Raw genomic sequence first — 56,401 nt, forward strand, 5'->3', positions numbered from 1 at the left:
CCGTTGGCGGCGCCATGCGGGTGATGGGATCGGAGACGGAATACGGCATCCATGCGCCGTCCGCCCCGGGCGCCAATGCCACAATGATGTCCGCCCGCGTGATCCAGGCTTATGCCCAGCTGACACGCCAGCGTGCAGCCGGCGGCGCAGAAACGCGCTGGGACTACACGGATGAGGAACCGCTCCACGATGCCCGCGGGTGGACGCTGGAGCGGAACCAGGCGGATCCCAGCCAGCTGACGGACCAGCCACCCGTCTTGGACGCCGAGGCCGTCGCCCTGGCCTACGGGCGCGACGAGCTGGAGCGGGACGGCGAGGACGAAGCGGGCTCGCTCCTGATGAACATGGTGCTTGGAAACGGTGCGCGCCTTTACGTGGACCATGCCCATCCTGAGTACTCCAGCCCCGAGGTCACCAACCCCACTGACGCCGTCATTTGGGACGCCGCCGGCGACGTCGTGGCACTGTCAGCGGTCCGCCGGATGGCCGCCGACCCCCAGCTACCACCCGTGAACCTCTACAAGAACAACACCGACAACAAGTCGGTGTCCTACGGTTCGCACGAGAACTACCTCATGCCCCGGTCGGTGCCCTTCGGTGACATAGTCCGCGGGCTCACGCCGTTCTTCATCACCCGCCAGATCATGTGCGGCGCCGGCCGGGTGGGCCTGGGCCAGGACAGTTCCCGCGCGGGATACCAGATCAGCCAGCGGGCGGACTTCTTCGAGGCCGAGGTCGGACTGGAGACCACCATCCGTCGGCCCATCATCAACACCCGCGACGAGCCCCACGCCACAGCGGACAAATACCGCCGGCTGCACGTGATCATCGGTGATGCCAACCTCAGCCAGGCCGCCAACTACCTGAAGTTCGGCACAACGGCCATGGTGCTCAGCCTGATTGAGGCAGGCCTCGCCCCGCGCGTGGAGGTCCACGAGCCCGTGGCTGCACTGCAGACCGTCAGCCACGACACCTCGCTGACGGCCACCCTGCGCCTGGTGGACGGGCGCCGGGTAACGGCCCTGGACCTGCAATGGATTTACCACGAGGCGGCCGCCAAGCTCGCCCAGGACACCGGGGTGGGCGATGCTGTGGACGGCGACGGGCATACGCACTCCCTCCTGGAACGCTGGGCCGCGACGCTGACCGATCTCGACGGCGACCGGACGGCCGCGGCGTCGTCCGTTGAGTGGCTGGCAAAGCTCACGCTGCTGGAAGGCTACCGGCAACGCGACGGACTGGAATGGAATGATGCCAGGCTTGGGCTCGTCGACCTGCAATGGGCGGACGTCAGGCCCGAAAAGGGGCTGTATTACCGGATGCTGGCACGCGGCCGGATGGACACGATTGTGGACGAGCAGGCCATCGCCCGGGCGGTGACCGAACCGCCGTCGGACACGCGGGCCTATTTCCGCGGACGCTGCGTCAGCAGCTTCAGCAAGGACGTGGTCGGCGCCAGCTGGGACTCGGTGATCTTCGACGTCCCCGGCCACGGACGGCTCCAACGGGTGCCCACGCGCGAGCCGCTGCGGGGCACGGAAGCCCTCACCGGAGGCCTGTTCGCCAGGCACAAAGCCGCCGGTCCGTTCCTGTCCGAACTGCTTGGGCAAACAGCCCTCCGCCACCGGCATAAAGCACCCCACTAGGCCTTAAGCCGTGGCAATATTGGCATACAGGATGTCCCCTCTTACAGGGGACGGATAGAAGGAGAAGGAAATGGCAGGCCAGGAGCAGCAGCAGCCGCAGTCCCGGGACAGCGAGATCGAAGACGACGCCCCCGCGACGCCGCCCGCAGCTGGCGACGCCCAGGCGTCCGCAGCCACCCAGGGCGTGGACGATCTGCTCGACGAAATTGACGGCGTCCTCGAATCCAACGCCGAAGAGTTCGTCCGGGCGTTCGTCCAAAAGGGCGGCCAGTAGGGCCGGGGCTGCCATCGCCGAAAATGAGGACGGCAGCCCCGGAGGGCCGGAACAGACGTTGATCCAGTTGAAGGAGTGCATCAGTGCAGGACACAACAGCCAACCAGGTAGCTGCCAACGCGACGTCATCATTCACTGAACACCTCCAACGCAACAGGCCCGGCCTACTTCCCTACAACCAGTCGCTACCCGCTACGTCGGCCGGCACCCAGCCACTCCAGGTTCCGCATGCCACCACCATTGTGTCGCTGACCTATGGCGGGGGAGTCCTGATGGCCGGTGACCGCCGGGCCACCATGGGCAACATCATCGCGAGTAGGCACATTGAAAAGGTCTTTCCGGCCGACCGATATTCGGTGCTGGGAATAGCGGGCACCGCAGGCATTGCCATAGACCTCACGCGGCTGTTCCAGGTGGAACTTGAACACTACGAAAAGATCGAAGGAACCCTGCTGAGCCTCGAAGGCAAGGCCAACCGGCTCGGTGCCATGATCCGCGGCAACCTGCCGATGGCAATGCAGGGGCTCGCCGTGGTACCGCTCTTCGCCGGCTTTGACCTGCCGGCCGGCATTGGCCGGCTCTTTTCATACGATGTCACCGGCGGACGGTATGAAGAGCAGGAACACCACGCCGTGGGGTCGGGCGCGATGTTTGCCCGCGGCGCCCTCAAGAAGCTCTGGCGGCCTGGACTCACCGAAGCAGAGGCGGTGGCAGTGGCCGTCGAGGCGCTCTATGACGCCGCGGACGACGACTCGGCAACCGGCGGACCGGACCCGGTCCGCCAGCTGTGGCCGGTTGTCTACACGGTGGGCAGGACCGGCGCGAGGCGGGTGCCCGAAAACGACCTGGCCGCCGTGGCCGGGGCGATCATCGAAGCCAGAACCACAGCGCGGCGGGAGGCCTGATATGACCCAACAGTTCTATGTGTCGCCCGAACAGCTGATGAAGGACCGTGCGGACTTCGCACGGAAGGGAATTGCGCGGGGCCGCTCGGTAGTGGTGATCAGCTGTGAGGAGGGGATCGCCCTCGTAGCGGAAAACCCCTCTCCTTCGCTGCATAAAATCGGCGAGATCTACGACAAAATCGCCTTCGCCGCCGTCGGCAAGTACAACGAATTCGAAAGCCTGCGCCAGGCGGGTGTCCGGTACGCGGACGTCCGGGGCTACTCCTACGACCGTGAGGATGTAACGGCCAGGGGGCTCGCCAGTGTTTACGCCCAAAGCCTGGGCGCCGTGTTCACTGCGGAACAAAAACCGTTCGAAGTGGAACTTGCCGTCGCGGAGGTGGGAAGCGGCCCGGCCGACGACCACCTGTACAGGCTGACGTTCGACGGCTCGATCGCTGACGAAAAACGCTTCATTGTGATGGGCGGTCAGGCGGACAAAGTATCCGAGACCGTGGAAGGCGGGTGGCAGCGGGAGCTCAACTTCTCCGGCGCAATCAGACTCGCCATGAAAGGACTGGTCACCGACAAGGAGGCCGGCGAGCTGCCGGCCTCCGCCCTCGAGGTGGCCGTACTGGACCGCGATTCGGAAAGCAACCGGGGATCCCGGCGGGCATTCCGGCGCCTGGACGACGACGAAATCGCCGCCCTGCTCTCTGAGGAGAACTGAAATGGACAAGCGCATTTTCGGCATTGAAACCGAGTTCGGCATCTCGTACTCGAGCCCGGACTCCCGTCCGCTGGCACCCGAGGAAGTGGCACGGTACCTCTTCCGCAAGGTGGTCAGCTGGGGGCGGTCCTCCAATGTCTTTTTGACCAACGGTTCGCGGCTGTACCTCGACGTGGGCTCGCACCCCGAGTACGCCACAGCGGAGTGCGACGACCTGGGCCAGCTGATTGCCCACGACCGGGCCGGCGAACTGATCCTGGACGACCTTGTGGACGAGGCGCAGGAGCGGCTGGCTGCGGAAGGCTTTAACGGCACCGTCTACCTGTTCAAGAACAACACCGATTCCGCGGGCAATTCGTACGGCAGCCACGAGAACTACCTCATTCCGCGGCGCGGTGAATTCTCGAGGCTGGCCGAAATCCTGATTCCCTTTCTGGTGACCCGGCAGCTCATCGCCGGCGCGGGAAAGATCCTCAAGACCCCGCACGGCGCCACTTTTGCCTTCTCCCAACGGGCGGACCACATCTGGGAAGGCGTATCGTCCGCCACCACCAGGTCGCGTCCCATCATCAACACCCGCGACGAGCCACACGCCGATGCCGAGTTCTACCGGCGCCTGCATGTAATCGTGGGCGACTCCAACATGTCCGAAACCACGGCCCTGATGAAGGTAGGCAGCGTTGACCTGATCCTTCGGATGATCGAGGCCGGGGTGATCATGCGGGACATGCGGATGGAAAATCCCATCCGGAGCATTCGCGAGATCTCCCACGACCTCAGCGGCAGGGCGCTGATCCGGCTCGCCAACGGCCGCCAACTGACGGCCTTGGAAATCCAGCGGGAGTACCTGAACAAAGTCACCTCCTTCGTCGCCGAACACGGGGCGCACAACCCGCATGTGCCACTGATCCTGGACCTTTGGGAGCGCACGCTGGCCGCAATTGAAAGCGGCGACACCAGCACCATCGACACCGAGATCGACTGGGCCATCAAGAAGAAGCTCATGGACAGCTACCGGAACAGGCACGACCTTGGGCTGGATGCGCCCAGGATTGCCCAGCTGGACCTGACCTACCACGACATCTCGCGGACGCGCGGGCTCTATTACCTCCTCCAGTCGCGCGGCGCCGTCCGCCGTGTGACGGACGATACCGCCGTCAAAGATGCCGTTGATGCGCCACCGCAGACTACGCGGGCAAAACTCCGCGGTGACTTCGTCCGCCGCGCCCAGGAACTGGGCCGTGACTACACGGTTGACTGGGTGCACCTGAAGCTCAACGACCGCGCCCACCAGACGATCCTGTGCAAGGATCCGTTCCGGAGCGTGGACGAGCGCGTCGATGCCCTTCTGGACTCTATGGGCTGACACCCAGCTTGAGGCGCTATTCTGGATGGGGCCATTTGTTTGGCCGCTGTGTAATGCCGTGCGCTCCATACCGGCAACGCATCCATCTTGCCCCAACGAAAGTTCTTACGTGCGCCGACTACTAGCAATTCTCATTCCCGGACTGCTGATGCTCACCGCCTGCGGTGGATCGCCTGCAGCCCCGGAGCCCACCAGCCAGTCTGCTGGCGAGACCGCCAAGCTCGACTCCCTGAAGCTCACGGACAACGGCGACAAGAAAGCACCCGGGGTCGACTTCACCAAACCCTTGGATGTGAAAGAACCCACCGTCAAGGTGGTCACGGAAGGCAGCGGAGAGCGCCTCAAGGCCAACCAGGTCGCAGACATCTCCATCCTAGCCGTCAGCGGCAAGGACGGATCCACCCTTGAAGACACCTTTGCCAAGGATCCCGAGCCGCTTGAGCTCAACGACGCCCTGAAGACCGGCAATGCCGTGATCTACAACGCGTTTATCGGTGCCAAGATCGGCTCGCAGCTGGCCCTTGCCGTCCCGGGTAAGGCCGCCGCGGAAGGCGCCGAAGCCGGCCCCACCCAGCTTCTTGTGGTCAAGGTGCTGTCCGCCAAGGACGCTCCGAAGGTCCTCGACAAGCCCGAAGGCGAATCGGTGACACCGCCTGCCGGGCTTCCTTCCGTCAAGGAAAACGACAAGGGGATCCCGGAGATCTCCGTGGAGGGCGTGAAGGCCCCCACCGCGCTGGTCTCCCAGGAGCTCATCAAGGGCACCGGCCCGGCAGTCAAGGAAACAGACACCCTGACCGTCAACTACGTCGGAGTCACCCTCAACGGTGGCAAGAAGTTCGACTCCAGCTTTGACCGCGGCGAAAAGGCCACGTTCCCGCTGACCGGGGTCATCAAGGGCTGGACCCAGGGTCTTGCCGGCAAGACCGTCGGCTCACGCGTACTCCTGGTGATCCCGAAGGATCTTGCCTACGGAGACGCGGGCCAGGGCGATGCCAAGGGCGACCTGGTGTTCGTCGTCGATATCCTCGGCGTCAAGTAAGCCATCCCAACCTACGAATATAAGGAGCAAACATGTCATTTGGTCAGCGCAATTTCGACCGCCAGAAGCCGGAAATTGACTTCCCCGAGGGCGACGTTCCCACTGAACTGGTAGTCACCGACCTCATCGAGGGTGACGGCGCAGAGGCCAAGCCCGGCGACACCGTTTCCACCCACTACGTCGGAGTCGCCTGGTCCACGGGCGAGGAATTCGACGCCTCGTGGGGCCGCGGCGCGCCGCTGGACTTCCGCGTTGGCGTTGGCCAGGTCATCCAGGGCTGGGACCAGGGCCTGCTGGGCATGAAGGTCGGCGGCCGCCGCCGGCTGGAGATCCCGTCTGAACTCGCCTACGGATCCCGGGGAGCCGGCGGAGCGATCGGCCCCAACGAAGCCCTGATCTTTGTTGTGGACCTCGTCGGAGTCCGCTAAGCGGGTCCGCTGAGCGGATGACCCCCGGCCCCGGCCGGACAAGGTTTCGGGAGCGCGGTAACAATCGGAAGGTAATTTCCGCTTGTTGCCGCGCTTTCGGCTTTAAGCGGCTGCGGCTTTAGTAACGTAGCCAAGGTGTCCGCCTCACGTACAGAACGCCTCCTCAACCTCCTCATCGCCCTGCTCAACACCCGCTACGGCTTGCGCCGCAGTGAACTGCGCGAAAAGATCTACCACGACACGAGCAGCAGCGAGGCGGCGTTCGGCCGCATGTTCGAGCGCGACAAGAGCGACCTCCGGCAGTTCGGCTTCGACGTCGAAGCCGTGATGGACAAGGGCTGGAGTTCCGACGATCCCGCAACCACCCGCTACCGGATCGGCAAGGAGTCCAACCGGCTCCCGGACGTCAGCCTCACCTCCGCCGAATGCACGGTCCTCATGCTGGCCGCGCAGCTGTGGGAGCAAGCCGCGCTCGGCTCGGCCGCTCAAGACGCCATGCGCAAGCTGCAGGCCGCCGGCGGTCTGTCCGAGGCTGAGCTGCCGCCCGGTGTGCAGCCCAGGATCAAACCCGCGGGCCAGGCCTTCGAAGACCTCCTGGCCGCCATGCACGCCCAGCATCCCGTCAGCTTCAGGTACCTGGCCGGCAGTACCGGCCGCGAGGAGGTCCGGTCTGTGGAGCCCTGGGGCCTGGGCAGCCGCTTCGGCCAGTGGTACCTGGTGGGCTTCGACCGGGGCCGTGCCGCCAAACGCCACTTCCGCCTGTCCCGCTTCACCTCCGCCGTGACTGTCCTGGACAAGGAAAGCTACACGCCTCCCGCCGGATTCAATGTCCGGACGGAACTCGACTCGCTACCGGAACTTCCGGTGCGTTCGGCTGTGGTGGACGTCGCCAACGGCAAACTGCTCGGGCTGCGCAAACGGGCCACCGGCCCCTCCGTCCCCGGATCGCCTGCCGGCGCGGACGACGGCGCCTGGGACCGTATCGAGGTTCCGTTCAGGGACGCTGAGGTGCTGGGCGAAGAGCTCGCCTCGTACGGCCCGCATGCAGTGGTTGTATCCCCTCCGGAGTTGCGGTCGGCCGTCCGGCGGCGGCTGGCAGCGGCAGCTCACTTCGCTGCCGCGCCTGCACCTGTCATCGAATTTCCGGACACCGTTCCGGCGAAGCGTCCGCGCAAGCGTACCTCCGAGGACCAGCTCAAGCGCATGCTTCAGCTCGTCCCGTTCCTGGTCCACAACCAGGGCCTGCACATCAGCGAGGTGGCGTCCAGCTTCGGAGTCAGCCGGAAGGAACTGGAGGACGATCTGCGGATTCTTATCTGTTCCGGCCTTCCCGAGGGCTACCCGGACGATCTCCTGGACATCCAGTGGGAGGACGACCACGTCTTCATCACGCAGGACCTCGAAATGAACCGCCCGGTCCGCTTCACGGTGGACGAAGCCTGCGCCCTGCTGACGGGCCTGGAGACCCTCAACGGACTGCCTGAGCTCGCCGAGGGAAGCGCTTTGGAGTCGGTCACCGTGAAGCTGATGGCCGCCGCGGGGGAGGAGGGCCTGAAGGCAGCCTCCATCGCCGGGCCGCAGGTGGGCCCCGCGAACTCCGGGCACCTCGCAACCATCCGGCAAGCCATCAGTGACAGGCTGCAGCTTCGCCTTACTTATTTCTCCCCGCAGCGCGATTCCATGTCGGTGCGGGACGTGGATCCGCTGCGGCTCTATTCCCTGGACAACACCTGGTATTTCGAGGCCTACTGCCACAGCGCCCGCGGACTGCGGAACTTCAGGCTGGACCGCATCGAAAGCCTGGCACCCAACGGCCAAGTGGTGACCACTGCGGCCAAGCCCGCCGAAGGATTCCCCGTCAAGCTCTTCACACCGAACGACGACGACACTGTGGTCACGGTGGAACTGGCCCCCCAGGGGGCCGGGCTGGCGGACGACTACTACGCGGAACGGACAGCGGCGCTGCCTGCAGGGGGCCTGATCGCGGAAATCCGGTTTGGCAACGCTGCGTGGCTGCCCATGTTTGTTGCCCAGCATGGCGGCTCGGTCCGTATCCTGGCACCGGAAGACCTGGCCGACGCGGCCCAGGAATGGATCGCCGCGGCCCTGGCCCGCTACGGCGGCTAGACTACTCAGCATGCCTTGGTGGTCTTGGATCCTGATCTGGATAGCGCTCGTAGCCGTTTCCCTGCTTTTCTATGTGCTGCTGGGGATCCGGCTGTTCAGGCAGTTCATGGCCACCGTCAAGGACCTCGGCGCCGCCGGCGAACGGTTCGGGACGTCGCTGGGCGACCTCGCCGACCCCGCCCCGGACCTCGGACGCGGTGCGGAGGCCCGGCCAGAGCCGGATCGCCCGATGCCCGGCTCGGCGGTTTTTGCCTCGCCCACGCAGATGAGACATGATTACCTCACGTCCAAATCCTCCCGCAGGGAAGAACGCCGCAGGCGGCGTGTTCAGCGCAAGGCGGACCGGGGCCAGCCCCAGGCGCTGCGCGACATCGAATTCAGTTAGACGTAGGATGTATTTTGAGGAAAGGACTTCCAGTGGGACGACTCTTTGATGGCCCGTGGCCCATCGTCATTATTATCATCGTGGCTCTGCTGCTTTTTGCCGCACCCAAACTTCCGGCCATGGCCCGCAGCCTCGGCCAGTCCATGCGGATCATCAAATCCGAAGTCAAGGAAATGAAGAACGACGGCAAGCCCGAAGCCAAGGACGGCACGGATCCCGTGGAGGGCAAAATTGTCAACCACCCGCAGTCCCGGACCCAGAACGGCGAATCCACCAACGGCACCGGGAACGCCGAGGGTACCGATGTTCCGCCGTCGAACCGCGTTTGACCTGAAGTGGCACTGACGAAGGGCCGTAAATCCAACCCTGAGGGGCGGATGGCCCTGATGGATCACCTTAAGGAGCTGAAGAACCGGCTCATTAAGTCGGCCATTGGGCTTATTATCGGTGGCATCGGCGGCTGGATCCTCTACGATCCCGTGTTGAGCGCCCTCAAGGAACCCGTCGACCGGATCGCCGAGCACACCGGCGGAACATCGTCCGTGAACTTTTCGAGCATCGCATCGCCGTTTGACTTCAAACTGCAGCTGTCGCTCCTGATCGGCGCCGTCATTTCCAGCCCGATCTGGATCTACCAGCTGTGGGCGTTCATCACGCCCGGCCTGACCAAGAAGGAGCGGCACTACACGCTCGGCTACATGGCCGCAGCCGTACCGCTGTTCCTCGCCGGTGTCTGGGTGGGGTGGATGGTCACGCCGCAGGTGGTCCGTGCACTCACCCAGTTCACTCCGGCCGGATTCTCCAACCTCATCGATGCCCGCGACTACGTTGATTTCGTCACGCGGATGGTCCTGTTCCTTGGCCTCGCGTTCCTGGTGCCCGTTGTGCTGGTGGGCGTGAATATGGCCGGCATCATCCGCGGCGAGACCATCCTGAAAGCCTGGCGCATTACGGTGTTCATGGTGTTCGTGCTCGCCGCCGTGGCTGCCCCGGGCGCCGATGCCCTGTCCATGTTCCTGCTGGCCGGACCGCTGCTGGCGCTGTTCTTTGCGGCGATAGGACTCTGCATCTTCAACGACCGGCGCCGCGACCGGAGGACGGCCAAGGTTGCCGCCGAGACAGAGGCAACAGCCGACGTCGCAACGCCCGGCAGCGAACTGGGAAAACTGTAGGCCCAAGCCCACTAGGCTGGAAGTATGTCCTCCACAACCGGGCCCCAGTCGCCGTCCGAACTCTACCGGGCCAGTGCCGAACGGACCGCCGAAGCAAACACCTATCTGGGCGCATTCGTCCGGACCCTGGATTTCGAACTCGACGATTTCCAGCGCGAGGCATGCCGTTCCCTGCAGCAGGGCCGGGGCGTCCTCGTTGCTGCGCCCACCGGTGCCGGCAAGACCATCGTTGGCGAGTTCGCCATCTACCTGGCCCTCCAACGGGGCCTCAAAGCGTTCTACACCACGCCCATTAAGGCGCTGAGCAACCAGAAATACTCGGAACTGACGGACAAATACGGTGTCGGGAACGTGGGGCTGCTCACCGGGGACACCAGCATCAACGGCGACGCCCCGGTGGTGGTGATGACCACCGAAGTCCTGCGGAACATGCTCTATGCGGATTCCGACACCCTCGATGACCTTGGCTTCGTGGTCATGGATGAGGTCCACTACCTCGCCGACCGTTTCCGCGGCGCGGTCTGGGAAGAAGTGATCATCCACCTCCCCAGCGAAGTGCAGGTGGCCTCTTTGAGTGCCACGGTCTCCAACGCGGAAGAGTTCGGCGCCTGGCTTGACACCGTCCGCGGCCACACGGATGTGATCGTTTCCGAGCACCGGCCGGTACCGCTGTGGCAGCACGTCATGGTGGGCCGGGAAATCGTGGACCTGTTCGCCGGCGAAACGACGTTTGACGAAATTGCCGCGGCCGGTGAATCGGATCCCGCCGCGACCGCAGCCACCGCAAATGTCGCCATCGAGCGGGGATTCGAAGTTAACCCGGACCTGTTGGCGATGGCGCGCACCGAGAGCCAGATGAATTCAAGGGGCCGGTTTGGGCATGGAGGCCGCAGCCAGCGGCGCCAGCAGAACCAGCGGGGCGATAACCGCGGCTCCCAGGGCGGCCAGCAAAGCCCCGTCCGCAAGGCCAGCCGTCCCCAGGTCATCGCGAGCCTGGACCGGCAGGACCTCCTGCCTGCCATCACGTTCATCTTCTCCCGTGCCGGCTGTGACGCTGCCGTGGCGCAGTGCGTGGCTGGGGGATTGTGGCTGACCACCGAGCGCGAGCAGCAGGTCATTGCCCGCCGCGTCGACGAGGCCGCGCAGGACATTCCGTCAGATGATCTCGACGTCCTGGGGTTCTGGAGCTGGCGGGACGGGCTGGTACGCGGCCTGGCGGCCCACCACGCAGGGATGCTTCCCACGTTCAAGGAAGTGGTGGAAAAGCTCTTCACCGAGGGGCTGGTGAAAGCGGTCTTCGCCACCGAAACCCTCGCGCTGGGCATCAACATGCCGGCGCGTTCAGTGGTTCTGGAGAAGCTGGACAAGTTCAACGGCGAAGCCCATGTGGGCATCACCGCCGGAGAATACACGCAACTCACCGGTCGGGCAGGCCGCCGCGGCATCGACGTGGAGGGCCACGCCCTGGTGCTGTGGCAGCCCGGCACCGATCCGACTGCAGTGGCCGGCCTGGCCTCGAGGCGGACCTACCCCTTGAACTCCAGCTTCCGGCCCACGTACAACATGAGCATCAACCTGCTGGCCCAGTTCGGCCGGCCGCGGGCCCGCGAAATCCTGGAATCGTCCTTCGCCCAGTTCCAGGCCGACCGCTCCGTGGTTGGCCTGGCCAAGCAAGTCCGGAGCAGGGAAGAATCCCTTGCCGGCTTCCAGAAGTCGGTGACCTGCCACCTGGGGGACTTCACCGAGTACTCCAGACTGCGCCGCGAACTCTCCGACGCGGAAAATGCGGCATCCCGCAGCACATCGAGGGCCCGCAAGTCCATCACCGAGGATTCCCTCAGCAGGCTCCTGCCCGGGGACGTCGTAGATGTCCCCACGGGACGCGCGCCGGGCTTCGCCGTCGTGCTGGGGGCCGACCACAATTCCCGCGAACCGCGGCCGGCGGTGCTGACCCTCGACAACCAGCTGCGCCGGATCGGACTGCAGGACCTCGAAGGACCCATCACCCCCGTCACCCGGGTCCGGATCCCAAAATCGTTCAACGCAAAAGTGCCCAAGTCCCGCAAGGACCTGGCGTCGTCCGTCCGGAACGCCCTCAGCGAAAACCGTCCGCCGTCGCCGGCCAGCAGCCGGAACACGGATTTCGGCCGGTCAGCGGCCCTGCCTGACCAGGAAGAAAGGATCACGGAGCTCCGGCTGGCGCTGCGGTCCCATCCCTGTCACGGCTGCAGCGAACGCGAGGACCACGCCCGCTGGTCCGAACGCTGGTGGAAACTGCGCCGCGAAACGGACGGGCTGGTCCGCGAAATCCAGGGCCGGACCAATACCATCGCCAAGACGTTCGACAGGGTCTGCGACCTCCTTTCCAGCTACGGTTATCTGGAGACCTCCGAGTCCGGCAGGGTGACCATCAACGCCGACGGGCAGAAGCTGCGCCGGATTTACGGCGAAAAGGACCTCCTGATCTCCCAGTCGCTGCGCCAGGGTGCGTTCAGCGATCTTGATGCCACGGAAGTTGCCGCACTGGCGAGCGTGCTGGTCTATCAGGCGAAGCGAGAGGAACGCGGCCTGCGCCCCAGGATGCCCAGCGTGTCGCTGGAGACCGCCGTTGACATCGTGGTCCGGGAATGGTCGGAGCTTGAGGACGCCGAAGAAGAGAACAAGCTGCCGCTGACGGGCGAACCGGAGCTGGGACTCGTGTGGCCGATCTTCAAGTGGGCCAAGGGCCGGCACCTCCAGGAAGTCCTCAGCGGCACCGACCTGGCAGCCGGCGACTTCGTCCGCTGGGTCAAGCAGGTCATCGACCTGCTGGACCAGCTGGCCAAGATCCCCGGACTGGACCCCCGTCTTTCGCGCCTGTGCTCGGAAGCCATCATTCTGGTGCGACGCGGCGTCGTCGCATACTCCACAGTGGTCTGACCGCAGGCAGGTCACCCGCACACCCTCAAATCCCGCATAGGAGCACCACAACATGACTGACGCACGGGCAGACCTCCGGGCCGAACCACGCAAGGTGACGCTGTACCGCAACGGCTCGGTCTACACCGCCGCCGATCCCTTCGCCACGGCCATGCTGGTGGACGGGGACACGGTGGCATGGGTCGGCTCGGAGCAGGCGGCGACATCCATTGCCGACGCCTCGATGGACGTCATTGACCTCCAAGGTGCCCTGCTGGCCCCCGGTTTCTTTGATTCGCATGTGCACCTGACCGAAACAGGCGTCGCCTTGGATTCACTGCAGCTGGGCGGGGTGCGCTCGGCGGCTGGAATCCTGGACGCCGTCGCTGCCTCCGCTGCCGGCTTGCCCGCCGATGCCATTGTCCTTGGCCATGGCTGGGACGAAAGTCACTGGGGCGACCAGGCGCTGCCCAACAGCGAGGAACTGGACCGAGCGGCCGGCGGCAGGCGGGTGTACCTGGCCCGGGTGGACGCCCATTCAGCCCTGGTTTCATCTTCATTGGCTGACGCCGCGGGCCTGCCGGGCCAGGACGGCGTTGCCGGCAGCGCCCAGGTCAAGCGCAACGCGCATACTGCCGCGCGGCTGGCCGCGAGGCAACTTCCGGAGCACCTGCTGCGCGGCTATCAGGAACGCGCGTTGGCAGAGGCCGCGGCCAACGGCTACGTGGCCGTCGCGGAAATGGCGGCCCCGCATATCGGGAGCATCGCGGACCTGCGGGCTGCAGCCGGATGGAACGGTCAGGGAGACCCGGAACGGCCCTTGCCGGAGGTGCTCCCGTACTGGGGCCAACTGGCCCGCTCCGCGGAAGATGCCCGGAGTATCCTCGCGGACCTTGGTGTCTCCGTGCTGGGCCTGGCCGGGGACCTCAACATTGACGGATCCGTCGGCTCCCGCACCGCGGCCCTGAGGGACGACTACAGCGACGCCCCGGGGGAGCGCGGCAGCCTCTACCTCTCCGCCGACGAGGCAGCCGCCCATATTGCTGCGTGTTCAGAGCTGGGCATCCAGGCGGGATTCCATGTCATTGGCGACGCCGGACTGGACGCGGCCCTGGAGGGGCTGGACCTGGCGGCAGCCGAGGTGGGGGAGCAGCGGGTCCGGGCAGCCGGCCACCGCTTCGAGCATGTGGAGATGGCCGACTCCGACGCCATCGCCAGGCTAGCCAAATACTCCGTTACGGTCAGCGTGCAGCCCGGCTTCGATGCGGCCTGGGGCGGCCCGGGCCGTCTTTATGAGGAGCGGGTAGGGCAGCGGGAGCGGGCAATGAATGCCTTTGCCTCGTTCTACGCCGCAGGCGTTCCGATCTGCTTCGGCAGCGACAGCCCCGTGACTCCGTTGAATCCGTGGGCCAGCGTCCGCGCCTGCCTCGAGCACAGCAACCCCGACCAGCGCATCTCGGCGCGTGCGGCTTTCCTGGGCCACACGAGGGCGGGCTGGCGGGCAGCCAAATACACCAACCCCATGGCCGGACAGCTGGTGCCGGGAGCGCCTGCCAGCTTTGCCGTCTGGGAGGTTGAAGAGCTCATGGTCCAGGTGGCGGACGGGCGGGTCCAGTCGTGGAGCACCGATCCCCGGGCGCGCACGCCGCTGCTGCCCGCGCTGGACACCGGCAGCGACCCGGTCTGTCTGCAGACTGTCCGCGACGGGCGGGAGCTGTTCACAAACGTCGCACTGCGGTCATAGAGCGACTCCCTGCGGTCATAGTGCGAAATGGCTCCGGCGCGCCGTATGCACCTGACCTGCGGTTATGACTGAAACTGCACGTCAAACGCGGGTTGACACCATCAGGGCGGTCCGTAGCATTGATTCGCAACGGGCGGGATCCGAATTCTCGGGGCTCCGTCCGGCCACGTTGCCTTCCAGCGGATGACCAGCCCGACCCTGCGGGCGGGGCAGTGCGTGGCAGTCCCAGGGGCAGGTCCACTTCGCAGCAGAAAACAGTTCCACCGACGCATATCGCGTCCGACTGAAACTGGCCCGAGGCATGTGGACCTGCCCGCGGCTTGCCCGTGTGACGCGCCCCGTGAGCGCAGACTCCCTATAATGGTGACTTGCGCCTTATCGCCAGCCCTAACGCTGCGCTTCTTGGCGCGCTGACCGCTCCCATCAAGGAAAGGGCCTCGCTGTGCGTGTCCTCACCATCATCCCCACCTACAACGAGCTGGAATCGTTGCCCAAGACACTCGCACGCCTGCGCGCGGCCGTCCCGGCTTCCGATGTGCTGGTGGTGGACGACAACAGCCCGGACGGCACAGGACAGCTCGCGGACGGCATCGCTGCCGCGGACAGCCAGGTTCACGTACTTCACCGTCAGGGCAAGGCCGGACTGGGAGCCGCCTACATCGCCGGCTTCAAGTGGGGCCTGGCGGCCGGCTACGACGTTCTCGTGGAAATGGATGCCGACGGCTCACACCAGCCGGAACAGCTGCAGCAGCTCCTGGACGCCGTCGAGGACGGCGCGGACCTGGCCATGGGTTCCCGCTGGGTGCCCGGTGGCAGCGTGGTCAACTGGCCGCTCTACCGGCAGGCCATCTCTCGGATCGGCAGCACGTATGCCCGGCTTATGCTCGGTATCCGGATCAATGACGTGACTGGCGGCTACCGTGCGTTCCGCCGCACCACCCTGGAGAAACTCAACCTGGACCTGGTGGACTCAGTGGGCTACGGATTCCAGGTGGATCTCGCCTGGCGGGTCGCCAAAATGGGCCTCAAGATTGTGGAACGTCCCATCACGTTCGTGGAGCGCGAACTCGGTGCGTCCAAGATGAGCGGCAACATCGTGGTGGAAGCAATGATCAATGTGACCAAGTGGGGGCTCACAGCCCGCTGGAACAAGCTCACTGGCCGTAGCTCGGCCGCTTCGTAGACTGCCGGCCCGCATACCGGGACTGCAAAAGGGCCGGGCCGGCAACCTCAAGTGAGGTTGCCGGCCCGGCCCTTTGCGTTCGGATTACCGAAGGCGGGTTACCGCGTGCGGATTACCTTGTTCGGACTAGGCGGAGCGCCGTTCGCCGCGGCGTTCCCGCAGAATCGTGAGACGGTCTTCGAGGATCTGCTCCAGCTCAGGCAGTGAGCGGCGTTCCAGGAGCATGTCCCAGTGCGTTCGCACCGCTTTCTCGTTGCTGTTGATCGGGCGTTCGCCATCAACAAGCAAGGCTTCCTTGCCGGTCTTCGAAACCCACACGGGGGGAATCTCAGCTTCGGAGGAGAAGGTAACGAAGACCTGCTCGCCGTCCTCGCAACGGTACTCAACCCGCTGGCGTGGAGCCGGCTCAACACCGGATTCGGTCTCCATGCTCTGTGCGCCAAGACGCATGCCCCGGAGGCTGCGATCGCTCATGATTTCTCCCTTTGGTCGGTTCGCGGAATCGTACTCCGCGCTAGCCGGGGCAGCTCACGCCACGGACTACTGTTTGCACTACGCTGCATCACTAGATGCAACGCTCTGCCAAGCCTTAATGTTCCGGCAGGTCTGAACCGGCCGGACAAATATCCCATTATACGGGCATCGTTCCCTGCTCGTAAAGCTGGCTCCGGCCCGTGCACCTGCCAGGCGCCCGGGCGCGGCCCTTTCGCCGATTCTACGGACAAATGGAAGGGGAGGCAGCCGCGTTGCGGCTACCTCCCTGCTCAATGGATTGCGGCTCTCGCCTAGAGCGGCTGCGCACCGCCCGTGGGTGCGGAGTCTTCCCGCGTGGAGTCCTTGTCGCCGTCGAACAGGCCACCGGAGCGCGGATCCGGATTCGTGCCGCCCAGGGCGTTGCCGATGCCCTTAAGGGCCTCGCCGACTTCGCTCGGGATGATCCAGAGTTTGTTGGACGAACCCTCGGCAAGCTTGGGCAGGGTCTGCAGGTACTGGTACGCCAGCAGCTTCTGGTCCGGGTTGCCCTTGTGGATGGCGTCGAACACCTTCTGGATGGCCTGGGCTTCGCCGTCGGCCCGGAGGATGGCGGCCTTGGCATCGCCTTCGGCCTTGAGGATCGAGGACTGGCGCTGGCCTTCCGCGGTCAGGATGGCCGACTGCTTGGTGCCCTCCGCGGTCAGGATGGCGGCGCGGCGGTCACGCTCTGCGCGCATCTGCTTCTCCATCGAATCCTGGATGGAGTGGGGCGGATCAATCGCTTTAAGCTCAACCCGGGAAACCCGGATGCCCCAGCGCCCGGTGGCCTCGTCCAGGACGCCGCGGAGCTGGCCGTTGATCTGGTCGCGGGAGGTCAGCGCCTCTTCCAGGTTCAGGCCACCGACGACGTTGCGGAGCGTGGTGGTGGTGAGCTGTTCGACGGCCTGGATGTAGTTGGCGATTTCATAGGTGGCCGCCCGCGCGTCAGTGACCTGGAAGTACACCACCGTGTCGATTGAGACGACCAGGTTGTCCTCGGTGATGACCGGCTGCGGGGGGAAGGACACGACCTGTTCGCGGAGATCCAGGAGCGGCAGCAGCCGGTCCACGAACGGGATCAGGATGGTCAGGCCGGGAAGCAGGGTCCGCTGGTACTTGCCGAGCCGTTCCACGACGCCGGCCCGGGCCTGCGGGACGATCCGCACCGACCGGACCAGCACGATTATTACGAACGCAACAAGAACCAGCAGCACGATAGCGACTGCAGTATTCATACATCACCTATTCCCCAGTTATGTGGTTTTGCTATGTTTGCGGCGGTCTCCCGCCGCCTGCCCGGCGCCAGCAATGGCTGCCGGAAGAATGACTGCTGCCGGACCTATTGGACGGCCGTTTCGGGCTGCGGTACGACGACGGCGGTGGCACCCTCGATGGCCGACACCACTACGCGCTGGCCGGCGTTCAGGACGCCGTTTTCGGACCGGGCGCTCCAGACGTCGCCGCCGATCTTCACCAGCCCGGAGGATGTGCTGACGGTCTCCATGACCAGTGCGGATTCGCCGATCAGGCGGTCAACGTTTGTGCGCTGGTCCGCGGGTCCCTTCCGCAGGTGCTTTAGGGCTACGGGCCGAACGAAGGCGATCATCAGGAGGGAGACCACGCAGAAGACCACAATCTGAAGCCAGAGGTCCGCGCCGGCAAAATCAGCCAGCAGCCCGGCCAGTGCACCGCCGCCGAGCATGATGAAAAAGAGATCCAGCGTCAGCATCTCTACGACGGCAAATGCCAGGAATACGGTGAGCCACAATGCCCACCAGTTCTCGCCTAACCACTCAAACATGCGTTTCCCCCTTGGCCCCCGGAGCCGCGAAAGCAGGCCCTCAGTTACTGTTCTTCCATCCTAGACCGAAGCCGCAGGGCGTAGGAGGGGGCCGTCCGGCCCGGCCCCGAATTGGCCAAGTCGTTATCTGGACGGTTGATCCCGGGGTTCAAATACGCTGATCCGGAAACGCGCCGTGACCTTGGTCAGCGGTGGCAGCCCGGCAGTGATTGCGCCCAGGGCTGACGGGTCCAGGTGGTGGCCGGCCGGTCCCATCAGGGCCAGGTTTCCGACGTCGGCGGCCGGCAGCGAGAGTTCCAGGTCAAGCTCCTGCGCGGAAAGCGGTTCGAAGTGATCCTGCAATGATGCTGCCAGGCGCTCCTCCTTGGCCGGTTCGATTCCGAGCATCCCGGTCTGCCCGGCGACTTCGGCCAGATGGCCCGGACGCGGGGTCACAATGATCAGCCGCCCGCCGGGGCGGAGTACCCTGGCGAATTCCGGTGCGTTCCTGGGGGCGAAAACCACCGTAACGACGTCGACGGCGGCGTCTGCCACCGGGAGGGGCTGCCACACGTCGCTCACGATGGTCGCGGCGTCGGGATTCATCCGGGCAGCCCGCCGCAGTGCGAACTTGGAAATGTCCAAGCCTATGGCTAATGCGGGAGCCACCGTCAGAAGTGTCTTAAGGTAGTGTCCCGTTCCTGTTCCCGCATCCAGGACGGCGGGCTGCGGCCCTTTCAGCGCGGGGGCTGCCAGCTCGGCCAGTGCGTCGGCGAGGCCCTGGTAATGCCCGCCGGAGAGGAAGTCGGAGCGGGCCGCCACCATGGCGGAAGTGTCCGCCTCGAAGACGGTTCCCTTGCCCACCAGAAAATTGAAATAGCCCTGCCTGGCAGCGTCAAAGCTGTGGCCGTCAGGGCAGGCCAACCTGCTACCGCCGGCGTGAAGGGCGAGCGTGTTCCGGCAGACGGGGCACAGCAGGGAACGGGCGGCGTCGGGAAGCATGCATCCAATCCTAGGGCTGCGTCGCCGGCCGGCCCGCACCCGGGACGGCCCGCACCTGCCGGCGTGCACGCGATCTGCTGCCCCGGACCGCCGGCCCGCAAACGCGGGGAGTGAGGTGTTTCACAGCCCGAGCCTAAGCGGTTAGGCTCACAAGCGTGAAACCCGAACATCTGCCCCTGCTGAAATCCGTGTCCGCCCCTGCCGTCCATCCTGACGGCAGCCGGGCGGTGGTGTCCGTGATCCGTCCCGAGTTCGACGCCGATACCTACGTGGGCCAGCTCTGGAATGTGCCGCTGGATCCGGAAAAGCTGCCGCGCCGCCTCACCCGCGGCTTCCGCGACACTGCGCCCGCGTTTTCGCCTGACGGCCTGGTGCTGGCATTCCTGCGCGCAAATGCGGAAGGAAAGCCGCAGCTCTACGTTGTGGAGGCTGGCGGCGGCGAACCCCAGCAGCTGACCGACGCCAAACTGGGTGTCTCCTCCTTTTCCTGGTCACCGGACTCGCACAGCATCGTATTCGGCGCCAGGACGCCCGACGACGGCCGCTACGGAACGGTGGACGGCGTCTCCGCCGGCGGCGAGGACGCCCGTCTCATCACCGACTACAAATACAGGATGAACGGGGTCGGCTACACGGCGGACAAACCCCTGCAGCTGTACATCGTGGACGTCCCTGAGCTGGACGACGAGCCCCGGGTTGCGCCCGCCGGCCGCGCACTGAAAGCGCGCAGGGCCGAAGGGATGAGCTCCGGAGAGGCAGTCGGCACCAGCGTCGCCCCGGCGGACGCCCTGGTCCCGCCGGCAAGGCAGCTGACGTTCGCAGCGACGGACCACAGCGGTGAATCGTTCAGTGCGAACGGCCAGTCCGTGTACTTCGTTGCCTCCCTTCACGAGGCAAGCGACCGGGACCTGGAATCCGGCGTCTACCGGGTTCCCACCGGTGGCGGGCAACCGGAGCCGGTCAAGGCTGCCAACAACGGCCGGCAGACAGTGGGAGCGGCCCGCGAGTCCCGGAATGGGAAATGGCTGTTCTTCACGGCCCAGGATCTTGGCGCGTCAGGGCAGGACTTCGTGGCCAGGAGCACCGCCCTGTACGTGATGCCCGCCGGGGGCGGCGATGCCACCGTACTGAGCGACGTCGAAACGATGGACCTTGCCGGGAACGGTGACAGCCTGGAACTCCGCGGCCCCGACTCGGTGCTCCTGCTCAACACTGCCCAGGGCACTGTGGAGCTGCTGGAGTTCGGTGCCACCGGCAACCACCAGCTGCTGGTTCACGGGGACCGGGTGGTCACAGGTGCCGGGTCGGCAGCAGGGTCCCTGGTCGTCAGTTTCGCGGACGCAGCCACGGCGGGAGACCTGGCGGCCTTGGAAGACGGGCAGCTACGGCTGTTGACGGATTTCTCGGCGGAGCTGCGGTTGCAGGCGGACATCATCGAGCCGGAGGAGCTGACTTTCGATTCTACGGACGGCTATCCGGTGCACGGCTGGCTGGTGCTTCCCCCGGGGAAGGGACCGCACCCCGTCCTACTTAGCATCCATGGCGGACCCTTCTCCCAGTACACTGTTGCCCTGTTCGATGAGGCACAGGTCTACGCCGCCGCAGGCTATGCCGTGCTGATGTGCAATCCCCGCGGGTCAGCCGGATACGGCCAGGCACACGGCCGCTCCATCAAGGAAAAGATGGGCACGGTGGACATGCAGGACGTCCTGGCCTTCCTGGACGGAGCCCTGGACAAGTTCAGGGAACTGGATGGCGATGCCCTGGGGATCATGGGCGGCTCCTACGGCGGCTATCTGACCGCGTGGACCATCAGCCAGGACCACCGTTTCAAGGCCGCCATCGTGGAACGCGGGTTCCTGGATCCGGTCAGTTTCATCGGGTCTTCGGATATCGGCTGGTTCTTCGGCGGGGAGTACACGGGCAGTTCAGCGGAACAGATGGCGGCCCAGAGCCCCATGGCCACGGTCCGGAACGTCACAACGCCGTCGCTGGTCATCCACAGCGAGGAGGACCTGCGCTGCCCGGTGGAACAGGGCCAGCGCTATTTCACGGCGCTCAAGCAGCAGGGAGTTGACGCCGCCTTCCTGGTGTTCCCCGGCGAGAACCATGAACTCTCACGGTCGGGCACGCCCCATCACCGGCGGCAGCGGTTCGAGGAGATCCTGAGCTGGTGGGCGCGCTACTTGCCCACCACGGCAAATCCGACGGGCTGAGGAGTCGCCCGCGTCTGCTAGGAGCGTGGGGCGGTAGTGGTTTCCGTCATCCAGGGGTGGTCCTGTCTACTGACCGGTGACACGTTGCCATCTTGATGGCCGGGCAGCCGTGGCCGCCTTGGCCCGTGGGTTAGGCTCCGGCCGGCGCGTTGAGACCGGCTTTGGCTTTGAAAGTGAACAATTTCAGCAGGTTGTGACAGCCTGCCATCAGTTCCCACTCGTGTTTGGCCTGTTCGAGGCCGCGCAGGAGTACGTGTTTGCCCTGGCGGGTGTGGATTTGCCCGAAGACCGGTTCGATGATCGCCTTGCGCCGCGCGTAAACGGACCGGCCCTTCTTGGTTTTGAGTTTCCTCGCCATCCGTTCCCGGAGTGTGGCGGTGGCCGGGATCCTGCCCCGGGGCGTCTCGGGAACCTTTTCGCCGTGTTTGAGCCGGCCGGTCGCGATGAAGAACTCGGTCCCGCCGGCGGCCTCGATTTCCTTCACGTGTTCGAGGTTGGCTGCTGAACAATATCCGGCATCAATGGTCCATTGGGCGGGCATCCGGCCCAGGGTTTCGGCGGTGCGTTCGGTCATCGGGACCAGTTGCTGCACGTCCACCGCGGTGTTGTTCAGATCGGTGGCGACGATGACCTGATGGTCCGCGTCGACCACGGCCTGGGCGTTGTAGCAATAGTGGTACGAGCCGTCTGCGGTCTTCATGATCCGGGAGTCGGGGTCCGTGAAATTGCGCTGGGCCCTCGGTCTGACCTCCGCTTTGGCCGCGGCTTCCTCGCCCTTGGCCGCAGCAGCCCCGTCGTCATCGCCGCGGTCCCGGGCTTTCTGCTCCGCCTCTTTGCGTGCTTTGGCTGCTGCGTCCTCTTCGAGCTGTTTGCGGGCCGCGGCCATCTTCGCCAGCCGCGATTGCCGGTCGGCCAGGTCCGGCGGGAGCTCATCGCCGCGCGTATCCGCCCCGAACCGGGCATCCTCCTCCCTGTCCACGGCCTCGGCGTCGGCGAGCATGTCCGAGACCTCCGCGGCGAGGATCCTCTGTTTTTCGGTCAGCCGTCCGTAGCTCATCGCCTTTCGCCGGGACGCGTTGGCCCGGACCTTCGTCCCGTCCAGGGCAACCCGGCCCAACGAGACCATGCCCGCGGCCCGGCAGAGTTCCAGCGCCTGCAGGAACACGTTCCCCAACGCCGCGAGATGGCGTTTGCGGAACCGGCCGATGGACCGGAAATCCGGTGCCTGCTGCCCGGCCAGCCAACGGAACGCGACCACGTCCACGCACGCCCGCTCCAACTCCCGGGAGGAACGCACCCCGACGCAGTAACCGTAAAGCAGGACCCGGACCATCAACCGCGGATCATACGGCGGCTGGCCCTTCGTCTTCCCATACGAGCCGTAGAACCGGGACAGATCCAGCTCCCGGGACACCAGATCAGCGATGAACCGGGCCAGATGATTGCCCGGCAACCACTCATCCAGCGACGGCGGGACCAGCATCACCGCGTCCGGCTCAAAGGATTTGAACCGCTTGTTCACACCAGCACCGGCCTCAACGATCCCGTCATCAAAACGCTCCACCCGCTCCACGAGAGCTTCATCAAAAAGGCCATCCTGGGAACCGGAATTCATACTCCCGATTCTTCCAGCCACTCCTCCCGCACCCCGGCAATTCACACGGCGTTTTAAGAACCCGGCCGACTACTGACCCGCGCTCCTAGCCGCTACCGGACGCGCGGGCCGCGCTGCGAGCTAAACCGTGTCGTTGTACTGCGAGCTATTCCGTGGGGTGGTCCGGCAGGAAGCCCAGCTCCTGCCGGGCGAGCCCGATGTCCGGGTGCGCCCAGCGGGCAGCGTATTCCACGTTGTTGCTCAGGGAACGCAGCTCCGCCCGGTCTATGTAGAGGATGCCCTGCAGGTGGTCGGTCTCGTGCTGCACAATCCGCGCCTGCCATCCGGAGAAATCCTGCTGCCTTGCGACCCCGGCGGGGTCCGTGAAGTCGAGGCGGACTGTGTCCGGACGCGACACCACGGCCTGCAGCCCCTGCAGGGAGAGGCAGCCTTCGTAGAACGCTGCCCTGCCGCTGCCCACCGCACGGTAGGTGGGGTTGATGACGGCGAAGAACTCCAGCGGCGAGCGTGCGCGCACGGCGGACGTTTCGGCGTCGACGTCGTACTGGTCCTCAAGCACCGCGAGCTGCAAGGGGATACCCAGCTGCGGGGCCGCCAGGCCGACACCGGGCGCATCGTGCATGACCTCGCGCATCAGGGCGATCAGGTCCGCGAGCTCGGCGCTGTCCAGCTGGCCGTCGTACAGGGCTGCCTGCTGCCGCAGCACGGGATGACCGGCCTGGACAATCGGAGGAAGCGTACCGGCAGCCAGGATCTCCTGAACTGTTTCCCTGATCCGGGCTGTGCTGAACGGCGTGGGGTTCGCGACATGAAGCATGGGAAAAGCCTAGTGCGCTCCGCAGGCCGCTGTGACGAAGCCGTAGATCTGCCCTTTCAACGCCGCTCCGGCGGCAATCTTGAGCGTTCCCTTTTTCCCGCCGACGTCCACGAGCAGCGGCAGCAGGGTCCCCACCTTGTCCTCGGCGACAGCATGGGCATCGCAGCGCGCCGGGCGGATCCGCAGGCGGTACTCGGCCGCGGCGCCGCCGGCGACCACCACGACGCCGCGCGGCCACGGGGTTTCAGGCGGCTCGGCCAGCAGGGTGGTGCCCTCGATCCGTTCGATGCTCAGCCGCTCGGGCGTCCCGGCAGCTGCTTCGCGCGGCGTCACCGTCAGACGCACGACGGCGGTCCGGGCGTCCGCTGCAATCTCCAGGCCCGGCGCCAGCCCGATGACGGCCACGCGCGCGGCAGCCTTCGCCAGGCACAGCTCTGCGTAGTTCCGGGCCAGCACGCCGAAGGGATCGGCGGCGGGTAGCCGCTGGTCGAGGGTTGCGGAACCCTGGCGGAACGAGACGTGCACCTCGGCCGCGGCCGTCGGCTCATCCGACGCACGGTCTGCCGACGCCTCCGCAGGTGCATGGCAGGAAGGATCCCGCAGCCGGGCGGGCAGGCTCTTCGTCTGGTTCGGCGGAATTTCGGTCCCGCCAGGTGCAGCCTGCCAGGCCGATCCCGGCGGAAACATGGGGCTCGCCAGTTCGGCAGCCAGCACGGTCACCGGTGCGGAGGTGGTGTTGCTGAGCTGGATCTCGATGATCTGTTTGCTGTAGTTGTCCCTGAACTGGTTGAGTTCGGCTGTGAGGGGGGAATCCGGTGTCGGACTGGCAGACGCGGTGGCTGTGGTCCCGGGCTGCTGTCCCGGAGCCGGCGTGCAGCCCTGCAAGGCTGTCGCGGCGAGCAGGACAGCCAGCACGACGGGCGCGGCACGGGTCCGCCGTGCTGGCAGCAGGTCACGGTTCATGCCAGCAGTCTAGAGCCCCGGCTCCGCGGCGTCGCCGGGCATGGGCTACCCTCGTTTCCATGACTGAACAGACGGCGCTGGACTGCGTCCTTGGATTTGTGCGCGCGATTGAGGCCGGCGGCGGCGCCGCCGAGGTTGACGCTTTCCTGGCTGATGACTTCAAGCTGGTCGAGGCGCCGCACCTGCTGGCTCCGGAGGGGTCCACGCGCAGCCGGGACCAGGTGCTGGCTGGCGCCGATCAGAGCCGCACTGTAGTGGAGGGCCAGCGTTTTGACGTCCGGCGGACCACCTGCGAAGGTGGCCGCGTGGTGCTGGAAGTGGACTGGTCGGCCACGCTGCTGATGGACCTCCGGTACTGGGACGCCGGCGAGGTCATCCAGGCCCGGACAACATCCGTCTTCGAGGTCCGGGACGGCAGGATCGCCAGTCAGGACAGCTACGACTGCTATTTCACGAATGGCTCGCCCCCGGAATAGCCCGCTCTTATGGTGGTGCACCCTGGGCTAGTGCATGGTGAACCGTGCGGCCACGCGCGAACTGATTGCCGGCACGCCGGCCGTCCATCCGATGGCCCGGTTGCGGGCACGCCACAGCGGCGCGGGCAGCGGCCGCCCCAGAGCCATGTTGATTTCGGCTTGCCGGGCAGCCTTCGCGGCAGCCCGCAGGCGGTCATGTTGAAATTCCCTCAGCCCGCCGGCTGCCGGGATGTGCCTCAACGCACGCAGGATCAGGGGTGCCAGGGCCGCGGCATCGAGCCAGCCGAGGTTCATTCCCTGGCCGCCGATGGGGCTGATTTCATGGGCGGCGTCGCCGATGAGCGCTGTGCGGCCATGAACTATCCGCTGCGCCAGGCGTGACCGTACACCGAAGCTGCTGAGCATCGAGTTGGTCCCCGCGTCGACGTCGATTCCCGTCCGGTCCCGCACGATTCCGGCCAGCAACCCGGCGGTTGGCTCGTCCGGCGCGGCCGGCATTCGGGCCACCCAGCGCCGCACTCCTTCCGGCAGTGGAAAGGACTCCACGATCCCGGCCCTTTCGAGGAAGAGGGCTGCATCCGGGCCGAAAGCCGTGCTGTCGGCGAAATCGCCCATCAGGTAGGTGTCGGGATATTCCTTCAGCCGGACGGGGATGCCGAGCAGCTGCCGGATGGTCGAGCGGACGCCGTCCGCTGCCACGGCGAGGGAGGCGTGGGTCCGTGATTCCCCGCCGGCGGTGGCCACGTCCACCGCCACGCTATCGCCGTCGTCGTGAAGCGCCGTCACGGCGGCCCCGCGGAGCAGTGCCGCGCCGTCCAGTTCCCGGACCCGACGCTCCAGAACGGCTTCGGTGCGTGCCTGCGGGATGGACAGCACAAACGGGTAGCGGACGGAGACACCGTCGAAGGACATCCCGGCCACTTCCACGCCGCCCGCGATGGCAACGCCCCGGCGGATCTGCACTCCCTCCGGTACCAGGAGGGAGGCTACTCCGATGCTGTCCAGGGCTTCAAGGGACGGGGGATGGATGCCGATCGCGCGCGAGTGGCGGTTGGGCTCCGCGTTCCGCTCCAGGACTCGAACCGTCACGCCGTGTTGCAGCAGGACGGCGGCAAGGTAGAGTCCCACCGGCCCGCCGCCCACCACGACGACGTCAATCACCGCCGGGGTTCCGGTTCAGTGTCAGGAGGTTGCGGAAGGGGGAGCGGCGGGCAACGGCCCAGCCCGGGGGAGTGGCGGCCCGGAGTTCGGCGGTGGTGTAGCTGCGGCGGATCGAAGTCAGTCCGTCTGCCCTGATGTAGGAACCGGGGAACGCCCACGAAGCCGCGTAGAACAGTGCATAGGCGGCCGGACTGCGGCGGATGTCGTTGTGGATGGCGGTACCGCTGCACAGCAGCGCCGATTCGGCGAGGAACTGCGGCAGGCCAGCCGCGTCCAGGTGGTGCAGTACATGGTTGGAAATCACGACGTCGAAGCGTAAGCCCTCGGCGGCCAGCTCTGCCGTCGATGCCTGCCGGAACGTCACGTCGCGGGTGTGCTTCCGGCGTCCCGCAAATTCGAAAGCACGGCGGTCGGGGTCGACGGCCGTAATCTCCAGCCTGAGGCGGTCGCGCTGTGCCCAGGCGGCGAGCAGAATGGCCACATCCCCGCCGCCGCAGCCGATGTCCAGCAGGGTTGTCACTGTGGTTGCCGACAGGACCGGCCGGAGGTGGGTCCGGTAGATTCCGCGCCACCCGGCGACTGCCCGGTTGACCACTGAAAACTGGGCGTAGGTGCGGTCCAGGCGTGCAGGATCACAGCCCGGAAGGTCCATTTCCTCCAGCGCGTGGGCATCGCGTTCGCGCAGGAATCCGGCGTTGGCTGTCAAATGAATGACGGCTCGGTCCGCGGGGATTCCTCCCGGGCCGTTCCATCCGATTCTGCGGCGGATGCCTGGTCTGACTTGCCGGACTTGCGTGACTGGCCGGCGGGGCCGGCGAGGGGTGCGCGCACTTTGGTGAACATCGCGGTTTCCACCGTGAGTCCGGGGCCGAAGGCCATGGAGCAGATGCGTTCGTCCCCGTCCTGCGGCGGGAGCTCCGCGATGTGCTTGAGGACAAAGAGCACCGTGGCGCTGCTCATGTTTCCGAAGTTACGGAGCGTTTCCCTGGCGGGCACCAATTGCTCGTCAGTGAGTTGGAGACGGGACTGGACCTTGTCCAGGATGCTCCGCCCGCCCGGGTGGATGGCCCAGTGTGTGATGTCCCGGTAGGGGAGTCCGTGCAGGGATTCCTCACGCGACAGCAACGGTTCCAGGGCGCCGATGATGTGGTCGTCAATGATGTGCGGAACGTAGTTGCCCAGGACCATTTCGAAGCCTTGGTCGCCGATATTCCATGCCATGGATTCCTCACCGACAGGCGTGAGCACGGTTTCGAAGTGGTCCAGCTGCAGCAGGGGAGTACCGTCCGGAATGTCCCGTGCCGAAATGACAGCCGCCGCGGCGCCGTCGGCAAACAGGGCCGAGCCCATGATGGTGTCGGGATCGTTGGACGTCCGGACGTGGAGGGAGCACAGCTCGGCACAGACCACCAGGACCACGGCGTCAGGATCCGCCTCGCAGAACGACTTGGCCGCACGCAGCGCCGGAAAGGCTGCGTAACAACCCATAAAGCCAAGGTGGTAGCGCTGCACAGCGGGATTCAGCCCGAGGGCACGGACGATCTTGTAGTCCGGGCCCGGGTTGAAGAATCCCGTGCAGGACACAGTCACCAGATGAGTTATGTCAAGTGAATCAATCCCGTCGCAGGCATTGACCGCGGCCCTGGCGGATTCCACGAAGAGCTTGGTGGCTTCGCGGCCGAAGATGTCGTTGCGGACTTTTGTGCTGGGGCTCAGCAGCAATCCGGTTCCCGGGTCAAAAAACTGTGGCTCGTCGGCACGACTGTCCTTGGTGAGCTCACTGACAGCCGTGTATCTGGTATCGATGGCCGCGGAATCAAAACACGTGTTTACCAGCCTGGAGCCCAGCCTTGTGAGCCCGGGCTGGGCGGCAAACACATCACGGGCTTCAGACTGGATGAGCACGGTGGGCGGGACAGCAGTTTCCAGGGACCTCAGGTAGACCGTCATGGTTCATTCTCAGCGAGCCTCGCCGTTAAGACAATGGCACCTACCAAACAGTAGGAAGACCCCTTCCGGGCAGGCCGTTAATTACGCCGATAATCTACATTATGTAAAGTAGAAGTGATTCAATTGCAGAATGTGCGGATTAGGACCTGGTGATTCGCGCTTCCCCGTTTTGGGATATTTGGGATTGGACCGTCGGTGACGCTGATGAGTTCTTTGCCCATGAGCGCTCGATCCTGAAGCTGGCGTTCGCCACCATTCGTGCCTACCAAACTCATTTGAAGGTGTTCTGCGATTTCCTGACCGATCCTGTCTATGAGTGGGACCGGATCTGCGTTCAGGGGTCCGGCCGCTCCCCCGCCCAAATCATCACCGAATTCAATCGGGCCCGCCACGCCCAGAACAACGAACAGGCACCCACTAAACGGCCCTTCACCCGGGCCGAGCTGCAGGGCTTCTTCGACCTGGCTGACCTCGAAGTTCAACGGGTCCTGGCCTCGGGGCGCAAGGGCGCGGTCGCCGCCTACCGAGACGCCACAGTGTTCAAAACGGCCTGCGCCTGAGGTCTGCGGGCCAACGAAGTCACGCACTTGCAGACGGTGGACTTTTCCCGAAATCGACGGGCGCCCCAATTCAGCGAGTTCGGCGTTCTGCAGGTCCGATACGGCAAGGCGCAGCGGGGCTCACCGCCGAAGAGACGCTCCGTGCTGACAGTCTTTGACTGGTCTCCCGATGTCTTGGACACCTGGATCCGGAGCGGACTGCCCTGGCTGGCCCCCGCCGTGTCGGAAATCTTCCCCACTGCCAACGGACTGCCGGTTCCCAAGTCCAACCTGCACCGCCGCTTCCGCGACTATATCGATGAACTCGGCTATCCGCCGGGCCTGGATATCCATTCCCCGCAGCGGTCCTACGTCACGCATCTCTTCGAACGCTTTGGCTTCGACCACACGTTCGTCCAGCGGCAGGTCGGCCACGAACACGCCTCGACCACGTCAGTTTCCAGCGATTATCAGACTAGTGAACTCAACCGCGTGCTCGAAGACATGAGTGAGAAGGCGGTCAGGCCGAAGGAGGAAAGAGAATGAAACGGGACATCGAATACCGGTGGCGGGCCCGGGAACTCATGGCACGGAACGGCATGCGCAACACCCGCGAACTCGTCGAACCGCTACGGGAACGCGGTATCACCCTCTCCGAGTCGCAGATCTACCGCATGGTCAGCCAAAACCCCGAACGGATCTCCTTTCAGCTCCTGGCCGCTCTCTGCGACATCTTCGGCGTCGAAGCGAACGAGCTGTTCACCTTCACGGCCGCCGATGCGAGGTCCAAACGCCAGAAGCAGGCCACCGCCTCCGGGGAAAACGTCGTCCGCTTCGCTGACGCCTACAAACCCGTCAGGGCGAGAATCCTTGACGACGACTAAGCCCGGCAACCGCGGACAGCCCCGGTCCGAAGGCGAACACGGATGCGACCGATGCGGGCGGATGGCCGCAAAGATCCGCGTGACCTGGCCCGACGGGGCCATCTGCGGGATCTGCTTCACCACCGCACTGCGCACACGCGGATCCTGCTCCGGCTGCGGTGAAGAAAGGCTCCTTCCCGGCAAAGCCACCGACGGCACCGACATCTGCGGGGACTGCACGGGCATCACCACCAACATGACCTGCGAGGGCTGCGGGACAGAAACCGAAAGATTCCGCGCCGGCAACTGCATCCCCTGCGTCCTCCGAACCGACCTGGAGCGATGCTCCACCCCCACACTCCCCCGGACTTGAGCCTCAAACGCCTGATCGGAGTGCTCACCGGCGCAGGGAGGCCCGAGAGCGTCTACACCTGGATGCGCGGGCCAACACCAAGGAACTCCTCACCGGGCTCGGCACCCGGAGCATCGCGCTCACTCACGAGTCTTTTTGGAGAGACAGCAGGACTAATCGTGGCGCGTGGCATGACATTGGAAAGCGCCGTCTGGTCCACGGCCGACATCCCCGCCCTGCTGAAATCGGACATCCTTAGCCAAAACGTTCGCATGTTGATCGAGCCCATGGACGTCGACCCTGACGTTGCGGTCGTACACGCACTCGAGATGGCGAGCATCCTGCGCGCTGAGGGAGTTAACATTCCCGACCTGCGGCCAAGTCCTTCGGCACTCTGAACTGATCCTAATCAGGACTAAGCTATGGCTTCCATGGAGCTGAGGCCAGTGCTGGTGACGTGGCTGGGCTAATTCCGAACCTGCCGCCGGACGTTCTGCTCGGGCGCCACCTTGGCAAGCAGCGTCCGCTCGGCCATCTGGGCCATTTTGCGCGTTGCCGGCGAAAGGAAGGCAGCCTCCCGCTGGATCAGGGCGATAGTGTCGTACAGGGGTTCGGAAAATGGAACCGCTTTGATGTTTTTCGGGAAACCCGGCCCGTTGACGATTGCCTGCGGGACGAAGGTGTCTGCCGCCCCCGCGGCCACAAGGCCCAGGGCGGTATCAACGTGTTCCACTTCAATGTCGGGATCTATCTTCAGGCCTTTGAGCCGGGCGCGCTCGAGAATCTGGCGGCGCGTGGGGTCGCGCCAGCCGGCAAATGCGTCATAAAGCACCAGCTTGGACTCCGCGAGTTCCTCAATGGTCATGGGGCCGCTGGAGGGATCGCGCCGCGCGGAGACGTAAAAAACCTCGTCCCGGAAGAGCGGCCTGACTTGGAGCCCCGTTTCGACCACGGGGAGAACGATAAGCCCCGCCTCAATTTCACCGGATGCCACAGATTCGGCCACGGCGACGGAGTTCAGGCCCACAAGCCGTACCTTCACCTTGGGATAGCGCCGGTGGAAGCGCTGGACGAGGTCGGCAAGATCATAGTGTGCCCCGTACCGCAGGACACCAAAGGTGCAGACGCCGCCTTCCAGCGATGTCATGGATTTCAGGGCCTCCACGCCGTTGTCAAAAGACGTCACGGACTGCAACGCATGGACCTGGAGCTCAACGGCGGCCGTGGTGGGAATGAGCCGTCTCCCGCCGCGGGTGAAGAGGCTGTGGTTGAGCTCCTGTTCCAGCCTGCTGATGAGCTCCGAGACGGACGCCTGGCTTGTTTCCAACTTTCGGGCCGCGGCGGTGAAGGAGCCGAGCTCATAGGCGGCGAGGAAGGCCCGGAGTTGGGCGAGGGTCATGCTTCATCCTATAGGGCAACCCTATGACACGCACGTGTTCAGGTCCCGTTGTGCGATGGTTCGACTCCACGTACGTTTGTGCCATGCAACTGACAGAACGTGACCGAGGGCACATCCGGGGGAAATTCGCCACTCTGAAGGATCCCGCCATCGGCGGAGTCCCGGCCCAGCGGCTGCCGGAGGTCATCGAGACGGTTTCCAAGATGCTTGGCGACATCGAGAAGAACGGAATTGACGCCGTCGTCCGTTACTCACAGCAGCTCGACGGGTGGCAGGGAAAGAGCCTGGAGGTCGGCGAGGATGATCTTGCCAAGACCGGTGACTCACTCACTCCGGAACTGCGGGAGGCCCTGATGGCCAGCGCCGAGCGGACCAGGCTCTTCGCCGTCGAGCAACGCGAGCACCTCACCGATTTTGAGGCCGAGCTCCTCCCGGGCGTCTTTACCGGCCACAAGTACGTCCCCGTCGCGCGCGTCGGGGCCTACCTGCCTGCGGGCCGGTTCCCCATCCTCGCCAGCGCATTCATGACGGTGGGTGTTGCTAAGGCAGCCGGCGTCAGCAGCGTCATCTCCTGCACTCCGCCTGCCGGGCCGGATCGCGGACACCCGGCCGTTCTGTACGCCGCGTACCTCGCCGGAGTTGACCGGGCCTTTGTCCTCGGTGGGGTGCAGGCCATGGCCGCCATGGCCTTCGGCCTTCTCGGAGAGCAACCGTCGGACATCCTGGTCGGTGCAGGCAACGCCTACGTCACCGAGGCCAAACGCCAGCTGTTCGGGCGCGTTGGCATCGACCTCCTGGCCGGCCCGTCAGAGGTTGCCGTCATCGCCGACGAAACCGCGGACCCGGAACTCGTCGCTGCAGATCTTCTGGGCCAGGCCGAACACGGCCCGCAGTCACCGGCGTCCCTCGTGACAACATCCCGTGAGCTGGGTGAGGAAGTCATCAGGCACGTCGACAAGCAGCTGCGCACGCTGGCCACCCGGGACATAGCCGGGCCCGCATGGCGGGACTACGGCACCGTCTACGTGGCGGAGGACCGGGAAACGGCAGTTCAGATCATGGACGTGCTGGCCCCTGAGCACCTGGAAATCCAGACCTCGGACGATTCGTACTATCACGCGAACCTGCAGAATTACGGCTCCCTCTTCCTGGGACCGTGGTCCACCGTGGCCTACTCAGACAAGGGCACCTCCGGCACCAACCATGTGCTGCCCACCGGAGGGGGTGCCCGGTCATCAGCAGGGCTCTCCGTCTCCAGGTTCCTCAAACCGCTCACCTACCAGCGGGTCGAAAAGGACGCGACCCCGCGCCTGGCCAACTACGTGGCGACGATATCCGACGTCGAGGGAATGGAAGCCCACAAGGCCACCGCGACGCTTCGCCTCGACCGTTTCAACCGATAGAACCCACCACTAGCAAAAGGCACGTCATGATGAATACAAAGATGCTCCGCAGGCGCTTCGCTGTCCTGGTGCCCATGGGCCTTGTTGTTGCCCTGGCCATGACGGCATGTGGTTCAGGAGGCGGGACAGGCGGCGGCACGGGCGGCGCTGAACAGAAGACCATCACCATCGCAACGTCCAACGATGCACCCTTCTCCTTTACCGATCAGGCGTCCGGCGAACTCAAAGGCATTGACGGGGACATGATCAAGGCCATCGCCGATTCCAAGGGCTGGAAGATCAAGGTCTTCACCTCGGAGTTTGCCACGCTGATCGCGGCGCTGAACGCCAAGAAGGCCGACGTCATCGTGGATGCCATGTACATCACGGACGACCGCAAGAAGGAGATCAACTTTACCGATCCGTGGTACACCGAAGGCGAAGCAATGGTGGTGCCCGCGAACTCCACCCTGGCCTCCCGGGACGATGTGAAGGGCAAGGTCCTGGGGGCGCAGACGGGCACCGTGTTCAAGGATCTGGTGGACAGTCTGGGCGGGAGCCAGGTCAAGCTCTTCGACTCGCAGGCTGCCCTGCTGGCCGCCGTGGAAAACAAGCAGGTTGACGCCGTTTTCACCGACAGTGCCGTGATTGGCTACAGCCTGGTCCAGAAGCCCAACCCCAAGCTGAAGCTCGTGGCGCCCTACAAGCCTTACTACCCGGGCATCATCGGGGCCGGAGTGCGCAAGGACGATTCGCAGCTGCTGCAGGACCTGAATTCGGGGCTGGCGGAGCTCAAGAAATCGCCGAAGTACCTCGAGATTCTCAAGAAGTACGGCCTCGGCGAAGCCAACATGTCCAAGTAGCATTCGGCACCGGGCAGGGCCGGCGGACCCGCTCCACGGGAGTGCTATCGGCCGGCCCGACCCTAATCTAGGGATCCTTAATGGACTTCATCAACAACACCCTCGCCGTTTTTCCGGCACTGCTGGTGGCCGTACCCGTCGTGGTGCAACTGGCGCTTGGCGCCATGCTGCTGGCGCTGGTACTGGGCCTGCTGATCGCCCTGGCACGCATTTCCTCGATCAAGATCCTCCGCGGGATTGCGACCTTCTACCTGGAGGTCATCCGAGGAACCCCGTTGCTGGTGCAGCTGGTCTACATCTTCTTCGTCCTCCCCAGCATCGGCGTGGAAATCGAACCCGTTCCAGCCGGCATCCTGGGCTTGGGGCTCAACTATGCCGCGTACCTCTCCGAGGTTTTCCGCTCCGCGATCCTGTCGGTGGAACACGGCCAGACCGAAGCCGCACTGTCCCTTGGCTACACCCCCTCGAAGACCCTGTGGAAAGTGGTGATCCCGCAGTCTTTTGTGGTCTCCATGGGACCGATAGGCAACTACTTCATTGCCATGATCAAGGACACCGCGCTGACATCGGTGATCGCAGTGACCGAGATCCTGAAGACCGCCAACATCCTGAACAGCCAGACTTTCCAGACCACGGCCATCTATACCGCTGCGGCGATTCTCTATCTGATTATCAGCCTCCCACTCTCGCGCGTCGTGGTGGTGCTTGAACGAAAGGCACGGGCCAATGGCTGACGAGACCATCATCGACGTCCACGATGTCCACAAGACGTTCGTCTCGCAGACGAAGAGGACTCTGTGGGGCCGGCTGACGGGCCGGGCCCACGTGGAAAAGAGGGTGGAAGTGCTCAAGGGAGTGGATCTTGTTGTCCACCGCGGTGAGACCATCGCCATCCTGGGGTCCAGCGGCTCCGGCAAAAGCACGTTGCTGCGCTGCATCAACAAACTCGAAACCATTGACGCCGGCCGTATTTACGTCAACGGGCACCTCATCGGCTACGAGGAACGCGACGGCGAGCTGATCGCCGAAAAGGCATCCATCACCGCCCAGAAGCGCACGGACATTGGCTTCGTGTTCCAGCACTTCAACCTGTTCCTCAACAAGACGGCCCTGGGCAACGTCATGGCTCCGCTGCGGGACGTCAAGAAGCTCTCAGCGGCCGAGGCCCGGAGCATCGCAGTGCCCAACCTGGAAATGGTGGGACTGGCCGACAAGATGGAGAACTATCCCAGCAAGCTCTCCGGCGGCCAGAAGCAGCGCGTTGCCATCGCCCGTGCCCTCGCCATGGAGCCCAGCGTGATGCTCTTCGACGAGCCGACATCCGCCCTGGACCCCGAACTGGTGGGTGAAGTCCTCGCCGTCATCAAGAAAATCGCCCAACAGGGGACCACGATGGTCATCGTCACCCACGAGATGCAGTTCGCCCGGGATATCGCTGACCGCATTGTCGTCATGGACCAAGGGGTGATCGTGGAGGAGGGGCCTCCCAGCCGGATCTTCACCACGCCGCAGCATCCGAAGACCCGGGCCCTGCTGAGCCGGTCGGGCATCCTGCCGGCGTAACGGTCTCTTGGAACAGGGCCGGTGGGGAGATCCGGACCGGCCTCCCCGCCGTCCCGTTGACTACGGCACCGTTCCGCCGGCATTTCGATCTTGTGCTTACAGGCAGCGAATAAGATCCGGTCCGCGACCATCGAAGAGCGGGTATTGCCGGCCGGGCAGGTCACGATCCCGGCATCCTCATCAACGGAAAAGTCATCGAGAGTGAAGCCGCCCTCCACGGCCGGGCACAGCGGCCAAGGCTTGATGACGACATGGGCCTTGAACCCGTCCTGCTGCCGGGACTGCGTCTTATGCGCGTGCCTGACCTCCGGATCCACGGTGGAGATCACCCTGTTCCGACGCCACTTTCCGTGCGATCCGCCAGCGACCGTCCGTGCTGTCGGAGCCCTCGGCCGGCTCAACATCCTGCCCGGAGACCAGCGCCAACGGGGCCACCGACTCCGCCGCCCTGCCCTCGAGACCGTCCGTGTCGATGGAGCCTAGCAGTGCCTTCGCCTCGCCGGTCTCGTCGTCGGAATACGCCCACTGCCAGCCGCCGAATTCGAAGCCGCCCTCACGGTCCTCCTCGGGGCCGCCCGGCGCCTGGTACACGCCGTCGAGGGTGATGAACAGGTCGACGGAGAGGATCCCCATGGTGTGCTCCTTTGCGTGAACGGCGACCGGATGCCGCCTCTACCCGTGCCTCGATCGGGAGGGCCCGGAATCGACATCACTGCGTGCCACACCAGCGACGAGCGCACGGCAGGTAGAGATGGACGCGGGCGGAGACGCTGTGCCGGTGGCGGCACCATCCAGGTGCCGCCGCAACTGAGACAGATCAAATCGCGGATCATGCCTTAGCCTTCCGCTTCACCCAGCCCCACACGCCTGTAGCCACAAACAGGACGAGGCCGATGATGGCCAGCCAAATCAGGCCCTTCACGGCAAAACCAACGATTGACAGAACAAGCCAGATAACCAGAAGCGCAATTATTAGTCCCATACCGGCATCCTACTCCCCGGTAAATCCGACCAGGTCGACCCGGGCGGCAGCGGCTGCACCTTTAGTGACTCGGGATCGGTCACTCTGGCCGTTTGCGATTCTTTTGGGGGATTTAGTGGCTCGGACACACAACGCACAGGTTTTTCTCACAGGGGTGATCCTGATGCCGCTCGGCTGGTTACTTTTCGGCCCGCTCGGGGTCCGGTCAGCCAACCCCGAGTACAGAAACGATGAGGACTTGTACACCGTACTCACCCTGTTCGGCGGTTTCCTGTTGCTGCTAGGAACTGCTCTTGTTCTCGCTGGTATCTTCCGCGCACTTCGCCAAGTCGACAGCCTGCCTGCAGTTGACCGAAAGGCCTCCCTGGCCGCGGACCCGGAAGCGCCCGGAACTAATTCTGAGTTCCCACCCGGAACCTGGCAATGAATCCCCTGTCGGTGATACCGGGCGGTACAACGCTCGTTTGGCTGCTGCACGCGTACCTGCGGAAGAATCAATTATCGGTGTGACCGGATTTCCGCGCTTTCTCCCTCGGGGCCCGCGATGCGCTGGCATCGTAATTCCACGCGTAAAGGCCAATTCTCCGCCCCGTGAAGGTGGCTAGCAACGCTCGACGCGGTCGGCAACGATAGAGAATTCATCTTGCTGCGCCTCGTGCCACGTGAGCATTACGTCCTCGCCTGGGACAAGCTCAAGAAACTCTTTCGCCGTCTGAACGGTGCAGGAAAAATGGGCGAAGCACTCTGCGGCCACGCCCTCGATCTGGATAGACCCCCACCCTTCTTCGCGGTGCCACGTTTTGACGGTTCCCTTACTTGGAGGTTCGTCCATGTCACCGATGCTAGTCACCCGGGACGAATGCTCCGCCGTTCCATTGACTTGTAGGTCCGATGTGTCAGACGACCACTTTCAGCCTCGGTAAGGGTTTCCCAAATGGGCAGTAAACCGCCGCTCAAAGCTGCGCTGCAACACTAGCCCTCGGGCAACCAGCAGCTGAAAACCGGGAAAGCACTGACTGGTTTCCCTGCCCCAGCCATGGTCCCGTTTGGCCTTCCCCAACGGGACCCTGAACACCAATACCCAAAGTTGTGCAGACGGTGTCTGGGCTTCTGGCCCAAGCCGCCCGCTCCGGCTTATCATGAGGTCCCGGAACGGAAACTAAGCGGGGTCCGCCTAACATGACCAATGATCGCGAACGCAACGAAGCGCCGATGGCAAACGTGGCGCTCGTGACCGGCGCGAGCCGGGGAGTTGGCCGGGGAATCGCGGTGGGCCTTTTGGACGCGGGCTTTCGCGTTTACGGATCGGGCCGCTCGATTGACCAGGCGGACCTGCCGCAGGAAATACGGCGCGTGCGCTGCGACCATCTCAAAGACGAAGAGACCGCACGGGTGTTTGAGGCGATCCGGTCAGAGTGCGGCACGCTCGATCTCCTCGTCAATTGCGCCTGGGGCGGCTACGAGAAAATGGTCGAAGGCGGCGCATTCACGTGGGCTGCGCCGTTTTGGGATCAACCGCCGCATCGCTGGACCGGCATGATGGACGCCGGCGTGCGCGCGGCATTTGTGTGTTCGGCGCACGCAGCACGGATGATGACGCAGCTGCACCGCGGCTTGATCGTCAACATCAGCTTCTGGTCGGCGCAGCGTCATCTCGGCAACACGATCTACGGCATCGCAAAAGCGGCGACGGACAAGATGACGTCCGACATGGCCGTCGAGCTGAAACCGTTCGGTATTCCGGTAATCTCGCTCTACCCCGGCCTGGTTCGAACCGAATCGGTCCTGGCGGCGGCGAAAGGTGGCGCGTTCGATCTCGCCACCAGCGAGAGCCCTGAGTTCATCGGCCGCGTGATCAGCGCCCTGTTCCACGATCCGGACCTGATGGCGCGGACCGGCAGGGTGCTGGTGGCCGCCGCAGTTGCGAAGGAGTTCGGCGTAGTGGACATCGACGGAAGTTCGCCGCCGGCGCTGACAGTTGCCGACATGTAGGACTCTCGATGGCTTGAACGCCCGCAACGCCCGCACGGTCGCTATCACTCGTGACCAGGAGTGTTCAGCAGGAAACCGCCCGCACAGCAGCGGCCGCGCTGCGGCGGCAGATCTTTCCCACGGAACTGGGTCCCTGCGCCGTGCGGGTGCAGCAAGGCACCGGCGACCGGTGTGAGAAGACGCCCGGCCAGCCAGCATCTCTGCGGCCACCGGGCCGCGGCGCATTACGACGTTGACCAGTGGCGCAGCATCCGCTGCCCGGTCCTGGCGACCCGCGGGGACAGCGATGTGTTCACGTCTCTGTCCGACCTGGTCCGGTTGGCTGGCCTATAGGGCGCGTGGGATGGGCCAGCCCGAGCGTCACCCGATGGTTGCGGCCTCGTCCAAGGTGTGCGGTTGGAAGTGCTCCAGCATCTCCCGCAGTGCCTCATAGCCCTCGGTGAAAGTTGCCGAAGCCCGCCAGCGTTCAACCTCTTCGGGCGATTCCCAGGGGCCGGTGCTGATGAACCTGTTGGGAACGTCACGGTCGCGCATCAGGACTGCCTTTGCGCCGGGAAAATCCTCCTTTGTCTTACTGGCCAGATCGCGCCAGGCCTGCACAAAATCATTCTCCCGTCCGGGTTTCACCAACCAGATTCCAAGCGTGTAAACAGACATGGCGAACGCCTCCAATCACGTGCCGGGTAGGTACTCCCGATTATCTGCCTCAGGCGCCAACCGGGAGTAGGGCCGCATGGCACGGGAGCCACTCCCCTGCTTCGCATGCTCCCCTGCTGCCCGCCCAATGGAAGCCTGCAAGTCAGGACCCGTCGTAAGCGGCCTGGAGTTCGCTGATGACGAGCTTGCGCATGCCCAGCATCGCCTGCATGGCACGCTGCGAGCCCTCCGGATCAGGGCCGCCCAGCAGCTGCCCCATCACTGACGGCACAACCTGCCATGAGACCCCGAACTTGTCCTTGAGCCAGCCGCACTGGCTCTCTGAACCACCTTCGGTGAGGGCGGACCAGTAGCGGTCCACTTCCTCCTGCGAGGAGCAGTCGATCACAAAGGAGACTGCCTCGTTGAAGGTGAATGCCGGGCCACCGTTGAGCGCCAGGAACTTCCGGCCTTCGATTTCGAACTCCACGGTCATCGCCTGTCCCGCCGGTCCTGGGCCGCCGTCACCGTACCGTGCAACGCTGAGAATCTTGGATCCGTCAAATACCGAGACGTAGAAGTCAGCTGCTTCCTCGGCCTGCGTGTCGAACCACAGGCAAGTGGTGATCTTTTGAGTCACGTTTTTCCCTAATCTCGCTTCAGCGCCGGAAAGGACTCCCGACGGCGATCCTTCGGATGCGCTTGTGAGCCTAGCCGGGCGTGATACCCCGCACAATGGCACCAACAGTGGCACCCACAATGGCATCGCCGTTGCACGCACGTAACGCTGCGGCGGCGCCCGCGGAAGCCAGGATCCGCCCGGTTATCATCGAGTGTGTCTGTCACCGAATCCCTGCTCCAGTTCGCCCTGGTCGCTGCGCTCCTTACTGTCATCCCCGGGCTGGACACCATCCTGGTGCTCCGGACAGCCATCAGCCGAGGCCGGGCTCCTGCCTTTGCCACGGCCGCCGGGATCTGCACGGGAACGGTCGCCTGGGGTTTGGCTGCCGCGCTCGGGGCATCCGCGCTCCTCGCAGCGTCCGAGGCCGCCTTTACGGTGCTGAAGATTGCGGGTGCCTGCTACATGGCATGGCTGGGGATCTCAATGTTCATCAGGACCTTCAGGAACGGACCGGTGGAGCCCGTTGATGTTCCGCAGGCCCCCAGCTCACGCGGTGCGTGGTTGACCGGCGTGACAACCAGTCTGCTCAACCCCAAAGTCGGGGTCTTTTACATGGCCATGATCCCGCAGTTCCTGCCGCAGGATGTCCCGCCCCTCCTGATGGGAATCCTGCTGCCCCTGGTGCACAACGTGGAGGGCATGCTCTGGTTCGCCGGAATCATCGTGGCCACCCAGTACGCCCGCCGCTGGCTCCAGTCCCCGTCGGTGGGCAAGGCCACCGACCGCATTGCCGGCGTCGTACTGATTGCGTTTGCCGCGAAAATCGCGGCCAGCAAGGCCTGACCGCTAACGCGGCAACTGGCTGACCAGGCCCACCGTGTTGCCTTCGCTGTCGCGGATGAAGGCCATCCATTCGTCAGTTCCGGACGGGCCCAGCTCATCACCCGTGTGGCTGAAGATCACCTGCGGCGCGGCCACAATCTCCACCCCCTGTCCCGGAGCTCCTCGACAGATGCCCGGACGTCGGGCACCGAAAGGTAAAGCAACGACGACGGCGCCCCCGCCTCGAGCAGCAGCCGAACGCCGTCGAGGTCGAAGAACAGCAGCCCTGGCGGATCGAAGAGGGCACGCGCCTCGGCCCCAAGCAGTGCGCCATAGAACTCTGCCGCCCGCCGGAGATCGCTGGCATGCTGGGCGATCTGGACCAGTCTCATGCTGCCCTCCGGGGACTACTCGCAGGAACTTGAAATGGGAAAACGGCTCCCCGGTCACAGTGTACGGCCGCCCTCGCCGGCAGTGTCGGCTCGTGCCGGCCAACATCCGGAACTACTGTGGTGGTATGCCTTCCCGCACTACTCCCGCCCCTGCCCGCACCACCGCCAGGAAGACCGTTGCTCTTGCGGCGTTCGCCGACCTGGCCCTGATCCTGCTGTTCGCCGGCATCGGCCGGGACGCCCACCAGCGGGGCGACGTGATTACCGGCGTCTTCCAGACGGGCTGGCCGTTTCTGGCAGGAGCTGCAATTGCCTGGCTCGGCCTCCGCCTCTGGCGGGCGCCGTTGCGTGCCTGGCCGGCGGGCGTCGCTGTATGGCTTGGAGCCGTGTTCTTTGGCATGCTGCTGCGGGCGCTGACCGGGCAGACCGTGGTCCTGCCGTTCGTCATTGTTGCCTTGCTGAGCCTGGGGGTATTCCTCGTCGGCTACCGGCTGATCGTGGCCGGAATCCGGCGCCTGTCCGCACGCCGGCAGCGCGGCTGATCCTCACCCCAAATGCCTGGGCCGATGCACTAGGCTGGCAACAAACAGCAAAGCCTGCCGTTGCAGCAACGGCGCACCCGATCCGAAAGGTCAAGAGTGATCACCGCATTCGTCCTGATCAAGACAGACGCCTCGCGCATTCCCGAAACAGCGGAGGAAATTTCGGCGATTCCGGGTATCAGCGAGGTTTACTCGGTCACCGGGGAATGGGACCTGATTGCCGTCGCACGCGTGGCGAAGCACGACGAACTGGCAGATGTCATTGCGGACAAGCTGTCCAAGGTGCCCGCCGTGGTCCACACCACCACGCACATCGCGTTCCGTGCCTACTCCCAGCACGACCTCGATGCGGCTTTCGCCCTTGGATTCGAGCAGTAGCAGCTTCGGACAGTAGCCCAGGCAGTGGCCGGGCCTGAACGCCCTAGCCCTGGGTAAGGGCCACCCACTTTTCCAGCACGGCGGCGGCAGCGCCGGAATCAATGGAGTGTTCCGCCCGCTTCAGTGCGGCGGCCATGCGCCCGGTCAGCGAACCCTCAGCGTCGACGTCGAACGCGACCAGACCGGCGGCGGCGTTCAGCAGCACTGCGTCCCGTGCCGCTCCGGCTCCCCCGGACAGAACGTCACGGACGACGGCGGCGTTGGCGGCAGCGTCACCGCCGCGAAGCTCCTCCACCGTTGCGGGCCGGATGCCCAGCTCCTGCGGATCGAACGTCTGCTCGGTCACCTCGCCCTGCCGGATCTCCCAAACCGTGGATGGCCCGGTAGTTGTCAGTTCGTCCAGTCCGTCGCTTCCCCTAAAGACCAGTCCGCGGCTTCCGCGCCTGGCCAGGACGCCGGCAACAAGCGGCGCCATCCGCGCGTTGGCCACGCCCACGGCGGACGCCTGCACGCGCGCAGGATTGGTGAGGGGACCGAGGAAATTGAACGCCGTGGGTATTGCAAGTTCCCGGCGCGGCACGGCCGTGTGCCGGAACGACGGATGGAACACCTGGGCAAAGCAGAACGTGATGCCGGCTTCGTCGGCATTCCGCGCGACGCGATCGATGGGAAGATCCAGCCGGACACCGAGTGCCTCCAGCACGTCCGCCGAACCCGAGGACGACGACGACGCCCGGTTGCCGTGCTTGACCACCTTCGCACCCGCTCCGGCGCAGACGAGCGCGGCCATGGTGGAGATGTTCACAGTGTTCAGCTGGTCACCACCCGTGCCCACGATGTCGAGTTTCTCGCCGCCGATGTCGACCGGGTTTGCGTGGGCAAGCATGGCCTCGACCAGGCCGGCAATCTCGTCGACCGTCTCGCCCTTGGCGCGCAGCGCCACCAGGAATCCGGCGATCTGGGCAGGCGTCGCCTCGCCCGACATGATCGTGTCCATCGCCCACTCCGTGTTCCCGGCCGTAAGGTCTGTGCCGCTGATCAGTGCGGAAATGAGCCGCGGCCAGGTGTTGCCGGCGGGCTGTGCTGATGCCTGTGAAGTCACCTCTTGATGCTATCGAGGCACGCACCCCGATGACCAATGTGAACCGGTCCGGGAACTTTTCCGTGCGATTTCGCGTCTTTGTAGAAAAAGTCCCCGCAAAAGGCGGTTTGCATTGGGCAGGAGGAACTTTTACAGACATAATGTCTATGTGACATCTGCGACCCATGCCCCCAGTACCCCGGCGCACCCGACGCTGAACCGCCCGAATATGGTTTCCGTAGGAACCGTTGTGTGGCTGTCCAGTGAGTTGATGTTCTTCGCCGGTCTCTTCGCCATGTACTTCACACTCCGTTCGACTTCCGGACAGATGTGGGCGGAAGAGACAGCAAAGCTCAACTTCCCTTTTGCGCTCGTAAACACGATCGTCCTCGTGGCAAGTTCATTCACTTGCCAGATGGGCGTCTTTGCCGCTGAGCGGCTCCAGCCGCGCCGCACCGGAGGACCGTTTGCGTTCACCCGGTGGGGAATGAACGAATGGTTTACCCTCACCTTCCTGATGGGCTCCTTCTTCGTTGCCGGCCAGGCCACTGAATACGCCATGCTGGTATCGGAGCATGTATCGCTTTCGTCGAACGCTTACGGCTCCGCCTTCTACATGACCACGGGCTTCCACGGCCTGCACGTCATCGGCGGCCTCATTGCCTTCCTCTTCATCATCGGCCGTTCATTTGCCGCCAAGAAGTTCGGCCACTTTGAGGCAACGTCCGCGATTGTCACCTCGTACTACTGGCACTTTGTCGACGTCGTGTGGATCGGCCTCTTCCTGGTCATCTACGTCCTCAGGTAGCCCTGACTTGACTCTTTTTCTACAAGAGGCAGAATTTCAAGAAGCGGCTCCCGGAGCCAACGCACGATCGAATAAAGGAACCACCACGTGAAGGCACTCTCGCAGAAGCGACGTCACCCACTGGCAGCAATAGCGCTGCTGCTGATGGGACTCCTCCTCACTGGTGGGCTGTACGCCGTAGCCACCACCGTCAACCAGGCCAAGGCCTCCACCACCAGCTTCAGTGCAAACGACGCAGAAGAGGGCGGGAAGCTTTTCGCCGCCAACTGCGCCACGTGCCACGGCATGGGTGCGAGCGGGACCCAGGCCGGACCCTCACTCGTGGGTGTCGGTGCTGCCGCCGTTGACTTCCAGGTTGGCACCGGCCGCATGCCCATGCAGATGAACGGGCCGCAGGCTTACAAGAAGCCCGCACAGTTCAACGACGAACAGACCCACCAGCTGGCCGCATATGTCGCCTCGCTCGGGCCTGGCCCGTCCATCCCCGAGGAGCACCTCCTCGACGAACAGGGCGACGCCGCCAAGGGCGGGGAGTTGTTCCGCGTCAACTGCGCCATGTGCCACAATGCTGCTGCCGCCGGTGGAGCGCTGACCCGCGGCAAGTTCGCCCCGGCCCTGGCTGACGTGACGGGCAAGCACATCTACGAGGCAATGGCCACGGGCCCGCAGAACATGCCTGTCTTCAATGACGCGAACGTCTCCCCCGAAGGCAAGCGGGACATCATCACCTTCCTGAAGCAGATCGAAGCCAACGGATCCCCCGGAGGCGCCGACCTCGGTGCACTGGGCCCCGTTTCCGAAGGCCTGTTTGTCTGGATTGCCGGTCTGGGCGTGATCATCGCCTTCACCATCTGGCTGACCTCCCGGTCGTCCTAACCGCGACCGCAACTGTAAGAACTCCTGCTGACGAGTCAGCAGTATGGAATTGAAAACTAACCCGGCGCTGGCCGGGACGAGAGAAGGATGAGGCGAATTATGGGCAACCATAGTGACGGCAGTCCGAACCACTCGGGCACCGTAGCTACGGCTGGTCAGAATGAGGTGGAGAAGTTCCAGGATCCTGGACTTCCTCCGCATCGTTTGCGCCTGGCTGACACGGACCCGAAGGCCGCAAAGCGTGCAGAACGGCAGGTTGCCGTTCTCTTCGGCAGCTCCGTTGTGGGCACCGTGATCTTCCTGGTGGCGTACTTCGCCATCGATCTTGGACCCGACTCCACGATCGCCACCATCCGGCTGCAGAATGCCCTGTTGGGCATCGGCACCGCCTTTGCCATGCTCGGCATCGGCACCGGCATCGTCCACTGGGCCAAGGCCCTTATGCCGGACCACGAGGTTTCGGAAGAGCGCCACGCTATCCGCACCGAGGACGACCGCCAGGCGGCGGTCCGCATCGTTGATGACATCGTGGAGGAAACCGGGATCAAGCGCCGGCCGCTGATCCGCAACACCCTTCTTGGCGCTGTCGCTTTGGCTCCGCTCCCGGCCCTTGCAGTCTTCGGCGACCTTGGTCCCCGGCCGGACAACACACTGGCGCACACCATGTGGGCTCCGCAGGAGGGCAAGCTCAAGCGCCTTACCCGCGACCCCGATGGCACGCCGATCAAGGCTTCGGACGTCACCATCGGCTCAGCTTTCCACGTGATTCCGGAAGGCCTGAACGAACTGCACGAAGGCAAGCTGAACGAAAAGGCCAAGGCCGTCGTCCTGCTCATGCGCCTCAACCCCGAGTCCCTCAAGCCCTCCGCTGGACGCGAGGACTGGAGCTACAACGGCATTGTTGCCTACTCGAAGATCTGCACCCACGTTGGTTGCCCTGTTGCCCTGTACGAGCAGCAGACGCACCACCTGCTGTGCCCGTGCCACCAGTCGACCTTCGACCTGACCCAGGAATGCAAGGTTATCTTTGGCCCGGCCAGCCGGCCCCTCCCCCAGTTGCCTATCGCAGTTGACGCCGAGGGCTACCTGGTCGCGACGAGCGACTTCCATGAACCTGTTGGACCGAGCTACTGGGAGCGTGATGAGCATGAGCGCAACAACAACGCCTAATGCCCCCGTCTTCGTCGCCAAAACTAAAGGCGGCCGCATCACCGACTTCGTCGACCAGCGCGTCGGCGGTTCGGCAATCCTGCGCGAGTTCGGCCGGAAGGTCTTTCCGGACCACTGGTCGTTCATGTTCGGCGAAGTGGCGCTCTACTCCTTCGTCATCCTGCTGATGTCCGGCACTTTCCTGACATTCTTCTTTGATCCGTCCATGGCGGAAACGCACTATGCGGGCTCCTACACGCCACTGAAGAACGTTGAAATGTCAGTCGCGTTCAGCTCATCCCTGAACATCTCCTTTGATGTCCGTGGCGGACTGTTCATGCGCCAGGTCCACCACTGGGCAGCTCTGCTCTTCGTGGCGTCCCTCGGTGTTCACATGCTCCGTGTCTTCTTCACAGGTGCCTTCCGCAAACCCCGCGAAATGAACTGGGTTGTGGGCGGGGTCCTGCTGATCCTCGCCATGGCTGAAGGTTTCACCGGCTACTCCCTCCCCGATGACCTGCTCTCCGGTAACGGTCTGCGCATCATCGACGGCGTCATCAAAGCCATTCCGGTTATAGGAACCTACATCTCGTTCTTCCTGTTCGGAGGGGAATTCCCGGGCACCGCAATTATCGGCCGCCTGTATATGCTCCACATCCTGCTGGTGCCCGCACTGATCCTGCTCATGATCGTCCTTCACCTGTTCATGGTGGTTGTGCACAAGCACACCCAGTACCCTGGCCCGGGACGCAACGACGGCAACGTCGTCGGCTACCCCCTTGGTCCGGTCTACGCGGCCAAGGCCGGCGGCTTCTTCTTCATCGTGTTCGGCGTTGTGGCCCTGATGGCAGCCTTCTTTACGATCAACCCGATCTGGAACTACGGACCTTACGACCCCTCGCCCGTGTCCGCTGGAACCCAGCCGGACTGGTACATCGGGTTTGTGGACGGCGCCTTGCGCCTGATGCCGGGTGTCATCAACGACTTCCACTTCGAATACATCATCTTCGGGCATGTCCTCACACTGAACGTGCTGCTTCCGGCGCTCGTTCCGGCCGGCATCATCTTTACCGTGTTGTTCACCTACCCGTGGATCGAACGTTGGGTTACGAAGGATGACCGCGAGCACCACGTGCTGGACCGTCCGCGCAATGCGCCCACGCGTACTGCTATCGGTGTAGCTGGCTTCACCTGGTACTGCGTTATGTGGGCAGCCGCTGGCTCGGACCTCATTGCAACGCACTTCCACGTTGCACTGAACGACGTCACGTACTGGCTGCGTGCGCTGTTCTTCATCGGCCCGTTCATCGCGTTCGCCGTGACCAAGCGTGTAGCCCTGGCGCTCCAACGCAAGGACCGCGAGATCGCGCTCCACGGCCGCGAAACCGGCCGCATCGTGCGCCTGCCGCACGGTGAGTTCATTGAGGTGCACGCCCCGCTGGACGAGTACAAGCGCTACAAGCTGGTCGGTTTCGAGTCCCAGGTGCCGCAGGCCGCGGTGCCCAACGAGCACGGCATCGTAACCCGCAAGGAAAAGCGCCGCGCGGCTCTATCCCGCTGGTTCTTCGAGGACCGTGTGGCTCCTGCTTCGCCGGCTGAACTGGAGGCTGCTCACGGCCACCATGGCCAGCACGAAGAGATCGAATCGGCAGAGGTCCAGAAGACACTCAGCCACTAATTCGACAGTTGCTGGTACACAGAAGAGGCCCGGTCCACTTGGATCGGGCCTTTTCTGTTGTCTTTCCCTTGTATGCTCCGCAGCAAAGGTACCTCCGGCTGCCTACTGGCTGCGGTAACCGGAGGCGTAGTTCCGCGTGGGCCGGACGCCCGGCCGCTGCAACGGCACCCAGAGCTTGTAGCGGTCCGCGCGGTAGTAGGAGACGGAGTAGTCCACCATAGACCGGGCCACGAAAGCGTGGCGCTGAATCTTCAGCAGGGGCGAGCCCACCTCGACGTTGAGCAGCCGTGCCGTCGACGGTGAGGCAGCCGTGGCTTCGATCATGTCCTCGCCCCACTCCATGACCAGCCCGAAACGTTCGCTCAGGACGTTGTACAGCGATGTTGGAGGTTCCTCATCCAGCAGCCCCGGCACCCGGTGCGCGGGGATGAAGTTTTCATCGACGCTCATGGGTTCGTTGTCCGCCAGGAGGAGGCGCCTGAAGCGCACCAGGGGCGTACCCTCGTCGAGTTGGAGCTCACGGGCCAGAAAAGCGCTGGCGCTGATCTGCTCGAAGCTCAGGACCTTGGCAGCAGGGACCATGCCGCGCCGCTGCATTTCCTCACTGTAGGACGTCAGCTTCACCTGCAGGTCGAGTTTTGGTTTCCGGACGAACGTGCCGAGGCCCACGACGCGCTCGATCACTTCCTCCCCCACCAGCGCATCAATGGCCTGGCGGACGGTCATCCGGGCTAGGCCGAACCGCTCGGCCAGGTCCCGCTCGGACGGCAGCGAGGACCCGGGCGGGCAGGAAGCTGCGATGTATGTCCGCAGGAGTTCCCGCAGTTGGACGTAGATGGGGACGCCGCTGTTGCGGTCGATCTCCCCCACCATCTTGCTCGCGTCAGAGGGCGCCATGGCAACGCTCCGGATCAAAAGTCATGCATTAAGCGTAGGGCACGCAGCGAGCAGGTCTAGACCACCCGCTGCCTGGTTTCTGTGTCCGCTAACAGCGCGGCTACGCTTGGTCAGGAATACAGTCAAGACGGCGGGGGTCCCGTCGGATCAAAGGAGTCCTGTTGCCAGTGCGCAAGGCAATCGTTCAATCACCCATCGGCCTGCACGCGCGGCCGGCCGCTGTCTTTGTCCGCGCTGTTACGGATTTGGGGCTACCCGTCAGGATCGCCAAGGAGGGAATCCTGCCGGTAGACGCCCGGTCCCTGCTGGAAGTCATGACAGCCGATTTCCACTGCGGCTGCGAAGTGGAACTCTCGGTGGCGCCGGAGGCGCTGCCCGCCCATTACAGCCTTGAATCAGCCGAGGCGGCACTGGAAGGCCTGACCCTTCTGCTGGAGTCCGGAGCCGCCGCCTAGGGCCCGCACGGAGTCGGTATCTCCCACTCCCCTGTCCTGGGCAGCCGGAACCCGAGCAGGCACCGAAGATGCAAACAACGACGGCGGGCCCCACCAAATGGTGGGGCCCGCCGTCGTTGTCAGGAAATGTGGCGAAAGCTAGTGTGCGTGGTCGCCGCGGCTGTATTCGTACACCCAGCCGACCAGCGCCACAGCGGCCATGCCGCCGGCGATGAAGACGATCCAGAAACCGACGGCAAGGCCAAGGAACCCGGCTGCACAGGACAGGCCAAGGACCAGCGGCCACCAGCTCCAGGGGCTGAAGTGTCCCTGCTCACCGGCGCCTTCATGGATCTCGGCATCGCTACGGTCCTCGGGGCGCATTCCCACGCGCTTGCCGGTGAATCCCAAGTAGCCGCCGATCATGCCGGCCAGCCCGCCCACGAGCAGGATGCCAAGGGTGCCGACCCATTCATGCCAGTTGGTCAGGAATCCGTAAACCAGGGCGACGGGTACGAAGAAGAAGACTCCGGCTCCAAAAATCCATGATTCGATTTTCACTTGGCAGTGTCCTTCTGGTCGGCGTTGCCGAGCACGGCTGCTGCCGGCGCCGGTGATTCAACGGTGTGCGACTGGGCAAGCTCCGGGTGGTGCAGGTCCAGGGCCGGGCGTTCCGAACGGATGCGCGGCAGGGACGTGAAGTTGTGGCGCGGCGGCGGGCAGGACGTTGCCCACTCCAGCGAAGCACCGAAGCCCCACGGATCGTCCACCTCAACTTTTTCGTTGCTGCGCCAGGTGATGTAGACGTTCCAGAAGAACGGGATCAGCGAGGCGCCGAGGACGAACGAGGAGATGGTGGAGAACTGGTTCATCCAGGTGAAGTTGTCCTGCGGCATGTAGTCTGCGTACCGGCGCGGCATGCCCTCGACGCCCAGCCAGTGCTGGATCAGGAACGTGCCGTGGAAGCCGAGGAACAGGAGCCAGAAGTGGATCTTGCCGAGGCGCTCGTTGAGCATCTTGCCGGTCCATTTCGGCCACCAGAAGTAGAAGCCTGCGAACATCGCGAACACCACGGTGCCGAACACCACGTAGTGGAAGTGGGCCACCACGAAGTAGGAGTCCGAGACGTGGAAGTCCAGCGGCGGGGAGGCCAGGATGATGCCGGTCAGGCCGCCGAACAGGAAGGTCGCCAGGAAGCCGATGCTCCACAGCATGGGTGTTTCAAAGGTGATTGATCCGCGCCACATGGTGCCGATCCAGTTGAAGAACTTCACGCCGGTAGGTACGGCGATCAGCATCGTCATGAAGGAGAAGAACGGCAGCAGGACCGATCCGGTCACGTACATGTGGTGTGCCCACACGGTCACGGACAGTGCGGCGATCGCAATGGTTGCGTACACCAGGCCCTTGTAGCCGAAGATCGGCTTGCGGCTGAAGACCGGGAAGATCTCGGAGACGATGCCGAAGAACGGCAGGGCGATGATGTACACCTCGGGGTGGCCGAAGAACCAGAACAGGTGCTGCCACAGGACGGCGCCGCCGTTCTCGGGATCGAAGATGTGGGCACCAAAGCGGCGGTCCGCACCGAGGGCGAACAGGGCTGCTGCCAGCGGCGGGAAAGCCATCAGGACCAGGATGGCCGTAACCAGCGTGTTCCAGGTGAAGATCGGCATGCGCCACATGGTCATGCCCGGGGCGCGCATGCAGATGATGGTGGTGATGAAGTTGACGGCGCCGAGGATGGTGCCGAAGCCCGAGAGCGCGAGGCCGAAGACCCACAGGTCACCTCCCACGCCGGGGCTGAACGTCGTGTTGGACAGCGGTGCGTAGGCAAACCAGCCGAACGACGCGGCACCCTGCGGGGTGATGAAGCCGGAGACGGCGATGGTGGACCCGAAGAGGAAGAACCAGAAAGCCAGTGCGTTCAGCCGCGGGAAGGCGACGTCCGGCGCACCGATCTGCAGCGGCATGATGACGTTGGCAAAGCCGGCGAACAGCGGCGTAGCGAACATCAGCAGCATGACGGTGCCGTGCATGGTGAACAGCTGGTTGTACTGCTCCTTGGTCTGCAGGATCTGCATGCCGGGCTCGAACAGCTCGGCACGGATCAGCAGCGCCATGACGCCGCCGAAGCAGAAGAACACGAAGGACGCGATCAGGTACATGTACCCGATGGTCTTGTGGTCAGTCGAGGTGATCCAGTTGACGACGATGCGTCCCTTGGATTTGGGTACTACGGGCGCCCCAAGGCTCCCGACAGGTGCGGACTGAGTGTAAGTAGCCACGTCGCTCCCCTTACTTAATTTCGTTCAGGTTCGGGTTACGGTCGTACTCTTCGCCGAGCAGTCCGGAGTTGCCGTCCTGGCGCAGCTGCTCCAAGTGCGACTTGAACTCCGACTCGGAGACAACCTTGACGCGGAACAGCATTTCGGAGTGGTATTCGCCGCAGAGTTCGGCGCACTTGCCGTCATAGGTTCCCTCTTTGGTGGGCGTGAACCTGATGTAGTTCGTCTTGCCGGGAATCATGTCTCGCTTCTGCAGGAAGGCGGGAACCCAGAAAGAGTGGATGACGTCGCGGGAGTTCAGCTCCAGGTCGACGGACTTGTTCACCGGAAGGTACAGGGTGGGCAGCTTTTCCTTGTCCACGTTAGCGCCGGTGAGGTGCGCCTGGACTCCTGCTTCGTGTACGTCGCCGGTGACCACGTCACCCTGCTTGTAGTTGAAGTCCCAGGCCCACTGCTTGCCACGGACGTCAACAACGACGTCGGCAGGCTGGGACCGGTCATCGATCGCCTGCTGGTCGCGGTCGGTGAAGTAGAAGAACACCAGGACCATGAACAGCGGGATGGTCAGGTAAAAGACCTCGAGCGGAAGGTTGAAGCTGGTCTGCCGCGGGAAGCCCACCGTGCCCTTGCGGCGGCGATAGGCGACGATGCACCAGACCAGCAGGCCCCAGGTAATGATGCCCACGACCAGTGCAGCGATCCATGAGTTGACCCAGAGGTCCATGATGCGGTCAGTGTGATTGGTGGTGCCACGCTCGGTGGGCAACCAGCCCTTCTGTACCTCTGGTGAACATCCAGTCAAAGCCAACGCGCCGGCTAGTGCCAAGCCAGTGATCGTAGTGATCTGTTTGCGTCGGCTGCCGGTTCGGTTCTGCGAACTCACAGACGGCCCTTCCTACTTGTTGCTGTTGCCCGGGCCGTAGATGGCTCCCCGGGCACAAAAGTTTTACTACTCGGTGTAGAGCTTACCGCTCCCCGGAGGTTTTCGCCCACATGTCGGCACCGTGCGTCGGCACCGGCTTAAACCGGTGCCGATCGCAAGCTGTCACGGGGGAAAACAGCCAGGCTAGTGGAAAGAATCTCCGCAAGCGCAGGAGCCGCCGGCATTGGGATTGTCGATGGTGAATCCCTGCTTCGAGATGGTGTCCTCAAAGTCGATGCTGGCGCCGCTGAGGTACGGCACGCTCATCTTGTCCACTACAACCTCAACGCCGTCGTAATCGCGGACCGCGTCTCCGTCGAGCAGTCGCTCGTCGAAGTAGAGCTGGTAGATCAGCCCGGAGCAACCGCCCGGCTGGACAGCAACGCGCAGGCGCAGGTCGGTGCGGCCTTCCTGCTCCAGCAGGCTGCGGACCTTGCCGGCCGCGACGTCGGTCAGCTGCACTTCGTGGGTGGCCAGCTCTTCGCTTGCCGTGCCGGTGGCGGCGGTGCTGTTTTCATTGGTTGTAGTGCTCATTGGCCTACCTTCTTACGACGGTGGTGGCGACTTCGCTTGCGCGTTGCCCGCCCCTACGGAAACGGTATGGGCTATAGCTACATGCTACGTCGATCCTGCCTGTAGCTCTAACTCCTGACGTAACCGTGGCCATACCCTGAATGTTCCCCGGGCGCGGTATCAGCCAAGGCCTTCGTGGTTGAGCCGGGCCAGAAGGAGTGCCTCTGCCACCACCGCGTTCCGGAAATCGTCCAGGTGCAGCGACTCGTTGGCACTGTGGGCCCTGGAGTCGGGATCCTCCACGCCGGTCACCAGGATCTGGACGTCCGGATACACCTCCGTGAGGTCAGAGATAAACGGAATCGAACCGCCGATGCCCATCTCCACAGCCGGAACGCCCCATGCCTCGCCAAGTGCCCACATCGCCAGACCGGCGGCAGCGGAACCGGTGTCGGTCAGGAAGGAGTTGCCGCTCTCCCCCGGCGTGAACACTACTTTGGCGCCGAACGGTGCATTGGATTCCACGTGCTTCTTGACGGCCGCCATGGCTTCGGACGGAACCTGCCCCGGCGCCAGCCGCAGGCTGAACTTGGCGCGGGCCCAGGGCAGGAGCGTGTTTGAGGCGACATCCACCGCGGGTGCGTCGAACCCGATGATGGAGAGTGCGGGCTTTGTCCACAGCCGGGAGGCGATGCTGCCGGTGCCCGCCAGCCGCACGCCGTCGAGCACTGACGCGTCGGCGCGGTATTCCGCTTCCGTCAGGTCCACCGTGGCGTCGTCACGGCCAACAAGGCCCTGGACGGCGACGTTGCCGTCGTCGTCGTGGAGCGTGGCGATAAGGCGTGACAGCAGCGTAGAGGCGTCCAGTACTGCCCCGCCGAACATACCCGAGTGGACTGCGTGTTCGAGGACCTGGACTTCGATGGTCCCGTCCACCAGGCCGCGCAGGCTGGTGGTCAGGGCCGGAATGCCGACCTTCCAGTTGCTGGAATCGGCCACCACGATCACGTCGGCCCGAAGCAGTTCCCGGTGGGTTTCCAGGAACGTTCGGAAGGTCGGCGAGCCCGCCTCTTCCTCTCCTTCGAAGAAGAACGTCACTCCGAGGCCCAGCTGGTCCGCCAGTACTTCGCTGACAGCGGCGTAGGCGGCGATGTGCGCCATGATGCCCGCTTTGTCATCCGCCGCACCGCGTCCGTAGAGCCGGCCGTCGCGTTCGACGGCGGTGAACGGCTCGGTTTCCCAGAGCGCAGGATCCCCCGGCGGCTGAACGTCATGGTGGGCGTACAGGAGGATAGTGGGCTTTCCTGCAGCGGCCGTCCGGCGCGCGACGACGGCCGGTCCGCCGGGGGTGCCATCGTCCTTATTGCAGCGCAGGATCCGCACATCCTCGATTCCGGCGGCGCGCACCAGGGCAGCGACAGCCTCGGCGCTGCGGTCCAGCGGGGCGGGATCGAAACTGGGCCAGGCGATGCCCGGGAGCCTGACGAGGTCTTTCAGGTGGCCGACCGTGGTGTCAAAGGATTCATGAACGGCCCGGCGCAGGGCGTCGACGTCGGTTTCGCCGAATCCTGTGCTGGTTTGCTGCGGGGTCCCCGCCGGTGAAGAAGTCATGGCCAAAACCCTACCTGTGTCCGGGACCACAACAAACACTCCCGGTGCCGCTGCCGGCACCGCTGAAGGTCCTCCGCGGGGGTGGTGTGACTTAGGACTATTAGCCTGCCGGTGCAAGGTATTCTTTAGGGGTGTTTGGACGTAAAAAGGAAGCGCCGACGGCGCAGGACGTAGTTGACCAGCAGGCGGCCGAGGCTTCGGCCCGGCGTGACGCCTCCCTCGGCAAGGGTGTCCCCACGCCCAAGCGCAAGACGCAGGAGGCGGCCCGGAAACGGCCCCTCGTGCCGGAGGACCGGAAGGCCTCCAAGGAGGCCGAACGGGCAGCTGTCCAGGAACAGCGGACCAAGATGCGCCAGGCGCTGGACACCGGTGACGAAAAATTCCTGCCGCTGCGCGACAAGGGCCCGCAGAAGCGGTTTGCCCGCGATTACGTAGACGCCCGTTTCAGCCTGGGCGAGTACCTGATGTTCGGGGCCCTGGTTTTCGTCATCGTATCGCTGCTGGTCCCTTCCACGAGCGAGTCGATGATCTATGTCCTTGGCGGCTTCTGGATCATGTTCCTTGCCGTCTTCGTGGACGTCTTCATCCTGTCCCGGAAGCTCCGCAAGCGACTGGCTGAGAAGTTCGGCGAGGTGGAACGCGGCACGGTCTGGTACGGATCCATGCGATCACTCCAGTTCCGCAAGCTGCGCCTTCCCAAGCCGCTCGTCAAGCGCGGAGAATTCCCTTCCTGATCCCGGCCATCGAAAAGCCCCCGGCAGTTCAAAACTGCCGGGGGCTTTTTCGTCTCCGGTTGTCCTTCGCAGGGATGGCGCCTAGCGGCGGGCCGGGTGCTTGGCGAGCTGCCGGTTGATCCGCGCGGCCCAGAAGGGTCCTTCGTAGAGGAAGGCAGTGTAGCCCTGCACGAGGGTGGCTCCGGCGTCGAGCCTCGCCTGCACATCCGCGGCAGTCTCCACGCCGCCCACGGACACAAGCGTGAGCTCACCTCCGGTTGCTTCCCTGAGGCGGCGCAGGACCTGCAGGGACCGTTCCTTCAGGGGGGCGCCGGACAGTCCGCCGGCGCCGCAGGCCTGGATTTTTGCCGGGTCAGCGGAGAGCCCTTCGCGGCCGATGGTTGTGTTGGTGGCGATGATGCCGTCGAGCTTGAGGTCGAGAGCCAGGCGCGCGACGTCGTCGATGTCTTCATCCGTGAGGTCGGGCGCGATCTTGACCAGCAGCGGGACGTGCCGGCCGGCGGCTTTGTCCGCCTCCTCTCCTACGGACTTAAGCAACGGCCGGAGCGTTTCGACGTTCTGCAGCAGGCGGAGCCCAGGTGTGTTGGGAGAGCTGACGTTGACCACGAGGTAGTCGGCTGCCGGCGCAAGGCTCCGGGCACTGATGAGGTAGTCATTGGCAGCGTCTTCCAGCTCCACCACCTTGCTCTTGCCAATGTTGACCCCGATCACCGGCCGGACCGCAGGATGCCTGCCTTGCAAGGCCGCCCTGGCCGACTTGAGCCGCGGGGCCACTGCAGCCGCACCGTCGTTATTGAAGCCCATCCGGTTGATGACTGCTTTGTCCTCCACCAGGCGGAACAGGCGCGGTTTTTCGTTGCCCGGCTGGGCCTGGCCGGTGATGGTCCCGACTTCCACATGGCCGAATCCGAGTTCGGTCAGCGCCTCAATGCCGTGCCCCTCCTTGTCAAAGCCTGCGGCGAGGCCGAACGGCGAAGGGAAAGTCAGGCCGAAGGCGGAAGTCTGAAGCGACGCGGCCGGCGCAGTGAACTTGGCCAGCACCTTGCCCGCCCCTGAGCTGTGGGCCAGCCGGATGGCCCGGAAGCCGATCTTGTGGGCGCGTTCAGCGTCCATCCATGAAAAGGCCAAACGGAAGAAGGTGGGATATACGCGCATAGGTCCAGTTTTCCGGTTCCGGCTGCCCAGACCAAACCGGCGCGCAGGTCCGGGGCGGTATGACGCATCCTGTGGGCACCGTGGTAGCTCGCTGCCGCCGTATACGTTGTCTAGGCTGGGCAGATGAAGTGGCACACAGACATCCTGGGGATGATTTCGAAGCCTGTATTTACCAGGCGGCGGGCGCCGACGGAGTGGAGCGCACGGCCACCCTGGTACGGCACGTGCCCAACGGTGGAACGGACCGGCCAGGCCAGCCGGTTCCCCACCCGCTCCCCCGCCGTGCCGTCCTGTTCCTGCACGGCTGGAGCGACTACTTCTTCAATGTCGAGCTCGCCCAGTTCTGGACAAACAAGGGCTTTGAGTTCTTCGCCCTGGACATGCACAACCACGGCCGGAGCCTTCAGCCTGACACCCACGGCGGCTTCGTGGCCGATCTCGACGACTACGACGCAGAGATCAGCAAAGCGATCGGAATCATCGGCTCCCTCCGGCCGGAGGAAGCCGCGGGGCCGTCGCTGACCCTGATGGGCCACTCGACCGGCGGCCTTGTTGCCGCCCT

The 56,401-nt window shown here is 64.4% G+C and carries 57 protein-coding genes and 4 pseudogenes (1 of these 61 running past the window's edge); 36 read left to right on the forward strand and 25 right to left on the reverse strand.

Annotation, left to right across the window (positions count from 1 at the left end):
- Positions 1–14 precede the first annotated feature (14 nt).
- The 14 genes from dop (at position 15) to FCN77_RS14295 (ending at position 15,876) form a co-directional block, all read left to right on the forward strand.
- Positions 15–1,646, forward strand: coding sequence for a depupylase/deamidase Dop (gene dop, locus FCN77_RS14230; RefSeq protein WP_175417440.1), 1,632 nt, complete (start codon positions 15–17; stop codon positions 1,644–1,646).
- Positions 1,647–1,716: 70 nt separating this feature from the next.
- The gene (locus FCN77_RS14235; RefSeq protein ID WP_137322796.1) at positions 1,717–1,920 is read left to right on the forward strand and encodes a ubiquitin-like protein Pup; all 204 of its coding nucleotides are present in this window, start codon (positions 1,717–1,719) and stop codon (positions 1,918–1,920) included.
- Between the two features lie 83 nt (positions 1,921–2,003).
- On the forward strand, positions 2,004–2,825 hold the full coding sequence (gene prcB, locus FCN77_RS14240) for a proteasome subunit beta (RefSeq protein ID WP_137322797.1): 822 nt from the start codon (positions 2,004–2,006) through the stop codon (positions 2,823–2,825).
- A 1-nt stretch (position 2,826) separates the two neighbouring features.
- Positions 2,827–3,534, forward strand: a complete 708-nt coding sequence (gene prcA / locus FCN77_RS14245) for a proteasome subunit alpha (protein WP_137322798.1) — start codon at positions 2,827–2,829, stop codon at positions 3,532–3,534.
- Position 3,535: 1 nt separating this feature from the next.
- Entirely contained in the window at positions 3,536–4,900 is a 1,365-nt protein-coding gene (pafA, locus tag FCN77_RS14250) for a Pup--protein ligase (RefSeq protein ID WP_137322799.1), read from the forward strand.
- Positions 4,901–5,009: 109 nt separating this feature from the next.
- The gene (locus FCN77_RS14255; RefSeq protein ID WP_137322800.1) at positions 5,010–5,939 is read left to right on the forward strand and encodes an FKBP-type peptidyl-prolyl cis-trans isomerase; all 930 of its coding nucleotides are present in this window, start codon (positions 5,010–5,012) and stop codon (positions 5,937–5,939) included.
- Positions 5,940–5,971: 32 nt separating this feature from the next.
- A complete protein-coding gene (locus FCN77_RS14260; protein ID WP_137322801.1) occupies positions 5,972–6,367 on the forward strand; it encodes an FKBP-type peptidyl-prolyl cis-trans isomerase in 396 nt (131 codons plus the stop codon).
- Between the two features lie 135 nt (positions 6,368–6,502).
- Positions 6,503–8,494 carry a YafY family protein gene (locus FCN77_RS14265; RefSeq protein WP_137322802.1) on the forward strand — a complete coding sequence of 664 codons (1,992 nt, stop codon included), beginning with the start codon at positions 6,503–6,505 and terminating at the stop codon, positions 8,492–8,494.
- 10 nt (positions 8,495–8,504) lie between these two features.
- Positions 8,505–8,879, forward strand: a complete 375-nt coding sequence (locus FCN77_RS14270; RefSeq protein WP_137322803.1) for a hypothetical protein — start codon at positions 8,505–8,507, stop codon at positions 8,877–8,879.
- Positions 8,880–8,911: 32 nt separating this feature from the next.
- Positions 8,912–9,208 (forward strand): Sec-independent protein translocase subunit TatA, encoded by a 297-nt coding sequence (gene tatA / locus FCN77_RS14275; RefSeq protein ID WP_137322804.1) that lies wholly within the window; start codon positions 8,912–8,914, stop codon positions 9,206–9,208.
- 48 nt (positions 9,209–9,256) lie between these two features.
- Complete coding sequence (gene tatC, locus FCN77_RS14280) at positions 9,257–10,051, forward strand: twin-arginine translocase subunit TatC (protein ID WP_137322805.1); 795 nt, start codon at positions 9,257–9,259, stop codon at positions 10,049–10,051.
- Positions 10,052–10,075: 24 nt separating this feature from the next.
- Entirely contained in the window at positions 10,076–12,970 is a 2,895-nt protein-coding gene (locus FCN77_RS14285) for an RNA helicase (RefSeq protein WP_137322806.1), read from the forward strand.
- A 52-nt stretch (positions 12,971–13,022) separates the two neighbouring features.
- Positions 13,023–14,693: an amidohydrolase gene (locus tag FCN77_RS14290; RefSeq protein WP_137322807.1), complete on the forward strand. Its 1,671-nt coding sequence runs from the start codon at positions 13,023–13,025 to the stop codon at positions 14,691–14,693.
- A 442-nt stretch (positions 14,694–15,135) separates the two neighbouring features.
- Positions 15,136–15,876, forward strand: a complete 741-nt coding sequence (locus FCN77_RS14295) for a polyprenol monophosphomannose synthase (RefSeq protein WP_137322808.1) — start codon at positions 15,136–15,138, stop codon at positions 15,874–15,876.
- 126 nt (positions 15,877–16,002) lie between these two features.
- Here FCN77_RS14295 and FCN77_RS14300 read toward each other — a convergent pair whose 3' ends face one another.
- From FCN77_RS14300 to FCN77_RS14315, 4 genes are all read right to left on the reverse strand, one after another.
- Positions 16,003–16,350, reverse strand: a complete 348-nt coding sequence (locus FCN77_RS14300) for an RNA polymerase-binding protein RbpA (protein ID WP_011692034.1) — start codon at positions 16,348–16,350, stop codon at positions 16,003–16,005.
- Between the two features lie 311 nt (positions 16,351–16,661).
- Complete coding sequence (locus FCN77_RS14305; RefSeq protein ID WP_137322809.1) at positions 16,662–17,624, reverse strand: SPFH domain-containing protein; 963 nt, start codon at positions 17,622–17,624, stop codon at positions 16,662–16,664.
- Between the two features lie 104 nt (positions 17,625–17,728).
- Positions 17,729–18,190: an NfeD family protein gene (locus FCN77_RS14310; protein WP_137322810.1), complete on the reverse strand. Its 462-nt coding sequence runs from the start codon at positions 18,188–18,190 to the stop codon at positions 17,729–17,731.
- 123 nt (positions 18,191–18,313) lie between these two features.
- Positions 18,314–19,171, reverse strand: coding sequence for a methyltransferase domain-containing protein (locus FCN77_RS14315; RefSeq protein ID WP_137322811.1), 858 nt, complete (start codon positions 19,169–19,171; stop codon positions 18,314–18,316).
- Positions 19,172–19,326: 155 nt separating this feature from the next.
- On the opposite strand from FCN77_RS14315, the gene FCN77_RS14320 reads away from it, so the two are divergent.
- The gene (locus FCN77_RS14320) at positions 19,327–21,387 is read left to right on the forward strand and encodes a S9 family peptidase (RefSeq protein ID WP_137322812.1); all 2,061 of its coding nucleotides are present in this window, start codon (positions 19,327–19,329) and stop codon (positions 21,385–21,387) included.
- Positions 21,388–21,517: 130 nt separating this feature from the next.
- Here the strand turns inward: FCN77_RS14320 and FCN77_RS14325 are convergent, their stop codons facing one another.
- From FCN77_RS14325 to FCN77_RS14335, 3 genes are all read right to left on the reverse strand, one after another.
- Positions 21,518–23,002, reverse strand: a complete 1,485-nt coding sequence (locus tag FCN77_RS14325; protein ID WP_137322813.1) for an IS1182 family transposase — start codon at positions 23,000–23,002, stop codon at positions 21,518–21,520.
- Positions 23,003–23,147: 145 nt separating this feature from the next.
- Positions 23,148–23,819: a peptide deformylase gene (locus FCN77_RS14330; RefSeq protein WP_137322814.1), complete on the reverse strand. Its 672-nt coding sequence runs from the start codon at positions 23,817–23,819 to the stop codon at positions 23,148–23,150.
- Positions 23,820–23,828: 9 nt separating this feature from the next.
- Positions 23,829–24,782: a hypothetical protein gene (locus FCN77_RS14335; RefSeq protein WP_254678562.1), complete on the reverse strand. Its 954-nt coding sequence runs from the start codon at positions 24,780–24,782 to the stop codon at positions 23,829–23,831.
- 59 nt (positions 24,783–24,841) lie between these two features.
- Between FCN77_RS14335 and FCN77_RS14340 the strand changes: the two genes are divergently transcribed.
- Positions 24,842–25,258, forward strand: coding sequence for a nuclear transport factor 2 family protein (locus FCN77_RS14340; RefSeq protein WP_137322815.1), 417 nt, complete (start codon positions 24,842–24,844; stop codon positions 25,256–25,258).
- A 27-nt stretch (positions 25,259–25,285) separates the two neighbouring features.
- Here the strand turns inward: FCN77_RS14340 and FCN77_RS14345 are convergent, their stop codons facing one another.
- From FCN77_RS14345 to FCN77_RS14355, 3 genes are read right to left on the reverse strand one after another with little or no spacing between them, the layout of a single operon-like run.
- On the reverse strand, positions 25,286–26,419 hold the full coding sequence (locus FCN77_RS14345; protein WP_137322816.1) for an NAD(P)/FAD-dependent oxidoreductase: 1,134 nt from the start codon (positions 26,417–26,419) through the stop codon (positions 25,286–25,288).
- The gene (locus tag FCN77_RS14350; protein WP_254679026.1) at positions 26,412–27,071 is read right to left on the reverse strand and encodes a class I SAM-dependent methyltransferase; all 660 of its coding nucleotides are present in this window, start codon (positions 27,069–27,071) and stop codon (positions 26,412–26,414) included. The genes FCN77_RS14345 and FCN77_RS14350 overlap by 8 nt, the downstream gene beginning before the upstream one ends.
- 50 nt (positions 27,072–27,121) lie before the next feature.
- Complete coding sequence (locus FCN77_RS14355; RefSeq protein WP_254678563.1) at positions 27,122–28,369, reverse strand: type III polyketide synthase; 1,248 nt, start codon at positions 28,367–28,369, stop codon at positions 27,122–27,124.
- A 149-nt stretch (positions 28,370–28,518) separates the two neighbouring features.
- Here FCN77_RS14355 and FCN77_RS14360 point away from each other — a divergent pair, with 149 nt between their 5' ends.
- From FCN77_RS14360 to FCN77_RS14380, 5 genes are all read left to right on the forward strand, one after another.
- Positions 28,519–28,929, forward strand: coding sequence for a hypothetical protein (locus FCN77_RS14360; RefSeq protein WP_137322817.1), 411 nt, complete (start codon positions 28,519–28,521; stop codon positions 28,927–28,929).
- A 141-nt stretch (positions 28,930–29,070) separates the two neighbouring features.
- Positions 29,071–29,454, forward strand: a complete 384-nt coding sequence (locus FCN77_RS14365) for a site-specific integrase (RefSeq protein WP_137322818.1) — start codon at positions 29,071–29,073, stop codon at positions 29,452–29,454.
- The gene (locus FCN77_RS14370) at positions 29,451–29,792 is read left to right on the forward strand and encodes a helix-turn-helix transcriptional regulator (protein WP_137322819.1); all 342 of its coding nucleotides are present in this window, start codon (positions 29,451–29,453) and stop codon (positions 29,790–29,792) included. The genes FCN77_RS14365 and FCN77_RS14370 overlap by 4 nt, the downstream gene beginning before the upstream one ends.
- A 61-nt stretch (positions 29,793–29,853) precedes the next feature.
- The gene (locus FCN77_RS14375; protein ID WP_137322820.1) at positions 29,854–30,144 is read left to right on the forward strand and encodes a hypothetical protein; all 291 of its coding nucleotides are present in this window, start codon (positions 29,854–29,856) and stop codon (positions 30,142–30,144) included.
- Between the two features lie 170 nt (positions 30,145–30,314).
- A complete protein-coding gene (locus tag FCN77_RS14380) occupies positions 30,315–30,521 on the forward strand; it encodes a hypothetical protein (protein WP_137322821.1) in 207 nt (68 codons plus the stop codon).
- Between the two features lie 68 nt (positions 30,522–30,589).
- Here FCN77_RS14380 and FCN77_RS14385 read toward each other — a convergent pair whose 3' ends face one another.
- Entirely contained in the window at positions 30,590–31,522 is a 933-nt protein-coding gene (locus FCN77_RS14385; RefSeq protein ID WP_137322822.1) for a LysR family transcriptional regulator, read from the reverse strand.
- Positions 31,523–31,605: 83 nt separating this feature from the next.
- Between FCN77_RS14385 and hisD the strand changes: the two genes are divergently transcribed.
- From hisD to FCN77_RS14405, 4 genes are all read left to right on the forward strand, one after another.
- Positions 31,606–32,925 carry a histidinol dehydrogenase gene (gene hisD, locus FCN77_RS14390; protein ID WP_137322823.1) on the forward strand — a complete coding sequence of 440 codons (1,320 nt, stop codon included), beginning with the start codon at positions 31,606–31,608 and terminating at the stop codon, positions 32,923–32,925.
- 26 nt (positions 32,926–32,951) lie between these two features.
- Positions 32,952–33,767: a transporter substrate-binding domain-containing protein gene (locus tag FCN77_RS14395; RefSeq protein ID WP_137322824.1), complete on the forward strand. Its 816-nt coding sequence runs from the start codon at positions 32,952–32,954 to the stop codon at positions 33,765–33,767.
- 80 nt (positions 33,768–33,847) lie between these two features.
- Positions 33,848–34,501: an amino acid ABC transporter permease gene (locus FCN77_RS14400; RefSeq protein WP_137322825.1), complete on the forward strand. Its 654-nt coding sequence runs from the start codon at positions 33,848–33,850 to the stop codon at positions 34,499–34,501.
- Positions 34,494–35,330: an amino acid ABC transporter ATP-binding protein gene (locus FCN77_RS14405; RefSeq protein ID WP_137322826.1), complete on the forward strand. Its 837-nt coding sequence runs from the start codon at positions 34,494–34,496 to the stop codon at positions 35,328–35,330. The genes FCN77_RS14400 and FCN77_RS14405 overlap by 8 nt, the downstream gene beginning before the upstream one ends.
- A gap of 137 nt (positions 35,331–35,467) precedes the next feature.
- Here the strand turns inward: FCN77_RS14405 and FCN77_RS14410 are convergent.
- The 3 genes and pseudogenes from FCN77_RS14410 to FCN77_RS14420 all read right to left on the reverse strand — a co-directional run.
- Positions 35,468–35,780, reverse strand: a pseudogene (locus tag FCN77_RS14410) (IS5/IS1182 family transposase); the annotation flags it as partial.
- A 42-nt stretch (positions 35,781–35,822) separates the two neighbouring features.
- Positions 35,823–35,963, reverse strand: a pseudogene (locus FCN77_RS14415) (deaminase); the annotation flags it as partial.
- A gap of 196 nt (positions 35,964–36,159) precedes the next feature.
- Positions 36,160–36,312: an LPXTG cell wall anchor domain-containing protein gene (locus FCN77_RS14420; protein WP_137322827.1), complete on the reverse strand. Its 153-nt coding sequence runs from the start codon at positions 36,310–36,312 to the stop codon at positions 36,160–36,162.
- Positions 36,313–37,491: 1,179 nt separating this feature from the next.
- Between FCN77_RS14420 and FCN77_RS14430 the strand changes: the two genes are divergently transcribed.
- Positions 37,492–38,304, forward strand: coding sequence for an SDR family NAD(P)-dependent oxidoreductase (locus tag FCN77_RS14430; RefSeq protein ID WP_137322829.1), 813 nt, complete (start codon positions 37,492–37,494; stop codon positions 38,302–38,304).
- A 360-nt stretch (positions 38,305–38,664) separates the two neighbouring features.
- On the opposite strand, the gene FCN77_RS14435 is transcribed toward FCN77_RS14430, so the two are convergent.
- Both FCN77_RS14435 and FCN77_RS14440 read right to left on the reverse strand, forming a co-directional pair.
- Entirely contained in the window at positions 38,665–38,961 is a 297-nt protein-coding gene (locus FCN77_RS14435) for a putative quinol monooxygenase (RefSeq protein ID WP_137322830.1), read from the reverse strand.
- A gap of 142 nt (positions 38,962–39,103) precedes the next feature.
- Positions 39,104–39,580 carry a VOC family protein gene (locus FCN77_RS14440; RefSeq protein ID WP_137322831.1) on the reverse strand — a complete coding sequence of 159 codons (477 nt, stop codon included), beginning with the start codon at positions 39,578–39,580 and terminating at the stop codon, positions 39,104–39,106.
- Positions 39,581–39,775: 195 nt separating this feature from the next.
- Between FCN77_RS14440 and FCN77_RS14445 the strand changes: the two genes are divergently transcribed.
- A complete protein-coding gene (locus FCN77_RS14445; RefSeq protein WP_137322832.1) occupies positions 39,776–40,405 on the forward strand; it encodes a LysE family translocator in 630 nt (209 codons plus the stop codon).
- Positions 40,406–40,408: 3 nt separating this feature from the next.
- On the opposite strand, the pseudogene FCN77_RS14450 reads toward FCN77_RS14445, so the two are convergent.
- Positions 40,409–40,776, reverse strand: a pseudogene (locus tag FCN77_RS14450) (VOC family protein).
- A 125-nt stretch (positions 40,777–40,901) separates the two neighbouring features.
- Between FCN77_RS14450 and FCN77_RS14455 the strand changes: the two are divergent.
- Positions 40,902–41,318, forward strand: coding sequence for a DUF3054 domain-containing protein (locus tag FCN77_RS14455; RefSeq protein ID WP_137322833.1), 417 nt, complete (start codon positions 40,902–40,904; stop codon positions 41,316–41,318).
- A 96-nt stretch (positions 41,319–41,414) separates the two neighbouring features.
- On the forward strand, positions 41,415–41,696 hold the full coding sequence (locus FCN77_RS14460; protein ID WP_028269180.1) for an Lrp/AsnC family transcriptional regulator: 282 nt from the start codon (positions 41,415–41,417) through the stop codon (positions 41,694–41,696).
- A 43-nt stretch (positions 41,697–41,739) separates the two neighbouring features.
- Here FCN77_RS14460 and trpD read toward each other — a convergent pair whose 3' ends face one another.
- Positions 41,740–42,798 (reverse strand): anthranilate phosphoribosyltransferase, encoded by a 1,059-nt coding sequence (trpD, locus tag FCN77_RS14465; protein WP_137322834.1) that lies wholly within the window; start codon positions 42,796–42,798, stop codon positions 41,740–41,742.
- Between the two features lie 208 nt (positions 42,799–43,006).
- Here trpD and FCN77_RS14470 point away from each other — a divergent pair, with 208 nt between their 5' ends.
- The 4 genes from FCN77_RS14470 (at position 43,007) to FCN77_RS14485 (ending at position 47,288) form a co-directional block, all read left to right on the forward strand.
- Positions 43,007–43,585, forward strand: a complete 579-nt coding sequence (locus FCN77_RS14470) for a heme-copper oxidase subunit III (RefSeq protein WP_137324778.1) — start codon at positions 43,007–43,009, stop codon at positions 43,583–43,585.
- Between the two features lie 87 nt (positions 43,586–43,672).
- Positions 43,673–44,461, forward strand: coding sequence for a c-type cytochrome (locus FCN77_RS14475; protein ID WP_137322835.1), 789 nt, complete (start codon positions 43,673–43,675; stop codon positions 44,459–44,461).
- 99 nt (positions 44,462–44,560) lie between these two features.
- Positions 44,561–45,631 (forward strand): ubiquinol-cytochrome c reductase iron-sulfur subunit, encoded by a 1,071-nt coding sequence (locus FCN77_RS14480; RefSeq protein WP_137322836.1) that lies wholly within the window; start codon positions 44,561–44,563, stop codon positions 45,629–45,631.
- Positions 45,609–47,288, forward strand: coding sequence for a cytochrome bc complex cytochrome b subunit (locus FCN77_RS14485; protein ID WP_137322837.1), 1,680 nt, complete (start codon positions 45,609–45,611; stop codon positions 47,286–47,288). The genes FCN77_RS14480 and FCN77_RS14485 overlap by 23 nt, the downstream gene beginning before the upstream one ends.
- Positions 47,289–47,390: 102 nt before the next feature.
- Here the strand turns inward: FCN77_RS14485 and FCN77_RS14490 are convergent, their stop codons facing one another.
- Positions 47,391–48,185 (reverse strand): GntR family transcriptional regulator, encoded by a 795-nt coding sequence (locus FCN77_RS14490; RefSeq protein WP_137322838.1) that lies wholly within the window; start codon positions 48,183–48,185, stop codon positions 47,391–47,393.
- A gap of 161 nt (positions 48,186–48,346) precedes the next feature.
- Between FCN77_RS14490 and FCN77_RS14495 the strand changes: the two genes are divergently transcribed.
- A complete protein-coding gene (locus tag FCN77_RS14495; RefSeq protein WP_175417266.1) occupies positions 48,347–48,640 on the forward strand; it encodes an HPr family phosphocarrier protein in 294 nt (97 codons plus the stop codon).
- 138 nt (positions 48,641–48,778) lie between these two features.
- Here the strand turns inward: FCN77_RS14495 and FCN77_RS14500 are convergent, their stop codons facing one another.
- The 5 genes from FCN77_RS14500 to FCN77_RS14520 form a co-directional block, all read right to left on the reverse strand.
- Complete coding sequence (locus FCN77_RS14500; protein ID WP_137322840.1) at positions 48,779–49,180, reverse strand: cytochrome c oxidase subunit 4; 402 nt, start codon at positions 49,178–49,180, stop codon at positions 48,779–48,781.
- A complete protein-coding gene (gene ctaD, locus FCN77_RS14505) occupies positions 49,177–50,904 on the reverse strand; it encodes a cytochrome c oxidase subunit I (RefSeq protein WP_137322841.1) in 1,728 nt (575 codons plus the stop codon). Before ctaD ends, FCN77_RS14500 begins: the two co-directional genes overlap by 4 nt.
- Before the next feature lie 10 nt (positions 50,905–50,914).
- Positions 50,915–51,787, reverse strand: coding sequence for a cytochrome c oxidase subunit II (gene coxB, locus FCN77_RS14510; RefSeq protein ID WP_137322842.1), 873 nt, complete (start codon positions 51,785–51,787; stop codon positions 50,915–50,917).
- 183 nt (positions 51,788–51,970) lie between these two features.
- Positions 51,971–52,360 carry an iron-sulfur cluster assembly accessory protein gene (locus tag FCN77_RS14515; protein ID WP_137322843.1) on the reverse strand — a complete coding sequence of 130 codons (390 nt, stop codon included), beginning with the start codon at positions 52,358–52,360 and terminating at the stop codon, positions 51,971–51,973.
- 159 nt (positions 52,361–52,519) lie between these two features.
- The gene (locus FCN77_RS14520; RefSeq protein ID WP_137322844.1) at positions 52,520–53,950 is read right to left on the reverse strand and encodes a dipeptidase; all 1,431 of its coding nucleotides are present in this window, start codon (positions 53,948–53,950) and stop codon (positions 52,520–52,522) included.
- A 131-nt stretch (positions 53,951–54,081) separates the two neighbouring features.
- Between FCN77_RS14520 and FCN77_RS14525 the strand changes: the two genes are divergently transcribed.
- Positions 54,082–54,684 (forward strand): DUF3043 domain-containing protein, encoded by a 603-nt coding sequence (locus FCN77_RS14525; RefSeq protein WP_137322845.1) that lies wholly within the window; start codon positions 54,082–54,084, stop codon positions 54,682–54,684.
- A gap of 81 nt (positions 54,685–54,765) precedes the next feature.
- Here the strand turns inward: FCN77_RS14525 and FCN77_RS14530 are convergent, their stop codons facing one another.
- Complete coding sequence (locus FCN77_RS14530) at positions 54,766–55,839, reverse strand: quinone-dependent dihydroorotate dehydrogenase (protein ID WP_137322846.1); 1,074 nt, start codon at positions 55,837–55,839, stop codon at positions 54,766–54,768.
- A gap of 123 nt (positions 55,840–55,962) precedes the next feature.
- On the opposite strand from FCN77_RS14530, the pseudogene FCN77_RS14535 reads away from it, so the two are divergent.
- Positions 55,963–56,401: pseudogene (locus tag FCN77_RS14535) on the forward strand (alpha/beta hydrolase); it runs 571 nt beyond the window's last position.

The organism is Arthrobacter sp. 24S4-2, from assembly GCF_005280255.1.
Classification (GTDB): domain Bacteria; phylum Actinomycetota; class Actinomycetes; order Actinomycetales; family Micrococcaceae; genus Arthrobacter.

Coding starts and splice junctions, on each gene's coding strand:
- FCN77_RS14380 (WP_137322821.1), top strand. CDS start 30,315: ATGACATTGGAAAGCGCCGTCTGGTCCACGGCCGACATCCCCGCCCTG.
- FCN77_RS14405 (WP_137322826.1), top strand. CDS start 34,494: ATGGCTGACGAGACCATCATCGACGTCCACGATGTCCACAAGACGTTC.
- FCN77_RS14355 (WP_254678563.1), bottom strand. CDS start 28,369: ATGACGGTCTACCTGAGGTCCCTGGAAACTGCTGTCCCGCCCACCGTG.
- FCN77_RS14260 (WP_137322801.1), top strand. CDS start 5,972: ATGTCATTTGGTCAGCGCAATTTCGACCGCCAGAAGCCGGAAATTGAC.
- FCN77_RS14385 (WP_137322822.1), bottom strand. CDS start 31,522: ATGACCCTCGCCCAACTCCGGGCCTTCCTCGCCGCCTATGAGCTCGGC.
- FCN77_RS14515 (WP_137322843.1), bottom strand. CDS start 52,360: ATGAGCACTACAACCAATGAAAACAGCACCGCCGCCACCGGCACGGCA.
- FCN77_RS14335 (WP_254678562.1), bottom strand. CDS start 24,782: ATGAACCGTGACCTGCTGCCAGCACGGCGGACCCGTGCCGCGCCCGTC.
- FCN77_RS14340 (WP_137322815.1), top strand. CDS start 24,842: ATGACTGAACAGACGGCGCTGGACTGCGTCCTTGGATTTGTGCGCGCG.
- FCN77_RS14530 (WP_137322846.1), bottom strand. CDS start 55,839: ATGCGCGTATATCCCACCTTCTTCCGTTTGGCCTTTTCATGGATGGAC.
- FCN77_RS14470 (WP_137324778.1), top strand. CDS start 43,007: ATGGTTTCCGTAGGAACCGTTGTGTGGCTGTCCAGTGAGTTGATGTTC.
- tatC (WP_137322805.1), top strand. CDS start 9,257: ATGGCCCTGATGGATCACCTTAAGGAGCTGAAGAACCGGCTCATTAAG.
- FCN77_RS14455 (WP_137322833.1), top strand. CDS start 40,902: ATGCCTTCCCGCACTACTCCCGCCCCTGCCCGCACCACCGCCAGGAAG.
- FCN77_RS14235 (WP_137322796.1), top strand. CDS start 1,717: ATGGCAGGCCAGGAGCAGCAGCAGCCGCAGTCCCGGGACAGCGAGATC.
- FCN77_RS14370 (WP_137322819.1), top strand. CDS start 29,451: ATGAAACGGGACATCGAATACCGGTGGCGGGCCCGGGAACTCATGGCA.
- FCN77_RS14400 (WP_137322825.1), top strand. CDS start 33,848: ATGGACTTCATCAACAACACCCTCGCCGTTTTTCCGGCACTGCTGGTG.
- FCN77_RS14270 (WP_137322803.1), top strand. CDS start 8,505: ATGCCTTGGTGGTCTTGGATCCTGATCTGGATAGCGCTCGTAGCCGTT.
- FCN77_RS14395 (WP_137322824.1), top strand. CDS start 32,952: ATGATGAATACAAAGATGCTCCGCAGGCGCTTCGCTGTCCTGGTGCCC.
- FCN77_RS14300 (WP_011692034.1), bottom strand. CDS start 16,350: ATGAGCGATCGCAGCCTCCGGGGCATGCGTCTTGGCGCACAGAGCATG.
- pafA (WP_137322799.1), top strand. CDS start 3,536: ATGGACAAGCGCATTTTCGGCATTGAAACCGAGTTCGGCATCTCGTAC.
- FCN77_RS14430 (WP_137322829.1), top strand. CDS start 37,492: ATGACCAATGATCGCGAACGCAACGAAGCGCCGATGGCAAACGTGGCG.
- FCN77_RS14285 (WP_137322806.1), top strand. CDS start 10,076: ATGTCCTCCACAACCGGGCCCCAGTCGCCGTCCGAACTCTACCGGGCC.
- hisD (WP_137322823.1), top strand. CDS start 31,606: ATGCAACTGACAGAACGTGACCGAGGGCACATCCGGGGGAAATTCGCC.
- FCN77_RS14290 (WP_137322807.1), top strand. CDS start 13,023: ATGACTGACGCACGGGCAGACCTCCGGGCCGAACCACGCAAGGTGACG.
- FCN77_RS14305 (WP_137322809.1), bottom strand. CDS start 17,624: ATGAATACTGCAGTCGCTATCGTGCTGCTGGTTCTTGTTGCGTTCGTA.
- FCN77_RS14330 (WP_137322814.1), bottom strand. CDS start 23,819: ATGCTTCATGTCGCGAACCCCACGCCGTTCAGCACAGCCCGGATCAGG.
- FCN77_RS14310 (WP_137322810.1), bottom strand. CDS start 18,190: ATGTTTGAGTGGTTAGGCGAGAACTGGTGGGCATTGTGGCTCACCGTA.
- FCN77_RS14420 (WP_137322827.1), bottom strand. CDS start 36,312: ATGGGACTAATAATTGCGCTTCTGGTTATCTGGCTTGTTCTGTCAATC.
- FCN77_RS14325 (WP_137322813.1), bottom strand. CDS start 23,002: ATGAATTCCGGTTCCCAGGATGGCCTTTTTGATGAAGCTCTCGTGGAG.
- prcA (WP_137322798.1), top strand. CDS start 2,827: ATGACCCAACAGTTCTATGTGTCGCCCGAACAGCTGATGAAGGACCGT.
- FCN77_RS14485 (WP_137322837.1), top strand. CDS start 45,609: ATGAGCGCAACAACAACGCCTAATGCCCCCGTCTTCGTCGCCAAAACT.
- FCN77_RS14480 (WP_137322836.1), top strand. CDS start 44,561: ATGGGCAACCATAGTGACGGCAGTCCGAACCACTCGGGCACCGTAGCT.
- FCN77_RS14490 (WP_137322838.1), bottom strand. CDS start 48,185: ATGGCGCCCTCTGACGCGAGCAAGATGGTGGGGGAGATCGACCGCAAC.
- FCN77_RS14350 (WP_254679026.1), bottom strand. CDS start 27,071: ATGGACCTTCCGGGCTGTGATCCTGCACGCCTGGACCGCACCTACGCC.
- FCN77_RS14435 (WP_137322830.1), bottom strand. CDS start 38,961: ATGTCTGTTTACACGCTTGGAATCTGGTTGGTGAAACCCGGACGGGAG.
- FCN77_RS14520 (WP_137322844.1), bottom strand. CDS start 53,950: ATGACTTCTTCACCGGCGGGGACCCCGCAGCAAACCAGCACAGGATTC.
- dop (WP_175417440.1), top strand. CDS start 15: ATGCGGGTGATGGGATCGGAGACGGAATACGGCATCCATGCGCCGTCC.
- FCN77_RS14315 (WP_137322811.1), bottom strand. CDS start 19,171: ATGCTTCCCGACGCCGCCCGTTCCCTGCTGTGCCCCGTCTGCCGGAAC.
- FCN77_RS14375 (WP_137322820.1), top strand. CDS start 29,854: ATGGCCGCAAAGATCCGCGTGACCTGGCCCGACGGGGCCATCTGCGGG.